42 protein-coding genes (1 of these 42 running past the window's edge) are annotated in these 57671 nt (G+C 71.7%); 23 read left to right on the top strand and 19 right to left on the bottom strand.

Annotated elements, in window-relative coordinates; all coding sequences use genetic code 11:
* Positions 1-878 carry the 3' portion of a cytochrome d ubiquinol oxidase subunit II gene (gene cydB, locus TsocGM_RS18970; RefSeq protein ID WP_126727036.1) on the top strand. Its footprint begins 142 nt before the window's first position, so only the last 878 of its 1020 coding nucleotides appear in the window; its start codon lies beyond the left edge, outside the window; it ends in the stop codon at positions 876-878.
* On the opposite strand, the gene TsocGM_RS18965 is transcribed toward cydB, so the two are convergent.
* Complete coding sequence (locus tag TsocGM_RS18965) at positions 872-2272, bottom strand: Na+/H+ antiporter NhaA (protein WP_199756835.1); 1401 nt, start codon at positions 2270-2272, stop codon at positions 872-874. The two genes, cydB and TsocGM_RS18965, sit on opposite strands and share 7 nt — an antisense overlap.
* A 230-nt stretch (positions 2273-2502) precedes the next feature.
* On the opposite strand from TsocGM_RS18965, the gene TsocGM_RS18960 reads away from it, so the two are divergent.
* The gene (locus tag TsocGM_RS18960) at positions 2503-4062 is read left to right on the top strand and encodes a gamma-glutamyltransferase (protein ID WP_126727035.1); all 1560 of its coding nucleotides are present in this window, start codon (positions 2503-2505) and stop codon (positions 4060-4062) included.
* Between the two features lie 105 nt (positions 4063-4167).
* Here TsocGM_RS18960 and TsocGM_RS18955 read toward each other — a convergent pair whose 3' ends face one another.
* Entirely contained in the window at positions 4168-5244 is a 1077-nt protein-coding gene (locus TsocGM_RS18955) for an outer-membrane lipoprotein carrier protein LolA (protein ID WP_126727034.1), read from the bottom strand.
* Positions 5245-5575: 331 nt separating this feature from the next.
* On the opposite strand from TsocGM_RS18955, the gene corA reads away from it, so the two are divergent.
* Together corA and TsocGM_RS18945 are read left to right on the top strand one after the other, a co-directional pair.
* Positions 5576-6631, top strand: a complete 1056-nt coding sequence (gene corA / locus TsocGM_RS18950; protein ID WP_126727033.1) for a magnesium/cobalt transporter CorA — start codon at positions 5576-5578, stop codon at positions 6629-6631.
* A gap of 228 nt (positions 6632-6859) precedes the next feature.
* Positions 6860-7729 carry a DUF1559 domain-containing protein gene (locus tag TsocGM_RS18945; RefSeq protein ID WP_126727032.1) on the top strand — a complete coding sequence of 290 codons (870 nt, stop codon included), beginning with the start codon at positions 6860-6862 and terminating at the stop codon, positions 7727-7729.
* Here the strand turns inward: TsocGM_RS18945 and TsocGM_RS18940 are convergent.
* Positions 7672-9144 (bottom strand): sulfatase-like hydrolase/transferase, encoded by a 1473-nt coding sequence (locus TsocGM_RS18940; protein WP_126727031.1) that lies wholly within the window; start codon positions 9142-9144, stop codon positions 7672-7674. The two genes, TsocGM_RS18945 and TsocGM_RS18940, sit on opposite strands and share 58 nt — an antisense overlap.
* Before the next feature lie 31 nt (positions 9145-9175).
* Entirely contained in the window at positions 9176-9382 is a 207-nt protein-coding gene (locus tag TsocGM_RS18935) for a hypothetical protein (protein ID WP_126727030.1), read from the bottom strand.
* 258 nt (positions 9383-9640) lie between these two features.
* Between TsocGM_RS18935 and TsocGM_RS18930 the strand changes: the two genes are divergently transcribed.
* Positions 9641-10759 carry a hypothetical protein gene (locus TsocGM_RS18930; RefSeq protein WP_126727029.1) on the top strand — a complete coding sequence of 373 codons (1119 nt, stop codon included), beginning with the start codon at positions 9641-9643 and terminating at the stop codon, positions 10757-10759.
* Positions 10760-11376: 617 nt separating this feature from the next.
* On the top strand, positions 11377-12699 hold the full coding sequence (locus tag TsocGM_RS18925) for a Gfo/Idh/MocA family protein (protein ID WP_199756834.1): 1323 nt from the start codon (positions 11377-11379) through the stop codon (positions 12697-12699).
* 86 nt (positions 12700-12785) lie between these two features.
* Here the strand turns inward: TsocGM_RS18925 and TsocGM_RS18920 are convergent, their stop codons facing one another.
* The 3 genes from TsocGM_RS18920 to TsocGM_RS26155 form a co-directional block, all read right to left on the bottom strand.
* Positions 12786-13535 (bottom strand): hypothetical protein, encoded by a 750-nt coding sequence (locus tag TsocGM_RS18920; protein WP_126727028.1) that lies wholly within the window; start codon positions 13533-13535, stop codon positions 12786-12788.
* A gap of 403 nt (positions 13536-13938) precedes the next feature.
* On the bottom strand, positions 13939-15021 hold the full coding sequence (locus tag TsocGM_RS18915; RefSeq protein WP_126727027.1) for a DUF1559 domain-containing protein: 1083 nt from the start codon (positions 15019-15021) through the stop codon (positions 13939-13941).
* A gap of 139 nt (positions 15022-15160) precedes the next feature.
* Positions 15161-15322, bottom strand: coding sequence for a hypothetical protein (locus TsocGM_RS26155; protein WP_233579024.1), 162 nt, complete (start codon positions 15320-15322; stop codon positions 15161-15163).
* A gap of 579 nt (positions 15323-15901) precedes the next feature.
* On the opposite strand from TsocGM_RS26155, the gene TsocGM_RS18910 reads away from it, so the two are divergent.
* A complete protein-coding gene (locus tag TsocGM_RS18910) occupies positions 15902-17041 on the top strand; it encodes a redoxin family protein (protein WP_126727026.1) in 1140 nt (379 codons plus the stop codon).
* Between the two features lie 96 nt (positions 17042-17137).
* Here the strand turns inward: TsocGM_RS18910 and TsocGM_RS18905 are convergent, their stop codons facing one another.
* Positions 17138-18328 (bottom strand): HAF repeat-containing PEP-CTERM protein, encoded by a 1191-nt coding sequence (locus TsocGM_RS18905; RefSeq protein WP_126727025.1) that lies wholly within the window; start codon positions 18326-18328, stop codon positions 17138-17140.
* Positions 18329-18858: 530 nt separating this feature from the next.
* Here TsocGM_RS18905 and dnaN point away from each other — a divergent pair.
* From dnaN to arsM, 7 genes are all read left to right on the top strand, one after another.
* Positions 18859-19980, top strand: coding sequence for a DNA polymerase III subunit beta (gene dnaN / locus TsocGM_RS18900; RefSeq protein ID WP_126727024.1), 1122 nt, complete (start codon positions 18859-18861; stop codon positions 19978-19980).
* Positions 19981-20121: 141 nt separating this feature from the next.
* Entirely contained in the window at positions 20122-20463 is a 342-nt protein-coding gene (locus TsocGM_RS18895) for a DUF721 domain-containing protein (RefSeq protein ID WP_126727023.1), read from the top strand.
* Positions 20464-20572: 109 nt separating this feature from the next.
* Positions 20573-23146 (top strand): DNA topoisomerase (ATP-hydrolyzing) subunit B, encoded by a 2574-nt coding sequence (gene gyrB, locus TsocGM_RS18890; RefSeq protein ID WP_126727022.1) that lies wholly within the window; start codon positions 20573-20575, stop codon positions 23144-23146.
* 1220 nt (positions 23147-24366) lie between these two features.
* Complete coding sequence (locus TsocGM_RS18880; RefSeq protein ID WP_126727021.1) at positions 24367-25995, top strand: ArnT family glycosyltransferase; 1629 nt, start codon at positions 24367-24369, stop codon at positions 25993-25995.
* A gap of 101 nt (positions 25996-26096) precedes the next feature.
* Positions 26097-26492 (top strand): ArsR/SmtB family transcription factor, encoded by a 396-nt coding sequence (locus TsocGM_RS18875; RefSeq protein ID WP_126727020.1) that lies wholly within the window; start codon positions 26097-26099, stop codon positions 26490-26492.
* Between the two features lie 95 nt (positions 26493-26587).
* On the top strand, positions 26588-27589 hold the full coding sequence (locus TsocGM_RS18870) for a low molecular weight phosphatase family protein (RefSeq protein ID WP_126727019.1): 1002 nt from the start codon (positions 26588-26590) through the stop codon (positions 27587-27589).
* 22 nt (positions 27590-27611) lie between these two features.
* Positions 27612-28574, top strand: a complete 963-nt coding sequence (gene arsM, locus TsocGM_RS18865) for an arsenite methyltransferase (RefSeq protein ID WP_126727018.1) — start codon at positions 27612-27614, stop codon at positions 28572-28574.
* 154 nt (positions 28575-28728) lie between these two features.
* Here the strand turns inward: arsM and TsocGM_RS18860 are convergent, their stop codons facing one another.
* Together TsocGM_RS18860 and TsocGM_RS18855 are read right to left on the bottom strand one after the other, a co-directional pair.
* A complete protein-coding gene (locus TsocGM_RS18860) occupies positions 28729-29301 on the bottom strand; it encodes a carboxymuconolactone decarboxylase family protein (RefSeq protein WP_199756833.1) in 573 nt (190 codons plus the stop codon).
* Between the two features lie 133 nt (positions 29302-29434).
* A complete protein-coding gene (locus TsocGM_RS18855) occupies positions 29435-29962 on the bottom strand; it encodes a peroxiredoxin (RefSeq protein ID WP_126727017.1) in 528 nt (175 codons plus the stop codon).
* A gap of 130 nt (positions 29963-30092) precedes the next feature.
* On the opposite strand from TsocGM_RS18855, the gene TsocGM_RS18850 reads away from it, so the two are divergent.
* Complete coding sequence (locus tag TsocGM_RS18850; RefSeq protein WP_126727016.1) at positions 30093-30983, top strand: LysR family transcriptional regulator; 891 nt, start codon at positions 30093-30095, stop codon at positions 30981-30983.
* 43 nt (positions 30984-31026) lie between these two features.
* On the opposite strand, the gene TsocGM_RS18845 is transcribed toward TsocGM_RS18850, so the two are convergent.
* Positions 31027-33174 (bottom strand): FG-GAP repeat protein, encoded by a 2148-nt coding sequence (locus TsocGM_RS18845; protein ID WP_126727015.1) that lies wholly within the window; start codon positions 33172-33174, stop codon positions 31027-31029.
* A gap of 292 nt (positions 33175-33466) precedes the next feature.
* Complete coding sequence (locus TsocGM_RS18840) at positions 33467-34189, bottom strand: Uma2 family endonuclease (RefSeq protein ID WP_126727014.1); 723 nt, start codon at positions 34187-34189, stop codon at positions 33467-33469.
* A gap of 244 nt (positions 34190-34433) precedes the next feature.
* Between TsocGM_RS18840 and TsocGM_RS18835 the strand changes: the two genes are divergently transcribed.
* The 3 genes from TsocGM_RS18835 to TsocGM_RS18825 all read left to right on the top strand — a co-directional run bounded on the left by TsocGM_RS18835 (position 34434) and on the right by TsocGM_RS18825 (position 38578).
* Positions 34434-36662 carry a BatA domain-containing protein gene (locus TsocGM_RS18835; RefSeq protein ID WP_158633629.1) on the top strand — a complete coding sequence of 743 codons (2229 nt, stop codon included), beginning with the start codon at positions 34434-34436 and terminating at the stop codon, positions 36660-36662.
* 141 nt (positions 36663-36803) lie between these two features.
* On the top strand, positions 36804-37643 hold the full coding sequence (locus TsocGM_RS18830; protein WP_126727012.1) for a ThuA domain-containing protein: 840 nt from the start codon (positions 36804-36806) through the stop codon (positions 37641-37643).
* A gap of 212 nt (positions 37644-37855) precedes the next feature.
* Positions 37856-38578, top strand: coding sequence for a class I SAM-dependent methyltransferase (locus TsocGM_RS18825; RefSeq protein ID WP_126727011.1), 723 nt, complete (start codon positions 37856-37858; stop codon positions 38576-38578).
* Between the two features lie 89 nt (positions 38579-38667).
* On the opposite strand, the gene TsocGM_RS18820 is transcribed toward TsocGM_RS18825, so the two are convergent.
* The gene (locus TsocGM_RS18820) at positions 38668-41370 is read right to left on the bottom strand and encodes a hypothetical protein (protein WP_126727010.1); all 2703 of its coding nucleotides are present in this window, start codon (positions 41368-41370) and stop codon (positions 38668-38670) included.
* 499 nt (positions 41371-41869) lie between these two features.
* Here TsocGM_RS18820 and TsocGM_RS18815 point away from each other — a divergent pair, with 499 nt between their 5' ends.
* Positions 41870-44275: a DUF1592 domain-containing protein gene (locus TsocGM_RS18815; RefSeq protein ID WP_126727009.1), complete on the top strand. Its 2406-nt coding sequence runs from the start codon at positions 41870-41872 to the stop codon at positions 44273-44275.
* A 350-nt stretch (positions 44276-44625) separates the two neighbouring features.
* Positions 44626-45948, top strand: coding sequence for a DUF1552 domain-containing protein (locus tag TsocGM_RS18810; RefSeq protein ID WP_126727008.1), 1323 nt, complete (start codon positions 44626-44628; stop codon positions 45946-45948).
* 318 nt (positions 45949-46266) lie between these two features.
* Here the strand turns inward: TsocGM_RS18810 and TsocGM_RS18805 are convergent, their stop codons facing one another.
* The 6 genes from TsocGM_RS18805 to TsocGM_RS18780 form a co-directional block, all read right to left on the bottom strand.
* Positions 46267-46800 carry a di-heme oxidoredictase family protein gene (locus TsocGM_RS18805; RefSeq protein WP_126727007.1) on the bottom strand — a complete coding sequence of 178 codons (534 nt, stop codon included), beginning with the start codon at positions 46798-46800 and terminating at the stop codon, positions 46267-46269.
* A gap of 65 nt (positions 46801-46865) precedes the next feature.
* Entirely contained in the window at positions 46866-47798 is a 933-nt protein-coding gene (locus TsocGM_RS18800) for a sulfotransferase domain-containing protein (RefSeq protein ID WP_126727006.1), read from the bottom strand.
* A gap of 535 nt (positions 47799-48333) precedes the next feature.
* The gene (locus tag TsocGM_RS18795) at positions 48334-50295 is read right to left on the bottom strand and encodes a heavy metal translocating P-type ATPase (RefSeq protein ID WP_126727040.1); all 1962 of its coding nucleotides are present in this window, start codon (positions 50293-50295) and stop codon (positions 48334-48336) included.
* A gap of 272 nt (positions 50296-50567) precedes the next feature.
* A complete protein-coding gene (locus tag TsocGM_RS18790; protein ID WP_126727005.1) occupies positions 50568-51869 on the bottom strand; it encodes a HEAT repeat domain-containing protein in 1302 nt (433 codons plus the stop codon).
* 348 nt (positions 51870-52217) lie between these two features.
* Positions 52218-53102 (bottom strand): tetratricopeptide repeat protein, encoded by an 885-nt coding sequence (locus tag TsocGM_RS18785; RefSeq protein ID WP_126727004.1) that lies wholly within the window; start codon positions 53100-53102, stop codon positions 52218-52220.
* Positions 53103-53255: 153 nt separating this feature from the next.
* Entirely contained in the window at positions 53256-54116 is an 861-nt protein-coding gene (locus TsocGM_RS18780) for an ATP-binding protein (protein WP_126727003.1), read from the bottom strand.
* A gap of 227 nt (positions 54117-54343) precedes the next feature.
* Between TsocGM_RS18780 and TsocGM_RS18775 the strand changes: the two genes are divergently transcribed.
* The 3 genes from TsocGM_RS18775 to TsocGM_RS18765 all read left to right on the top strand — a co-directional run bounded on the left by TsocGM_RS18775 (position 54344) and on the right by TsocGM_RS18765 (position 57123).
* Positions 54344-55060 carry a MotA/TolQ/ExbB proton channel family protein gene (locus TsocGM_RS18775; protein ID WP_126727002.1) on the top strand — a complete coding sequence of 239 codons (717 nt, stop codon included), beginning with the start codon at positions 54344-54346 and terminating at the stop codon, positions 55058-55060.
* Positions 55061-55354: 294 nt separating this feature from the next.
* Positions 55355-55792 carry an ExbD/TolR family protein gene (locus TsocGM_RS18770; protein WP_126727001.1) on the top strand — a complete coding sequence of 146 codons (438 nt, stop codon included), beginning with the start codon at positions 55355-55357 and terminating at the stop codon, positions 55790-55792.
* Between the two features lie 143 nt (positions 55793-55935).
* Positions 55936-57123 (top strand): biopolymer transporter ExbD, encoded by a 1188-nt coding sequence (locus TsocGM_RS18765; RefSeq protein ID WP_126727000.1) that lies wholly within the window; start codon positions 55936-55938, stop codon positions 57121-57123.
* The last annotated feature ends 548 nt before the right edge of the window (positions 57124-57671 follow it).

The following is a 57671-nucleotide window of genomic DNA, read 5'->3' as shown; positions in this document are numbered from 1 at the left end:
TCGGGCCGATCTGGGACGGCAACGAGGTGTGGCTGGTCACCTTCGGCGGGGCGATGTTCGCGGCGTTCCCGGAGGCGTATGCGACGGTCTTCTCGGGCTTTTACGCCGCGTTCATGCTCGTGCTCTTCGCGCTGATCTTCCGGGCGGTGTCGATCGAGTTCCGCAGCAAACGGCAAGGCCGGCGGTGGCGGCAGGCGTTCGACCTGGGATTCTTCGCCTCGAGCCTGCTGGCGACGGCACTCTTCGGCGTGGCCGTGGGGGCGGCGATGGCGGGGGTGCCGCTGGACGATCGGGGGCTGTACGCGGGGGACTTCCTCGATCTGATCTCCCCCTACTCGGTCCTCGTCGGGGTGCTGGCCGTGGCGCTGTTCGCCATGCACGGGGCGATCTACCTGCTGCTGAAGACGGAGGGGGACCTGCGCGATCGGCTCTATGCGAGGGCGTGGACCGGGTTCGGGTTTTTTCTCGTGGCCTATCTGACGGTGACGATCGTCACGCTGGTGGAGATCCCCAGGGCGACGGCGAATTTCGAGAGGTTCCCCTGGGTGTGGCTGGTGGTCTTCGCCAACATCCTGGCGATCGCCAACATCCCGCGCAACCTCTACCGGCACCGTCCGGCTCGGGCGTTCGCCTCGAGCTGCTCGGCGATCGCGGGGTTCGTCGTCCTGTTCGGGATCGCGCTGTTCCCGAACCTGGTGACCAGCTCGATCGCCCCCGAGCAGCGCAGCCTGACGGTGTACAACGCGGCCAGCTCGGAGCGGACGCTCGGGAACATGGCGATCGTGGCCGCCATTGGGGCGCCGCTGGTGCTGACCTACACGGGGATCGTCTACTGGACCTTCCGGGGAGCCGTCCGGCTGGACCCGCACAGCTATTGAGCGGTCGTGAACCGATCCGGCCCGATCCAGTCCGATCCGCTGTTTTTCCCTTCGATTCGGTCCCACCCGTTTCGGGGACGGCTCCCCTCGGGTGCCCACTCGGCTTGGGGAGGCGATCCTGGAAGAGGAGGGGGGGGAACCGGGGGGTCGTCGGCCGGGTCGGCCTCGGCGGACGAGGGGTCCCGGACGCGGAGGGCTCGGGCCAGGGGGAAGGCGACGGCGGCCGAGAGGAAGCTGCCAAGGGCTCCCATCTTGGCGGCGTCCTGGATCGGGCCCGGCTCGGGGAAGGCCGCCGAGGAGACGAACAGCGCGACGGTGAACCCGATCCCCGCCACGATCCCCATCACCAGCACGTGGCGATAGCCCATCCTCTCGGGCCGCTTCAGGCCGAAGACGGATTCTCCCAGCGCGGTGAACAGGGTGATTCCCAGCGGCTTGCCCAGCACCAGGCCGCCGAGGACCAGCCAGGTGCCGGTGCCGAGGTGCCCCAGCGAGACGCCGGCGTTGGCCAGGCCGAAGAGGCCGAGGATCAGCTCGGTGGGGCGGCTCCACCAGTGGCCAAAGGCGTCGAGGGTGGAGCGGCGGATCGGGTCGCTGGGGGCGAAGAGGCCGCGGTCGCCGGGAGAGTGGGGCAGGGTGGGGATGATCGGCACCAGGCCCAGCGCCGGGTGGATGCCGGCCTGCTCGAACGACCACCAGCAGAGGATCCCCGGGCCGAGCAGGTACCACCAGAAGCTTCGCACGCCCCGGGCCCTCAGCAGCAGGCCCAGACCGATGGCCGAGGCGGTGAGCAGGAACCAGGCTGGGAGGATGGCCTCCTCGGGGTAAAACACGGCGAGGATCGCCAGGCCGGCGGCGTCGTCGGCGATGGCCAGCAGCAGCAGGAAGGCGATGGCCGGGTGGCCCGGGCCGAAGATCATCCGGGCGACGAGGTAGCTGAAGGCGATGTCGGTGGCGCACGGCACCGCCCAGCCCCGGCCGAGGTCGTCCATCCGGCCGGCCAACCCCGCGCCGACGAGGTAGACCAGCGCCGGCATCGCCACCCCCCCCAGGGTCGCCAGCAACGGGGTGGCCGCCCGCTTCGGATCCGACAGCGGTCCGCCGGGGAGCAGGGCCTCCCAGACCTCCTTGGCGGCGATGCCGAAGAAGATGGCCATGAGCACGTCGTTGACGAGGAACTGGAGCGTGAGCACCTCGCCGCCCCGGCCGGAGAGCGGAGAACCGTGGACCAGCTCCCCATAGCCCGTCGCGTCGACGTTCGCCCAGAGCAGCGCGACGGCCGCCCCGGCGATCAGGAACATCGAGTTCTCGAACAGGAAGTCGACCGCCGCCTTGCCGTTGGCGACCATCGCGTCAATCGGAGCGGGGCGCCGGCCGTCTCGGGACTGGCTCATCAGGATCGGCTCCGGGCCCGAGGGCCCGCGCGGGGGGAGCAGGGGTCGGGCAGAGAAGAGAACAGGGCCAGGAGGCCGGGAAGAGGCGGCTGGGCTGGGCTCGGGGGCGGCCTCATCTTATCAGAGTCTCCTTGACGTTTGAAGGGAGCAATCTCCGGGAGGGCGGGGCCTGGCTGACGATCGGGAGGACGGCCTCGGTAGAATGGGGCAAACCGTCGAGGCCCGCCCGCATGCCCACCCCCACCCGAGCCGTCATCGCCGCCGATTCCCCCGCCACCGCCGACGCCGGGGCGAGGGTCGCCGAGCTGGGGGGCAACGCCGCGGACATCGCCGTGGCGGCGGGCTTCGTGGCCACGATGGCCGAGTCGTTGCTCTGCTCGCTCAGCGGCTCGGGCTTCGCGATGATCTCCCCAGGCGGGGGGGAGCCGGAGCTGATCGACGGCTCCCACACGGTGCCGGGGCGGGATTCGGAGGACCGGAGGCCCCCCGGGGAGCTGGACGTGGTCGAGTACGCGCTGCCCTACGGCGGCGGCATCTCGATCCGGATCGGCCGAGGGACGGTCGCCGTGCCGGGGGCGCCGGCGATGCTGGAGGAAACCTGGAGGCGGCACGGCCGCCTGCCCTGGGCCGAGGTGCTGGCGCCGAGCGTCGAGCTGGCGAGGTCGGGATGGCCGGCGAGCAAGACGATGGTCAACTACCTGGCCCAGGTCGGCCCGGGGCCGTATGCGAGGCAGGAGGAGTGCCTGCGCACCTTCTTCCCCGACCGGGAGCATCCCCCCCCGGCCGGAGCGCCGTTCCGGATCGCCGGGCTGGAGGGGACGATGGAGCAGATCGCCCGGGAAGGGACCCGGGCGCTGTACGAGGGGGACCTCGCCTCGGCGATCGTCCGGGAGATGGCCTCCGGCGGCGGGCTGATCTCCCGACGGGACCTGGCGTCGTACCGGGCGGAGGTCCGCCGGCCGCTGGCGATCCGGTCCCGAGAGTGGACCCTGTCCCTGAACCCTCCTCCGGCGGTGGGGGGGGCGGCCCTGGGAGTGATGGTGGGGTGGCTCGATCGCTGCTGGCCGCTCGGCTCGGCGCCGGGGGAGCGGGCCGTGCTGCTGGCCCGGGCGCAGCGGGCGCTGCTGGAGCTGCGGTCGGGAGTGCTTGATTGCCCGGACTTCGACGACGCGATGGCCCGGGCCCTGCTGGAAGACTCGGGGCTGCTGCCGTGGCTCCCCAGGCTTTCGGCGCCGGGAACGACGCAGATCAGCGTGGCCACGGCCGACGGCGGTCTGGCGTCGATGGCCATGAGCAACGGCTACGACGCCGGCATCGTCATCCCCGGCACGGGGATCGTTTGCAACAACGCGCTGGGGGAGCCGGAGCTGAACCCGAGGGGGTTCCTGGCGCAGCGGCCGGGGGCTCGGATCGTCTCGAACATGACGCCGACGGTCGCGATCGCCGACGATGGCCGGCGCTTGGCGATCGGCTCGCCGGGGGCCTCCCGGATCACGACGGCGCTGGCGCAGACCTGGGCCTGGATGGTCTTCGAGGGGCTCGACCCGGGCGAGGCGGTGATCGCCCCCCGCCTGCACGTGAGCCCTCCGGAGTCGGCCGGGGGTCGGCCGGTCGCCCGGGTGGAGCCGGGGTTCGACACCTCCCGGCTGGCCCGGGAGTTCGACATCGTAACGTACTCGCACCCGGATATGTACTTTGGCGGGGTCAAGCTCGCGATGGTCGGGCCGGGAGGGGGCCTCTCCGGCAGGGCGGACCCGAGGCGGGAGGGGGCGGTGCGATCGGTCGGCTGACCGCCGGCGGGGGATTCCGGCGGGGTTGCTGGGGTCGTGTCGACCCCAGCGTCGCGGGCCTCCTCAACTGGGGTCGACTCGACCCTCGCCACCCGTCCGGTTGGTTTAGCGGCGGGGAATGGGGGTGAGCTCCTGGGGCTGGGCCCCGGGGGGGGGGGGGTGGGGGGGGGAGGCGGGCTCGGCCTGGGGCTCGGGATTGCGGATGATCCGCCAGCCGTCCTGCTGGGCCTTGCGGGCCTGGTCGGCTCCCCAGGCGAAGAGCTCGGGCTTCAGCTCGACGTTGGCCCGGAGTTCCTTGATGTAGTAGTTCTGCTTGTCCTTGCCGTTGGGCGCCAGCGTGTGGATGCTCCGGGGCTGAAGCGTGCGGGCGTCGAGGATCAGGACGGCGACGGAGAAGGCATCGCGGTCGACCGGGTGCAGCGGGTAGATGGCGATGCGGTGGGTGCCCTCCTGGGTGCTGGGCATCAGCGAGGCGCGGTAGCGATTCTTGAAGTCTCGCACGTTCATACGGAAGAGGAAGGGCAGGGGACCTTCCTCCAGGGCGCGCTGCTGGGCGTCCTTGGGCAAAGGATAGATGTTGATCTGGCGGAGCGGGCCGTCGAACTCGATGACCTCGTCGCCGTTGGCGAGGATGCGGCGGTCGAAGACGAACTTCGAGTCCTGGCCCTCGGACTCGACCTGCTTCTCCAGTTGAAGGACGACGAGGTTGGGTCGGCGCAGATAGGCCTTGCCCTGGTACGTCTTCTTCTCGCCGACGACGGCGAGCTCGTCGACCTGCTCGAAGGCGGCATAGAGAGTCTCGATCCTGCCGCTGGTCTGCTCCCACTGGGCGAGGATGGTGTCGAGTTCCGCATTGTGAGTGTTGCCGCCGGCATCTGCCGCCGGGGCCTGCTGTCCGGCGAGCGGCGCGGGGGCCTGGCCGGGAGCGGGGGCGGGGCGAGACGGGATGGGGGCGGCTGGCGAACCCTGGGCCGGGGCCGAGGCCGGGTGGGGAGCGGCGGCCCGCTGCACGGCGGGGTCGTCGGTGGCGGACCTTGAGGGCGCCGGACCCGAGGCGGCCGTCCGGGCGGGAGCGGGAGCGGGAGCCGGGATCCGGTTCGGGGCCTGCGCCTGGCCGCTCGCCCCGGCGATCGGGCCGAAGACGGCAAGGGCGCCGAGGATGAGGGGAGCGATCCGTCGCATTCCGAGTCCCTCCGGAACGGGGTCGATCGAGGGCCGGGCCGGTCGATCGGGCGGCCCGGCCGTCGGGCGTGGCCCGAGGTTGGGTCGGGATCGTAGCCGATCGGCCGGATCTTGAACAGGGGAGGCGGCTCGGCGGGCGATCGGGTCCGGGGACGACCTCGCCGGGGCCGCCGAGGACGGCGGAGTGAGGGATCGATGGGCTCCTGCAAGGGCGACGGCCGTCGAGCATCGGGGCCGCCTCCCGAGGTCGATGTCGAGTAGAATGGCGGCCCGAGCCGGGAAGGGGCGGGTTCCCGACGGCGATCGACTCGGAGGGGGAAGGGGAGGCGTCATGGCCGAGGCGGTCGAGGTCGAGCGGGCCGATGCGGAGGCCGCCGGGATGCCCCGGCTGCGGGCGGTCTACCGGGAGTCGGGCGGGGGGATCCACGCGGACTGGCCGGTCGATCGCATCGGCGAGGCGCTGGCCGACGAGCGGGGGACGCTCTGGCTCGACGTGGAGAACCCCGGCGGCCGGCCCTCGGCGGAGGTCGAGACCCTGCTCCGAGACGTGTTCAACTTTCACCCCCTGGCCGTCGAGGACGCGCTGGGGGAGGCCAACGCGCCGAAGGTGGACGACTGGGGGCGGTATCTCACGATCGTCTTCCACGCCATCGACTTCGACCCGGACCGCGACGAGGTCCGCCTGCACGAGCTGGACCTGTTCCTGGGGGCGAACTTCCTGGTGACCTACCACATCGAGCCGCTCTCGTCGCTCGACCGCCTCCGCCGGCTGGTCGACCGGGACGCCAGCGACCGGCTGGCGCACGGGGCCGACCACCTGGCGTACCTGCTGCTCGACGCGGCGGTCGACGAGCACATGGCGGCCATCGAGCACCTGGACGATGCGATCGACGACCTGCAAGACCGCGTCTTCCACCGCGTCCACCCCCGGATGCTCCACGAGATCTTCCGGGTGAAGCGCTCGGTGCTGCGGGTGCACCGCATCCTCACCCCCCAGCGCGAGGTGGCCAACCGCCTGGCCCGAGACCCGTACCCGATGATCGACGACCGCGACCGCGTCTACTTCCGGGACGTCTACGACCACCTCGTCCGCCTGCATGACATCACCGACGGCATCCGGGACCTCGTCACCAGCACGCTGGAGACGTACCTCTCCGTCTCGGCCAACCGCACCAACGAGGTGATGAAGGCGCTGACGCTGATCACCTACCTGTTCCTGCCGCTGAACTTCCTTGTCGGCTTCTTCGGGATGAACTTCTTCGGCGACAACATCCAGCTCGCCGGGCTGAGGCTGCCGCACGTGACCATCTTCGTCTCGGCGCTGGTCGTCATGGTCACCTCGCCGCTGATGCTCTACCTCTGGGCCAGGCGGAAGCGCTGGTTCTGAGGCCGGATCGGGGCGTCTTGGTCGCCGCCGACACGTCTCCTGGAGCTCTCGCCGAACCCCACGACACCCATCCAGGCGGAACGACCGACAGGGCAAGACACCCGCAAGGGCCGAGGCCGTCCGTTCGCCGACGGCCCGTTGCATCGCCGTCGCGGTGGTGGTATTACGTTCGCATCGTTTTTCCTACACGCCCCTCTCTCTCCCCCGGCGCGGCATCGAGGGCCCGACATGACGGCGAGACGCGGATTCACGCTGATTGAACTGCTCGTGGTGATCGCGATTCTCGGGGTGCTGGTCGCCCTGCTGCTGCCCGCGGTGCAGAAGGCGCGCGAGGCGGCCCGCCGGATCAGCTGCACCAACAATCTGAAGCAAGTGGCCCTCGCCCTGCATTCGTACCACGACGCCTCTGGAGCGCTGCCGATGGGCTATTCCCACGTGCCGGGCTATCGGACGGGGGGCTTCGGCTGGGCGGCGGCGATCCTGCCCCAGATGGAGCAGGGGCCGCTCTTCGACGCGATCAACTTCGACCTGGCGGCCTGGACGGTGGAGAACGCGACGGCCTGCGTCACGCCGATCTCGTCGTACCTGTGCCCCTCGGACGAGACTTCGCAGCAGGGGCAGCTCGATCGCGAGGGCCTGCGCTTCGCCATGGCCAGCTACGTCGCCAGCTTCGGCCCCGGCGACATGGACTTCGGCGACCCGGAGGACCGCCGAGGCCTGTTCAGCCGGAACAGCCGCATCCGGTTCGCCGACATCACCGACGGCCTCTCGCAGACCCTCGCCGTGGGAGAGCGGCACAACGGCCGGTTCGCCGTGCTCTCCAGCGGCGGCCATCTCTACGCCGAGACCGTCTGGCCGGGCGCGATCCGGGAGGACCCTGACGACGACCACGGCCACACCACGCTGTTCCAGACGGGCCACACCCCCACCAGCCCCGAGATGGACGACCGAGACGCCGCCAGCCGGCACGACGGCGTCACCGGCTTCGCCTTCGCCGACGGCTCCGTCCAGTTCTTGAAGCACACGATCGCCCTGGCCGTCTACCGGGCGCTCGGGACCCGGGCCGGCCGCGAGGTGCTCGACGCCGGTTCGTTCTGAGGAGGGCTCCCCCCGTCGAGGACCGGCCGGATCGGGAGCGACCCGCCCCCAGGCTCTCGCTCGCCGTCGACCTCGCGCTGCCAGGCGTCGTACAGGGCCGAGAGCTGAGCGACGCGGTCGGGCTCTCGGGGGGCGAGGTCGAGGGACTCGCCGGGGTCATCGTCGAGGTGGAAGAGCATCGGCCGGCTGCCGTCGATCACCAGCTTCCAGGGGCCGAGCCGGGCGGCGCCCTGGTTTCCCATCCTCCAGAACAGGGGGCGATCCGGGAGGGGATCGCCCTGGAGGAGCAGGGGGGAGAGGCTGATGCCGTCCGAAGGCGGGGAGCCGGGGCCGTCGGGGGCGATCCCGGCGAGGTCGAGGAGGGTGGGCATGAGGTCCATCGTCATCGCCGTCTCGCCGGTGACGCCGGGAGCGACCCGGCCCGGCCACCGGACGATCGCGGGGACGCGGTGGCCGCCCTCGAACAGCTCCCCTTTCTGGCCTCGGAAGGGGCCGTTGTCGGAGATCTCCCCCTCGAACCGGCCGCCGTAGTGGCGGTAGCCGCCGTTGTCGGAGGTGAAGATCACCAGCGTCGATTGGTCCAGGTCCAGCCGTCGGAGCGTCTCCATGATCGCGCCGACGCTCGCGTCGACCGCCTCGATCATCGATCGGACCACCGGCGAGACCTCCCCCGGAGGGTGCGGGCCGAGCTTGCTCAGGCCGCTGTAGTCGACCCCCGGGCGCCGGTGCGGGCCCTCGTCGGGCCCCTGCCAGGGGAAGTGGATCGCCAGGTGGGAGACGTCGAGGAAGAACGGCCGGTCTCGGTGCCGCTCGATGAACTCGCAGGCGAGGCGGGCGATCAGGTCGACGCTGTAGCCCTCCTCCATCGCGATCGCCTCGCCGCGGTACCAGTCCTCGTGGCCGGATCGGCTGATGTGGGAATGATGGTCGCCGTCGCCGGTGAGCAGGCCGACGAACTCGTCGAACCCCTGGCGGGTGGGCAAAAATGGCGCCCGGTAGCCGAGGTGCCACTTGCCGAAGATCGCGGAGACGTAGCCGGCCGGCTCGAGGGCCTCGGCGATCGTCACCGCCTCCAGAGGAAGGCCGGTGTCGGCGTCTCGATGCTCGTCGAGCGCCGCCTCGAAGGCGCGGCCGAAGCGGTTCTGGTAGCGTCCGGTGAGCAGGGCGGCCCGGGTGGCCGAGCACATCGGGCCGTTGGCGTGGAAGTCGGTGAAGCGCAGGCCCTCGGCGGCGAGGCGGTCGATGTTCGGCGTGAGCACCGAGGCGTTGCCAGAGCACCCGAGGTCGGCGTAGCCGAGGTCGTCGACCAGGATCAGGACGACGTTCGGAGGCCGGTCCTCCCCGATCGCCCGCCCTCCCCCCAACGCCGCCAGGAGAGCCGCCGCCGCCGCGATCGTCACCACATCGCTCCCCATCAGTCGTCCCTCCCCAGATCGTCGCCTCGCCTCAGCCTGCTCCCCGATCCCTCCGGTCCCGGTCCTGCTGGTGGAGGAGATCCCGGCACGTCCGGCAGGTCACCTCGGCGCGATTCTCCGTGGCGATCCCCTCCATCTCGGCCCGGTGGGCGGCCTCCCTGTCCCGGGGATTGCAGAGGACCATGCCGTCGTCGTTCAGCGCGTGCCGGTCGCGCTTCGGCCGGGTGTCCCGGGACATCGCTCGCCCTCGATGGGTCGGGTCCGCCGTGGTCGGGGTCCGGGTCATCCTATCCCGACCGAGGAGCGAAGGGCAGGGGAGTGTCGGGGAGAGGCCGCCGGGGACACTCGGGAGATCGATCCGATCGAGCCCGGCTCTCCCCTCGGATGACTTGCGGAGGTGCGGGACGCGCGTCATGATCGGTCGGCCGGCGAGGAACCTGGCGAGGGGACGTCGCCGGGAGGCAGGAGCATCCGGCCGGCCGCTGGGGCATGCATCATGACCGACTTCGAGACCGTCTCCCGGGAGATCCACGGGATCATCGACCGGCGGCGGGAGCTGTACACATTTCTCGGATCGGTGTACGCGGCGATGGGGATTTTCCTGCAGAACGCGCTGCAAGGCGGCCTGCCGCCGAGCCTGGGACGGGTGCAAGACCACCTGTTCGCCTTCTATGCGGTGATGGTGCTGGTGCCTTCGCTGCTGCTGGCGTTGCGGATGGGGAGGCTGCACGGGGGCCTGACGCTCAACGGGATGCTCTTCGCCCGACTGATTCAAGGGAAGCCGTTCGCGGGGGCGGGGGATCCGGAGCGGGCGGGGAGGAGGAACTACCTGGGGGTTTCGTACCTGAACTTCCTGCTGGCCAGCGTGATCGCCGGGTTCTCGGCCACGGTGCTGGCGCTGGCCCTGCACGCGACGCCGGCGGTGGCGGCGGCGATCGGGCTGGGGATCGTGATCGTCTGGATGCTCATCGACGCCCGGTTCCACCGGCACGTGCTGGCTTATGCCCGCACTCGGATCGCGGAGGACCAATTCGAGGAGGTCGGCCGGGAGCAGTGGGAGCAGCACGTCCACGAGACGCTCAAGGGGTGCAACCAGGACCTGATCGGCACGCTCTCGTTCGTCGGGTTGATGACCTTCTCCACGTTCGAGGCCCTCTCGTCGTTCGGGCAGATCGCCGACGACGCGAGGGTGGATATCCCGCCGGAGCTGGCCGAGACCTACGGGCCGATCCTGTTCACGACGCTGTTGCTCGTGACCTGCGGCATCGGCCTGCTCGTCTCCGTGCGCGTCCGGATCGCCATCGGCCACAACTCGATGCGGCTCTACCCGCACGACAACCCGTTCCGGCCGCTCCGGCTGACCGACTCGCTGCTGGGATACCTGCTGCTGGCCTTCCTGTTCGCCGTGTCCCTGCACCTGTTCCTGACCGTCTCCTGGGACGGCCAGGAGATGGGAGCGGGGCCGATCCTGGCGGCCGACGCCGCCGCGTTTCTCGTCGCGATCGTCGCCGGCCAGTCGGCCCTCTTCCTCGCCGGCCTCCGCGCCCGTCGCGGCGGGCCCACCGCCGTCGTGGCGGACGCTTCGCCCCCCAGCGACGGCGGCGAGACGGCCTGACCCCGGCCAGGACCGGGCCGGGCCGAGACGAGCCGAACCGAACCGAGCCGAGCCGAGCCGAACGGACCCGACCGTCCGGAGGTCACACTCCCAAGGGAACGCCTCGCCCCCAACGATCTGCGCCGCCGCCTGCTCGCCCTCGAGGCCGACCGCGTCGGCCGCCAGATCACCCTGCCACGGGGGACCGCCGCGCGGATGGTTCCCATCAGCCAGGCAGGCCCGTGGCCCCGCGGCGTCACGACGTCGAGCCGTTCGTCGCGCCTCGACTCTCGCGGCGAAGGAACTGCTCCGATATTCACTTGTCAAGCGTGCACACAGGTTCCCGATCGCTTCCAGGATCAACTCCATCGCGTTGACGTTGGACCCGATGCCAAGAATCTCCTGGCCGGGCCGTTGCCGCGGAGCCCGGGACCGGGTGAGATAGGGGCTGGAGCCGGTCGGCGAGGGTGCGCAGGCTCGGCACACCGGCCCCTCCCGGAATCCGGTCTCGACGGGCCGGATCGGGTCCGGGCGGACCAGGGGGCCGGGGCGAGCCGGACCCGAGGCATCGGCGGCCGGGAGGAGGGGCTCCCCGGACTCTTCCCCGCTTCCTCTTTGAGTCAGGAGCATATGTCATCATGGGTATGACACCGATCAAGCCGACGCGACGCGACTGGCTCAGGGGCTCGATGGCCGCCGCCGGCGGGGCGATGGCGATGCCCTGGATCGTGCCCGCCTCGGCCCTGGGCCGGCAGCCGGGGAGGAAGGCGGCGTCGGAGCGGATCACGATGGGCGTCATCGGGTTCGGCCCGAGATGCACCTACGTGATGAAGGCCATGCTGCCCCTCGACGACATGCAGTGCGTCACCGTCTGCGACGTGCAGCGGTCGCGGCGGGAGAACGGCAAGAAGCTCGTGGATGAGCACTACGGCAACGCCGATTGCACCGTCACCCGAGACTTCCACGAATTGCTCGACCGCCCCGACCTCGACGCCCTGCTCATCGCCACCGGCGACCGCTGGCACGGCCCCGCCTCCATCATGGCCGCGAAGGCGGGCAAAGACGTCTACAGCGAGAAACCGTGCGGCCTGACCATCGAGATCTGCCAGAAGCTCGACGACACCTTTCGCCAGACCGGCCGCGTCTTCCAGGCCGGCACCCAGCGCCGGAGCGTGGCCAACTTCCAGAAGGCGGTCGAGCTGGCCACCAGCGGCAAGCTCGGGACGCTCAAAACGCTGTACGCCTCCGTCTACCGGCCGACGCTCGACAATTCCTGGCTCCCCGGTGAGCCGACCCCGCCGGTTGACGTCTGCGACTGGGACCGCTGGCTCGGCCCGGCGCCGTGGCGCCCCTACAACGAGGCCTACGTCCAGGGACGCTGGCGAGGCTACTGGGACTTCGACTCCGGCGCCCGGCTGCTCGACTGGGCCGCCCACACCCTGGACCTCTGCCAGCAGGCCAAGGGAGCCGACGACACGATGCCCGTCGAGTACGAGCCGGCCGAACACCGCATCACCTGCCGCTACGAGGACGGCGTCGAGATCATCCTCGACTTCCTCGACGACCCCTTCGGCGACCGCAAGGGCTGGATCAACGAGCTGGGCACCTGCCCGGTGCGGTTCGTGGGCGAGGAGGGCTGGGTGGAGACGGGAGACAACGGCGGCATCGTCGTCGAGCCCTCCTCGCTCCGCGCCGAGGTGGCCGACTTCTCGGCCAACCCCCAGGTCGGCCTCGACGTGGGCGCCCACGCCAAGGACTGGTTCGCGGCGATCCGATCCCGCGGCACCACCGCGGCGAACTCCTCGATCATGAGGCACTCGCACATCGCCTGCCACGCGGCGGCGCTGTCCTGGGTGCTCGGCCGGACCCTGCGGATCGACCCCGACCGCGAGGAGTTCATCAACGACGACGAGGCCAACGGCCTCCGCTCCCGGCCCGAGCGGGAGCCGTATACCGTCTGACCCGGCGGCAAGCGCCGCGATCGGACGGCCGGCCGGGGCGCCCTCGGCCCCGGCCGCCCTCCGTCACCGCGATCGGACCGGCCCGATCAGGTCGGTCGGCGACCCCGCTCGGCGTCGACGGCCGAGAACGCGGCCAGCGCCGAGGCGAAGGTGCAGGTGAGCAGCATCGCCAGCGCCCGGGGGACCAGCTGCTCGGCGAACGGCTGGGGAGTCTTGGCCATCGGGAAGGCGATGCCGCCGATCAGCTCATAGGCGACGGCGCCGACCGCCGCGCCGGTCAGGCCCCCGATCGCCGTCCGGGCCCCCAACCCCCGGGCCGTCCCGCCCAGGCCGACCCCGAAGGCCAGGCCCCCCGCCGCGCCGGCCGCCGCCCAGGAGCCAACGTGGACGAGCAGGGGGATGATCAGGTTTTCTCCCTGGTTGGCCTGCACCTGCGTGTCATATTCAAAATAGGCGGGGATGACCAGGAAGGAGGCCAGGGCCGTCGCCGCCAGGCCGACAACCAGGCCCAGCAGCGCCGCCCTCGCCGTCGGCCCCCGGCCCGACCGGCCCGCGAGCCCGCCGGCCCAGCCCATCGCCAGGCCGAGCAAGCCACCCATCAGGCCGAAGCTCAGGGAGGCATTCTGCCGGGTCGCCCTGGCGATCTCGTGAGGGGGGGCGACCATGTTGGTCTCCCCATTGATGACCTCGGGCACCAGCCCGGGCCGGAAGGTCTGATACGTCCCCTCGACGGCCGCCGCGGCCAGCCCTCCGGCGAGCAGGCCGGCCGCCAGGGCGAAGGCCCAGGTGCGGGAGGCTCCGACCGCCGGGATGGCCGGGTCCGGGGTGGAGTTCAAGACAACCGCCTCGGGGGCGTCGGCCGTCGATGTTGGTGTTGGTGTTGATGTCGATGTCGGTGTCGGTGTCGGGGCGTCAGGATCGGGATTCAAGGGCGGCCTCCCTCCTTCGGCCCGCCCCGCCCGGCCCCTGGCCCTCCCGAGCAGCCCGGCGCGATCCGATCCGGACGGGGGCCGATGTGGGGTCTCGGGGGCGGACGTCTTCGCGTCGAGGAAGCGGATCGAATGATCGGGGGAAACAACCGGAGGCGCCGGTGCTCAACCGCGACCGGCCCCCCCGTCGAATCGAATCGAATCGAATCGGATCGGATCCGGTCCGATCGAGCCAATCCGGCCCTGCCTGCCGGACGCCCGGGAGGGGAGCGGCGAGTCGGGCGGATCGGCCGGTCGGACTGGGATCCGGTCAGTACTGGTCGGACGAGATGACCTCGCCGCCGGCCTTGGTGCCCAGGCCCCACCAGACGGCCAGGTTGACCGAGTCCTTGACGAACCGGACGCTGCCATCGCCCATCAGGACGTTGCACCCTCCCGAGTGGTTGCTCATGGCGTTGACGTAGTTCGCGTGCTGGGCCTGGCGGCAGCAGCCGACTCGGCAGGCGCTCCACTTGATCTGGCCGCCCCCGTTGGGTGGCACGATCGTGTTGAAGATGGTGTAGCCCATCGCCCCGGTCGACCAGCGGGACCCGGGGCCGTTGCCTGGCGGTTGGTTCTGGTACTCGGTCGTGCAGATGTTCGTGTCGTTGCGGTAGGCGGTGAGGGGGTCGGCCAGCTCCTGGATGTCGAAGCGATTGTGCGCCGTTGTGCCGCTGACATTCCCGGTCGACCTGCCCCGGCCGCGCGCCTGGGGCGGGTTGACGAGGATCTCCGAGAAGGCGATCGTGTTCGACGAGCCGTCGAGCATCGAGTCCATGCCGTAGGCCCTCGTGTAGTGGGCGAACAGGCCGCTGACCTCGGTGCCCTCCCCGTACCAGTACGGGACCTCGAAGGTCGACGTTCCCTGGCTGGCCACATAGTTGTTCAGCCACGGGCCCGGGCGGGGGGAGTTGGGGTCCGACGGGCAGAGGAACGTGCTGACGATGCTGTTGGAGACCGTCGAGTTGATGAAGTAACAAGGGTTGTTGGCCCACTCCGGCGCCCAGTTGAAGTTGGCGGCCGCGTGCAGCGGGGCCTGCTCCAGGTAGGGCAGCAGCATCGCGTGCACGCTCCAGCTGCTCCAGCCCTCGGTTCGCCAGCCGTTGCCGTCGGGGTGGACCACGTTGCGGGAGCTGCCCATCGGGAAGCTGCCGTTGGCGCTGTGGTAGTTGTGCAGGCCCAGGCCGATCTGCTTCAGATTGTTGGTGCACTGCGAGCGTCGCGCGGCCTCTCGAGCCGCTTGCACGGCCGGCAGCAGGAGGGCGATGAGGACGCCGATGATGGCGATGACCACCAGCAACTCGATCAGGGTGAATCCGAGACGACGGCCGAACACAATCCGTGAACACTGCATGTGATGACCTCCGGGGAATCGCTGGGGAGCCGGCGACCACGGCCGGATCCCGTCCTCGAGGGCGCTTGCGAGCATCCGGGGCGACAGGAGAAGGACCCCAGGCCGCGCCGAGCGGCCAGAACCCCGACGATCACGGCGCCTACGGCGCCTTGCCCTGACTCTTGGCGAACTCCTCCATGGCGTTGTTGGCCTCGGTGATCTCCGGGGCCTGGTCCTCCATGATCGTCCCCTCCTTCGGACTTCCCCCGCAGCCCGAGAGCGGCACGATCGCCAGGGCCAGCGCCGCCGATGTGCGGAGCATCACGCTCCGGGGACCGTTGCTCGATGCCTGTGGCATGGATGATGTCCTCTGGGAAAATCGCCTCGGAATTCCGGGTTGGGATCCGGTGCCCGGTGCGAGGTGACGGCCGATCCCTGCCCGTCGCCCGGCCCATCGGCCGGGCGCATCAACCCCCTCCCCACGACGCACCCGGGGCAAGGGCGAATCGATCGACGACCTGAACGAAATCTGGCGATCCCGACCCGTTGTCCGGCCCAGATGGGCCGGTCGGCTGAACCGATCGCTCGCGGAGAATCGCTGTCAGGAGAAGTTGAGATCGAGTGATCTCAATCTCAGCCAGCGTTGAGGGTTATGCAACCGCGTGACCTTTGATAACCCACGCGCGGGGCCAATATACAAGTCCGGTCGTACCAGATCAAGCACATATAGCGTCGCTTTCCATTTCGGGTCCCGAATCCGGGGAGTCATCCGTCGTACTCGGGACTGGAGGCGGCGCGGCCCTTGGCAGACGGACCCGGCCGTGCCACACTACGGCCGGGCCCATTTCATCCCATCCCGAATTGACCCGACCCGACCCAACCGCCCGGGGAGACACCGACGATGACCCTCCGACCGCCTCCCATCCCTCTCGCCCTCGCCCTCGCCCTCGCCGCCGCGACGGCCCTGGCCGCGACCTCAGCGTCGACCTCCCGGGCCGAGGACGTGACCCCCTTGCCGATCGGGGCCCCTCTGCCCGACTTCCGCCTGCCCGGCGTGGACGGCAAGACCTACACCCCGGGCGACTTCGCCGACGCCGAGGTGCTCGTCGTCGTCTTCACCTGCAACCACTGCCCGACCGCCCAGGCCTACGAGGGCCGGATCGCCCGCCTGCTCGACGATTACGAGGACAAGGGGGTCGCGCTGGTCGCCATCTCGCCGAACGACCCGCTGGCGGTGCGGCTCGATGAGCTCGGCTACACCGACCTCGGCGACTCGTTCGAGGAGATGAAGATCCGTGCCCAGGATCACGGCTTCAACTACCCCTATCTCTACGACGGCGAAACGCAGGAGACGTCCCGGGCCTTCGGCGTGCTGGCGACGCCGCACGTGTTCATCTTCGACCGCGACCGCGCCCTGCGCTATCAGGGCCGCTTCGACGACTCGGAAGTGAAGGAGGTCTCCTCGCACGACGCGATCGACGCCGTCGAGGCCCTGCTCGCCGGCCGGCCGGTCCCGCATCCGACCACTCGCGTCTTCGGCTGCTCAACCAAATGGGCCGATAAGCGAGCCAGCGCCCGGGAATCCCTCGCCCGATGGGACGCCGAGCCCGTCGCGATCGAGCCGATCGGCCTGGAGGCCGTCGCCGAGCTGGCCAGCAACGACACCGACGACCTGCTCCTGGTCAATCTCTGGGCCACCTGGTGCGGCCCCTGCGTGGCCGAGCTTCCCGAGCTGGTCACCATCAACCGGATGTACCGCCAGCGCGACTTCCGGATGATCACCATCAGCCTGGACGATCCGGAGCACCGCGACAAGGCGCTCGACGTCCTGCGCAAGCACCACGTCTCCTCCACCAACTACATCCTCGACGCCGACGACCGCGACGCCTTCGCCGAGGCCCTCGACCCCTCCTGGCCCGGCCCCGTTCCCTACACCCTGCTCATCGCCCCCGGCGGCAAGGTGATCAACCGCCAGGTCGGCGAGCTCGACCCGCTGGAGGTCAAGCGGGCGATCGTCGAGCACCTGGGCCGGACCTACTGAGCTCCGCAGAGCCCACCTCGAGCCGAGGGGAAGGACCGGATCGGGCTCCAGCCCTTCCCCGGCCCTTCCGATCGGCTCGATTCCCCTCCCAACACCTCAAACCGCTCGCGATCGACGACGCCAAGAGGCCGCCCCAAGCATTCCCAGCACGCCGAGGCCCGCCAGCGCCAGGCTCGACGGCTCGGGCACGGCACCGCCGGCGATGCCGAGGCGGGCGATCCAGGCCTCGAGGTATCCGTCAGGGTTGTAGCCGCTCCCCACGATCACCTCCCCGTTGGCGGAGATTCCTGTCGCCGTCACGAGCTGCCAGCCGCTCAACGCCGCCCCTAGGCCAAACTCGTCGATCAGGACCTGGCGGAGGCTGCGCATCCCCAGCACCGGGTCCCAGTAGAACGCCTCTTGTCCCAGGGAGGTGGTGCCATACCCGACCACAATCGAGCCGTCGGCCGACACGGCGTTCGCCCGGCTGGCCACGCTCCCGCCGTCGAGATCCCCCAGGGCGACCATCCCCCCGGACTCGGTCCAGCGGAACGCCTCATCCCCGGAGCCGGACCGGCCGACCCCCACAATCACCCGCCCATCAGACGACACCGCATATGCTCGGCTAATGAAGGAGCCGCCGTCGAGGTCTCCCAGGCCGACCATCCCCCCGGCCTCCGTCCAGCGGAACGCCTGGGCTCCGCTCTGCCCCACGATGGTCGAACCGTCGGCCGAGATGGCGTACGCGTCGCTGCCGAAGCTGCCGTCGAGGGCCCCCAGGCCGACCATCCCGCCGGCCTCCGTCCAGCGGAACGCTTCGTTTCCCCACGATCCATCCGACGCTCGGCTCCACCCGACCACGATCGAACCGTCGGCCGACACACCGCGCGCCATGCTCACCATGGGGCCCTCTCCCCTGCTACCAGGAAGACGCCCCAACCAGATCTTCCGCCCGTCGGCCGACCAGAGCACCGCCTGGTCCGGCGCCCCCTCCTGGTATCCCACGACGACCGAGCCGTCGGCCGACACACCATATGCCTCGCTGTACGACGAGTAGGAACCGCCCACGGCGGTCATCCCCTCAGCGGCCGTCCATCGGAACGGCACTGGCGTGCCATAAACATGGCTGTTGCCCACGACAGTCGAGCCGTCGGCCGACACCGCGTTCGCCCCACTGAGGAAACCGTTTATATTGGGACCAAAGAAGGACCCCAGCCCCGTGAACGAGGCGGCCGGGGCCGGGGAGGCGATGGCGACCGAAACCGCCAGGGCAACGCTCGCCAGGCGCAGGACGTGAATGCTTCGCATGGATGACGACCTCGAGACCGATCTCTATCCCTTACGGCCCGGGGCCGCAGGCCGGAGCCCCGGGCTGGCCTCGCCGGCCGAAGTTCCCGAAGCCCCCCTCCCAGGCCTCGCCCGCCGACCGTCTCCAGGTCGGCCCGAGGGCCCGGCGCCGGCCGGTTCGCGTCACGATCGCCCGATCAGGCGGGCGTCCATGGTCGGCTTCAAGAGATAGCTCCTCCCCGAGACGCTGGCAAGCACCCATCGACGCGATTCTCCACCAAGTTGCCCAAGAGCAACGCCCCCACGGGCATCGGTCCGCTCGGAACCCCCGACAACCTCGCCGCCCGAGGCCCTCGATCCCGGTCGGACGGCGCTCCCATCGCGAGAAACCGATCCGCTCCGGGGCGGATCGAGGCCCGAGGCCGACCTTGAGGCCGATTAACGTGTTTGGTATCATCGCCTTGTTGCGGATCGCCCGACGATCCGGAGGCGGCGTCGCGGGGCCGCTCGGAGGCGGCCCGGGATCCATCAGGTCCAAGGCGGGGCATTCCATGAAACTGCTATGCGACCGCGAGCAACTGCTCGCCGCGTTCGGGGCGGTCGGCGGGGTGGTGCCGGCGAGGAGCCCGAAGCCGATCCTGCAGCACCTGAAGCTGGTGGCGGCGCCAGGGCAGGGGTCGACCCTGATGGCGACCGACCTGGAGGTTGGCATCCGCTTCCGGGTGCTCGGCGTGAAGGTGGACCAGCCGGGCTCGGTGATCCTGCCGTTGCAGCGGATGGGGCAGATCCTCCGCACCAGCACCGGAGACGACGAGCTGGCGCTGGAGGTCGACGGCGAGACGCTGGTCGTCCGGGGCCACCGCTCGGAGTTCAAGCTGCCGGCCGAGGATCCGGAGCTGTTCCCCGATCCCCCCGACTTCAACGCCGAGACCGGCTACCGCGTCGCTGCCGAGGAGTTGCGGAGAGCCATCCGCCGGACCAGCTTCGCCACCGACCCGGACAGCACCCGGTACGCCCTGGCCGGCGTCCTGATGGAGCCGGGGCCCGAGTCGATCACGCTGGTCGGCACCGACGGCCGCCGGATGGCCCGGCAGATCATCGGCTGCGAGCCCGAGGGGGCGGTCGAGCCGCCGAGCCAGGCGCCGGTGGTGCCGGTCAAGGCGCTTCGGCTCATCGAGCGGAACCTGGACGACGAGGAGCCGGCCCGGGTGGCCGTGCAGGACGGCACCGCGGTGCTGGTCAAGACCGGCCGGGCGGTGATCTACAGCCGGCTCGTCGAGGGCCGGTTCCCGAACTACAAGGCGGTCATGCCCAGCAGCTTCGAGGCGAGGATCCCCTTCGCCGAGGTCGAGCCGCTGCTGCAAGCCGTCGAGCAGGCGGCGATCGTCACCAGCAAGGACAGCCGGGGCGTCGACTTCCAGTTCGGCGAGGGCCTGCTCCGGCTGGCCAGCCAGACGGCCGACGTGGGGGAGTCGCACATCGAGCTGCCGATCTCCTACGACGGCAAGGACGTGGCCATCACCTTCGACGCCTCCTACCTGCTCGAGGCCCTCAAGGCGCTCGACCCCTCGCAGCCGATCGCCGCCGAGCTGATCGACCACAAAAGCGCCGCCGTGTTCAAGACCGAGGATCAGTACACCTACGTCGTCATGCCGCTGAACCGGGACCGCTGAGGCCCCTGCTCCTCTCGGGCCCCGCGCCGCCGGAGTCGGCCAGGGGGAAAACGGGCCGCGAGGAGGACGGTCCCTGACGGCGAGGCCGAGGCCGCGGATCCCGCCCGATCCGCTTGCCAAACCGTGGGTTGGATCGCTATAATGAAGAAGCGTTCACATCGAGGCGACCCTGATCGAGGCGGCGGGCCGGTGCCGCTGTCCGAGGCGCTCGGCGCGCTCTTCGCGAGCCGGGGGTACGCCCGGACGCGGGCCCAGGGGGAGCTGGAGGCGGCCTGGGAAGCGGCCGTCGGGCCGGAGGTCGCCGAGAGGACGAGGCTGGGGGGAGTCCGCCACGGCGTCCTGAGCGTCACGGTGGCCCACCCGACGCTGCTGGAGGAACTGGCCGCGTTCCGCAAGCCGACCATCCTGGCCGCCCTGCGCCGGGGGGCCCCCGGCTCCCCGGTGCGGGATATCCGCTTCCGGGTCGGACCGATCGAGGCGTGACGGATCGATCGATCGATCGATCGGACCCGGCCCGGCCCCCGGCCCGGCCGGGAACGGCTGGCCCCCCCCGCCCGCCCCTGCCTGGCATTCCGCTCTTCGAGGATTGGCGATGGCCCTCAACCCCGACGGTTCGATCGAGACGACCGAGGCCCCGACCGCCGGCGGCGATGGCGCCGCGGCGCTGGACTACACCGAGAGCAATATCCGGGTGCTGGAGGGCATCGAGGCCATCCGCAAGCGTCCCGGCATGTACATCGGCGACACCACGGCGAGGGGCTTGCACCACCTGATCTACGAGGTCGTGGACAACTCGATCGACGAGGCGATGGCCGGCTTCTGCCGCGTCATCGACGTGACGATCCTCGCCGACGGCTCGGTCGCCATCGCCGACGACGGCCGGGGCATCCCGGTGAAGGAGCACCCGAACTTCCCGGGCGTCTCCACCCTGCAAATCGTGTTGACCAAGCCCCACGCCGGCGGCAAGTTCGACCATCAGACCTACAAGGTCTCCGGCGGGTTGCACGGCGTGGGCGTCACCGTGGTCAACGCGCTGAGCGAGCGCCTGGAGGCCGAGGTCCATCGCGACGGCAAGGTCTGGCGCCAGGAATACTCCCGGGGAGAGCCCGAGGGGCCGATTCGCCCCACCGGCGCCACCAAGCGCACCGGCACCCGCATCCAGTTCCTGCCCGATAACGACATCTTCCCCGACATCACCTTCGACTACGGCACCCTGGAGAAGCGCTTCCGCGAGCTGGCCTTCCTCAACCCCGGCGTCCGCATCCGCCTGACCGACCAGCGCGGCGACGAGCCCAAGCACGACGAGTTCCACAGCGAGGGCGGCCTGGCCGAGTTCGTCGCCCACCTCAACCGCGCCCAGAACCCCCTGCACGAACCGGCCGTGCTCAAGGGCAAGGACGAGGAGCGCAACGTCGAGGTCGAGGTCGCCCTCCAGTACAACGACGGCTTCTCCGAGACGGTCGTCACCTACTGCAACAACATCCACACGATCGAGGGCGGCACCCACCTGACCGGCTTCCGCGCGGCGCTGACCCGCACGATGAACGCCTACGTCAAGGCCAACGCCCCGGCGAGCCAGAAGAACAAGAAGGACCTGGCCATCTCCGGCGAGGACTTCCGTGAAGGGCTCACCGCGGTGGTCAGCGTCCGCGTGCCCGACCCGCAGTTCGAGGGACAGACCAAAACCAAGCTCGGCAACGGAGAGGTCGAGGGCATCGTCGCCAAGGTCGTCAACGACACCCTCGCCGAGTTCCTCGAGCAGAACCCCGGCGCCGCCAAGAAGCTCGTCGCCAAGGCCGTGCTCGCCGCCGAGGCCCGAGAGGCCACCCGCAAGGCCCGAGAACTCGTCCGCAACCGCAAGGGAGTGCTCACCGGCGGCGGCCTGCCCGGCAAGCTGATGGACTGCACCAGCCACGACCGGGACCACTCCGAGCTGTTCCTCGTCGAGGGCGACAGCGCCGGCGGCACCGCCGAGGGGGGCCGCGACCGCCAGTTCCAGGCCATCCTCCCCCTTCGGGGCAAGATCCTCAACGTCGAGCGCGCCCGGCTGGACAAGGTGCTCGGCAACGAGGAGGTGCGCAACATCATCACCGCCGTCGGCGGCGGCATCGGCGAGGAAGAGTCGACCGAGAAGCGCCGCTACGGCAAGATCGTCATGATGAGCGACGCCGACGTCGACGGCTCGCACATCCGCACCCTGCTGATGACCTTCTTCTACCGCCAGATGCCCCGCCTGGTGGCCGAGGGACACCTGTACGTCGCGCAGCCGCCCTTGTACCTGATCGCCCACCGCAACGAGCGGCGCTACGTGCAGACCGAGGCCGAGATGCACGCCATCCTCATGGGCAACGGCCTGAAAGACGCGACGCTCCGCCAGGCCGCCGTCGCCTCCTCTTCCGAGCCGCCGATGGATCCGATCGACGGGGACAGGCTCCGCACCCTGGTCGAGATCGCCGCCGGCCTGGACAACGCCCTCCGCGCCTTCGGCCGCCGCAACCTGCCGGTCGGCGAGTTCCTCCGAAGGGCGCACCCCGAGACGGGGCTGATGCCCCTGTTCCTCGTCCGCCAGGTGGAGGCCGACGACGTCTACCTCTACTCGGCCGAGGAGCTGGAGCGGTTCACCCGAGAGCACGCCCCCGAATCGGGCGACGCCGCCCCGGTGGACGACAGCGACGTGCCCGTGGCCGACGCCCCCCCCGAGCCCGCCGAGGGCCCCTCGGCCGAGGCGCTCGCCTTCCGGGTCGTCGAGCTGACCGAGGTCCGCACCCTGAACAAGTGGCTCGGCCGGCTCAAGGCGGAGTTCAACCTGGGGGCCGACGTCCTGCTGCCGGTCGAGGTCACCGGCGACGAACCCCCCCCCCGCTTCCTCTTCGACCGCGACGGCGACGAGCACCCGCTGCTCGACCTCCGGGAGCTGGTCCCCACCGTCCGCAAGCTGGGCGAGCGCGGCCTGAAGATCACCCGCTTCAAGGGCCTCGGCGAGATGGACGCCGAGCAGCTCTGGGAAACCACCATGGACCCCTCCCGGCGCACCCTGCTCCAGGTCCGCCTGGACGACGCCGCCGCCGCCAACGACCTGTTCACCACCCTGATGGGGGACGACGTCGAGCCCCGCCGCGAGTTCATCGAGAAACACGCGCTGGAGGTCAAGAACCTCGACGTCTGACCCGGCCCCCCCCAGACGGCCCCCCTCCCGGCCCCGGCCCCGCCGTCGGCCTCCTCCTCAAGGATCGGCTCGAGCCTCCCGGCAACCGTTCCTCCGCCGGGAGGCCGACCGTCCCCCTGCCGCGCCCTTCCGCACGACCCTCGCCGGCGCCCTCGACGGGACGAGGTCCCACGCTCCCCGACCCGGCCGAGAACCGCCAGACACGCCGCCCGCGGCGGATCCCTTCCCCGGACGCCTCTCGTCGTCTCGTGCCTGGGGAGGGCTCCCACCGTGCCTCCAGGCTATTCGCGATCCATTCGCGATTCCTGCGAAAGCTCACACTCTTTACGCTCATCGCGGTTCCGCCGCTGTTCGTCTCATTGAGCGTAGAGAACCTGGATGATCGTAACCGTCTGAGAACACCGCCCTTGGATCCGTTCATCGTCCTGATCTCCTGGATGGAAGACAAGAAACCGCATGAGGTTCGGCGCACCGCCGAGCGGCGGGCGCCGGGGGAAAACCGGTGGAAGAACCTGTCGCGCCCGCCGGCACGAGCCGGGATGGCGGCGTTGGTGCTCGGGAGGAGGGGGAGGGAGGCGTTGATGGGGAGGGCGCCGTCGGCGCGGGCGCGACGCGCCGTCGACGGGTTTTCCCCCGCCCGGTGGTGACGAACGGCGCGCAGGGACGGGCCCTTGGGAACGAAGGGGGCCGGGACGGCGGCGCCGGAGCCGGGGGGAGGGAGAAGAGGCCCGGTCTCGGAGTTGTGATCCTGGCTGGCCGATTCCGGGCCTTCCCTTCCGACGGTCGGGCCGGCCCGATCGGGGGATCGGGGAGGAGCCCCGGGTCCGGGGGTGGTCGGGGACTCGAACCGATCGGATCTCCGGACTTCAACCGCGAAGGAAGACGAGCCTGGATCCGTTGTGCTGGATCCGCATCGCGGCCGTCGCGGCGATCGGGGCCGTCGGGCTCGGCGTCACGGGAGCGGCCTCGGGCGCCGAGCCCGTCTCCCGGGTGCGGTTCGGCATCGTCCCGGTGCTGGCCCTGATCCCGATGGTCCTGGCCCGGCGCGCCGGGTCGGCCGGGGATTCTCGTTTTACGCTTCGCTCGGTACGCGGTTGCCATCGCGTAACGGGCGTAGCTCGCGAGCGAGGCTCGCCTTCCCGATCGGGGAGCGATCCCCTATCCTCCGGGCCGGAGGCCCTCGGGGGCCGCTCCGGGTCGAGGGGAGGGGAGGAGGGGGGATGGCGAGGTCGTCGGCGGTCGGTCCGGGACGATCGGGCGGGTGGCTGCTCGCGGGGCTGGCCGTGCTGGTGCTGGGGGCCGGCCTGGGAGGGGCTCGACGGCTGAGCTACCACGAGGCGATCGTCGCCCAGGGAGCCCGGGAGCTGCTCGCTCCGGGGGGGGACTGGCTGGAGCCGACGATCGGAGGGCGGCCCTGGCTGGAGAAGCCGCCGCTGTCGCACTGGATGGCGGCCCTGGCCGGATGGGCGCTCGGCGGGGTCGACGAGGCGGCGGCGAGGCTCCCCTCGGCGCTGGCGGCGGGGATGCTGGCGATGGTCGTGGCCGGGCTGGCGGGCCGGCACTTCGGTCCGTCGGCCGGGCTGCTCGCGGGGGCCTGCCAGGTGACGGCGTCGTGGTCGATCCTCCGCGGCCGGCTGGCCGATGCCGACATGGTGCTCGCGCTGCTCGTCGCCGCTTCGATCGCGGCCTTCGACCGCCTGCGAGGCCCCGACGGCCCTGCGATCTCCCGGTGGCGGTGGGCCTTCTTCCTGCTGCTGGGAGGCACGTCGCTGGCCAAGGGGGTTGGCTTCGGCGCGGCGCTGGCGACGGCGGCGATCCTCGCCGTGCTGCTCTGGGACCGAGACGCGAAGGCGATCCGACGCCTGGCCTGGCCGACGGGGTGGGCGGCGGCGGCGCTGGTCGCCCTGGCCTGGCCGCTGGCGATCGCCGGCCGGCACCCGGAGGCGGTCGGCCTCTGGCTCGGGCACGTCTCCGACCGGCTCGCCGCCGAGCCGACCACCTTCGCCGGCGAGCCGCTGGGGACGTTCCTGCTCTCCCCGATGCTCCAGGCGCTTCCCTGGACGCCCTTGGCCCTCGTCGGCTCCTGGCAGTCCTTCGGCCGAGCCCGCCGAGCGCCGGGAGGGCTCGACCGACTGCTCTGGGCCTGGGCGGTCGTGCCCACGGCGATGCTCTGCCTCGCCTCGGTGCGGAACGACCACTACCTGATCCACGCGATGCCGCCGTGGTCGATCTGGGCGGGGCTCGGGCTGGCCCGCCTGGGGGACCGGCTGCGGAGCCGTCGGGGGTGGTCGGCGGGGCTGCTGCGTCGGGGGGCGATCGGCCTCTTCGGCGCGATCGGAGCGGGGGTGGCGATCGTGCACGTCGCCGTGGTCCCCCGGTTCGAGGACCGGGGGCGCGAGTGGTCGTGGTACGCCGAGGCGTCCCTGCTCGTCCCGCCGGAGGAGCCGCTGGTGCTGCTCTACGACTGGGACGGCCCCGACCCCTGGGACCGCCTGCCGTACCCCACCCCCTTCGGCCCGGTGCCTCACGACCTGGCGGTCCGGCTGTTCTACCTCGACCGGCCCGCCTCCTGGCGCAACGGCCCCGGCCTCCTCGCCGAGGACCCGCCCTCCTCCCGGCCGTTCGCCGTGATCGGCCGGGAGCGCGACCTCCCCGCCCTGCGACTCCTCGGCACGGTGGAGGAGCGCTCCCGAGGGCCGGACCACCGCTGGGACCGCTCCTTCGCCCTGTTCCGGGTGATCCCGGAGGCCGACCAGGACGCCCGCCAACCGAAGCACCCTCGAACCGGCCGCCAGGCAGACCCCGGACATCGAACCGATCGGCCCGAGGGAACCCGGCGGCCCGCTTGACCGCTCCGGTCCCGTCTCCCTAGCATTCGACGGGGCGAATCCGTTGGGCCGGGGGGCCGGCCCCCGGCCGCTCCCCGCCTTCCGACCGAGCAAGGGCCCCGATGGACGCAACGGCCCCCCCGACCTCCCTGGCCGAGTCGACCGCCCTGATCCGGGCGTTCGCCGACCCGGTGCGCCTTCGACTTTTGAACCTGCTGGCCGGCGGCCGGGAGGTCTGCGTCTGCCACCTGCACGAGGCGCTTGCCCTGCCGCAGCCCACCGTTTCCCGGCACCTGGCCTCGCTCCGGAAGCTCGGCCTGGTCGTCGCCCGCAAGGACGGCCTCTGGGTCCACTACCGCCTGGCTCCTCCCCGATCGGACCTGCACCGGACGCTGATCGAGGGAGTCGGCGGCTGCCTGGCGGCCGTCGAGCTCCTCCGGGAAGACCGCCGACGGCTCGACCGCCTGGTCTCCTCCTGCGACCCCCGGCCGGGCGCCCCGCCCTCGGCCGGGGCTTGAAAATTCGATCGTCCGAATGTATGGTGCCTCTGGATTCGCCCGCCCGAATGTATCGGGCGTCAGGCACCATCTCCCGAGGCGGGAGCCCGCCGAAGATGCCCCGGATCGCCCCCGTCCGGACCTCCTGGCGGCTCGTTCCGATCCGGATCCCGATCGCTCCGGCGGCCTCCGGCGGCCCGGGGGACGGCCCCCTGGCCCGGGCCCTCGGGCTCGTCCGCCGGAACGGGACGGCCGAGGCGGTCCTCCCGGAGAACGTCGCCTCCGCCAAGGGCCGCCTGGCGAAGGCCCTCGGCCCCGATGGTGTTCCGACCGCCGCCGAGCCGCTCCCCCTGATCGACCGCCCGGCCTTCGACCGGCTGGCCGGGGCCGACGGCCGGATCGACGCCGGAGAGCTGGAGGCCATCGTGACCGCCGACGTTCCCGAGTCCCGAGCGCTGCTGATTCCCGCCGTCCGCGCCCACGCGGACCTGCTGACCACCTCCTTCGACCGGATCGACCCGCCCCACCGCCGCGCCGGCGGCTGGCTGGCCGACTGGATCGCCGGGCATTACGCTCCCGGCGAGCCGCTCCACGTGATCGTCATCTGCACCGGCAACAGCCGACGCAGCATGATGGGGGCGGCGATGGGCAACGTTGCCGCCTCGTATTACGGCCTGCCCGAGGTCCGGTTCCACAGCGGGGGAACCGAACCGTCGGCCTTCAATGATCGGACGGTCGCCGCGCTGCGGGAGATTGGCCTGGAGGTCGAGCCCACCGGCGTCGAGGCTCCTCGGGGAGGCTCGGGGATCCCCAATCCGATGTACTCGATCCGATGGGGCGACGCGCCGGCGATGCGGGCCCTGGAGTTCTCCAAGACCTACAACGACGCGAGCAACCCGCGGGAGGGCTTCGCCGCGGTTCTCGTCTGCGGCGAGGCCGATGAGGCCTGCCCGGTCGTGCCCGGGGCGGCCGTCCGGATCCCGATGCCCTACCTCGACCCGAAGGTCTTCGACGACACCCCGTTCGAGGCCGCCAAGTACGCCGAGCGACGCGATGACCTCGGCCGCCTCCTGCTCAGCGTGATGATGCACGTACGCAACCGGATCGACGCCCGATAACTCCATCCACCGGAGGCTGATCATGTCTCAGGACATCACCCGGGCCGTGCGGGACAAGTACGGCTCGGTGGCCGGCAGCGGCCTGTCGAGCGCCCACGAGGGGGTCCGCGCCGTGGCCGAGGCGTTCGGGTACTCGCCCGAGGAGCTGGCCTCGATCCCCGCCGAGGCCAACATGGGCCTCTCCTGCGGCAACCCGACCGCCACGGCCAACCTCCGCCCCGGCGAGGTGGTCGTCGACCTCGGCTCCGGCGGCGGGCTCGACGTGCTGCTGTCGGCGCGGAAGGTCGGGCCGACGGGCAAGGCCATCGGCATCGACATGACCCCCGAGATGATCGCGCTGGCCCGCAAGAACGCCGAGGCGGCCGGCCTGAGCAATGTCGAGTTCCACCTGGCGACCATCGACGAGCTGCCCCTGCCCGACGCCTCGGTGGATTGCGTCATCAGCAACTGCGTGATCAACCTCGCCCCGGACAAGCCGGCCGTCCTCCGCGAGATCGCCCGAGTCCTGAAGCCCGGCGGCCGGCTGGCCGTCAGCGACATCGCCTTGAAGAAGGAGTTGCCCGAGGAACTCGGCTCCGACCTGATGGCCTACGTCGGCTGCATCGCCGGCGCCGTGCTCATCGACGACTACCGCCGGATGCTGCTCGATGCCGGCTTCTCGTCCGTCGAGGTGGTCGACTCCGGCAAGGACCTGAACGCCTACGCCAAGGTCGAGAACCAGGCCGCCTGCTGCCCGCCGCCGTCCCCCTCGGCCGCGTCCCTGCCGATCGCCGGGGACGCCGGCTCCTGCTGCTCCCCCGATCCTGCCCCCGCTCCTTCCCCCGAGCCGGGCGGCCTGGCGGTGGTCGACTCGGGCTGCTGCTCCCCGACGCCGGCCGACGACGAGGACGCCGCCCTTCACGACCGCCTGGCCGACCTGCTCCGCCGCTACGACGTGAACGACTACGCGGCCAGCGTCCGCGTTTTCGCCCTCAAGCCCCGCTGATGATACCGGGGTTCACCGGCCGCCGATCCTTCGAGCCCCGGGGCGGCCGAGGGATCGGTCGTCCGGGTCGGAGTCAAGAATCAAATGGGAGGGCTCCCTCTCGGCTGCGCGTCCCGGCGAGCGGTTCGACCCCCGATCTCCGATCTCCGATCCCTCAGCCCTCGAGCTTGCTGGCCACCAGGGCCGTCTGGAAGCCTCGGACGACGGCGGCGATGCGGACGGCGTCGTGGACCTGCTCCTCGGACACGCCTTCCTTGATGAGCCCGGCCTCGTGGGCCTTGAGGCACATCTCGCAGCCGGCCAGGGCGGCGCAGGCGATCGAGGCCAGCTCAAAGGTCGCCTTGTCGGTCGCCGGCCGGGCCATGCGCCCCATGCGGAGGCCGGCCTGGCGCTGCGCGTACGACTCCTTGCCGATCATGTGGCGGAACCGGTAGTACACCGTGTTCATCGCCATGATCGCCGCCGCGGCCTTCGCGTCGGCCACCGCCGAGTCGTCCAGGTGCTCCTTGCCGTCCTCTCGGATCGCCCCGGCCAGCTCCTCGTCGTTCAGGAACAGGGCCGAGGTCAACGCCACCGAGTACCGCTGCCTTGCGTCCAGGCTCCCGCTGCTCAGCACGTTGCCGAGGTTCAGGCGCAGGTCCTTCGTGTCGTCGACCAGCGACTCTTTCAGCGTATCCAGCGCAGACATGTTCGATTCCCTGGCGATGATCGGTGGAGGGGTGGACATCCGGCCGGTTCCGGCCGTGGTCGCCGGGTGGGGCGGGGCGGTGCGGGGCAGGGCGGGAGCGGGGGAGCGCAGTCGGCCTCCCGTCGCCCGCCCTCGGCCGTCCGACGCCCCGCCCGGGGATCGGGGAGGCCGGTCAGACCTTGATCGTCTCCTCGCCCTTGTGCCAGTTGCACGGGCAGAGCTCTCCCGACTGCAAGGCGTCGAGGACCCGGATGACCTCGTCGACGTTGCGGCCGACGGACAGGCCGTTGGCGGTGGCGAACTGGATCGTGCCCTGGGGATCCACGATGAAGGTGGCCCGCAGGCAGACTCCCTCCTCGGGATGGAGGATGCCCAGGTCCGAGGCCAGCTTCTGAGCGGCGATCAGCGGGTACTTCAGCCCCTTCAGGTCCTCGTGCGACTGGCACCAGGCCAGGTGGCTGAACTCGTTGTCCGTGCTGCCGCCGACGACCATCGCGTCGCGGTCCTTGAAGTCGCCGAGCCGCTTGTTGAACTCGGCGATTTCCGTCGGGCAGACGAACGTGAAGTCCTTCGGGTAGAAGAAGTAGACGACCCACTGCCCCTGGTAGGTGTCATTGTCGATCGTCGTCAGGCTGTCCTTCGAAGCACCCACGCAGGCGTTCGAGCGGAACTTCGGGAACGAATCGCCGACGGTCAGCACGGCAAGCTCCTGGACTTCTCGGATCGAAACACCGGCCCGCGGCGCTCGACGGGCCGCCACCCCCCATTTGTAGAAGAACGGCCGTGATAAGTCGAATGAATTTCGACGATCGATCGAATAAGCTATTGGAATGGACCTCACGCAACTCCGCTCGTTCCTGAAGATCGCCGAGCTGGGCAGCTTCACGAAGGCGGCCGAGGAGATTGGCGTCTCGCAGCCGGCCCTGAGCCAGCAGGTGGCCCGCCTGGAGGCGGAGCTGGGCCGCCCGGTGTTCGACCGCTCGGGCCGGGCGGTTCGGCTGACCGAGGCCGGCCGGCTGCTGCGGGAGCGGGCCTCCCGGATCGTGGCGCTGGCCGACGACGCCCGCCGAGAGCTGCTCGACGACGGCCGGGCCGGCCTGGTGGTGGTGGCGGCCATCCCGACGATCGCTCCGTTTCTGCTCCCTCCGGTCCTGCGGGCGTACCGAGGGGAATACCCCGGGGCCTCGGTGCGGGTGGACGAGGAGGTGACCGGGTCGCTGCTCCGACGCTGCCGCCGCGGCGAGCTGGACGTCGGCGTGCTTGCCCTGCCGGCCGACGCGCCGCCGGGCCTGGCCGTCGAGCCGCTCTTTGACGAGGAGCTGGTGCTCGCCCTGCCCGTCGGGCACCCGCTGGCGGAGCGGGACGCCGTGCCGCTGGAGGCGGTCCGGGGAGAGCCGTTCGTCCTGCTCGGCGAGGGGCACTGCCTCTCCGACCAGATCCGCAGCTTCTGCCAGCAGCGCGCCGTGCCGCCCGTCGCCACCGGCCGGGCGGGCCAGCTGGCGACGGTGCAGGAGCTTGTCGCCCTGGGCCACGGCATCTCGTTCGTCCCCGAGATGGCCCGGCGGGTCGACGCCAGCCCGCACCGGGTCTACCGGCCCCTGCTCGGCGACCGCCCCCGCCGGACCATCGCCGCCTGCTGGAACCCGGATCGCTACCAGACCCGCCTGGCGAGGGCCTTCCTGGAGGTCCTCCGCTCCTACCGGCCCGACGTCCCGTCCTGATCGCCGCCGTCTCCTGTCCGGCGGCCCCCCGAGGGCTCCGGGATCACGCGAGGATCGGCAGCACGGCGTCGCCGCCGGGCAGGCCGTCGCGGTCGCCGTCGAGGGGGTTGCCGGCGGGGTCGGTCAGGGCGGTCGAGCCTTCTCCAGGGAGGACCACCCGCCAGTTGGGGCCGGGCTGGAGGCCGGACCGGAGCCGAAGGGTGAGCCGGAGCGTCGCGACGTCGAACGAGGCCGAGACGAACGGCGAGGGGACCGCCTCGAAGGAATCTCCCCGAGGGCGGAGCAGGGTGTACCGGGAGGGGTCGTTGGCGCCGACCAGATCGATCCCCTCGTTGAAGTCGACCACCACGGCCAGGCTGCCCGAGAACCCCTGAAGGGACGCGGAGCGGGCCTCGGGGGGGCTCGAGTCGGCCGGGGTGGGAGGCAGGGAGACGCGGTAGCCGTACACGTCGGCCAGCAGTTGCAGGTCCAGGGGGCTGGGCAGGGCCCGGGTGCCGATCAGCCCCTCGGGGGAGAGCAGGTCGTAGGCGTGGACGGTCGGGTCGAGGTGGTCCAGGCCCGGCGAGAGCACGGCCTGGACGCCGCTCGGCCCGGTGTAGACGTACCCGCCGCCGCCGGGCAGGGGGGAGAGCCGGTCGGAAGCGTTCTCGGCGAACCCGATGCCCAAGCCCAGCGCGTGTCCCAGCTCGTGGGAGACGGTCGAGAGAAAGTCGTACCGGCCCTCCGGCCCTCCGACGAGGAAGGTGGAGGCGGCCGCGATCGGGAACTCCGCGTGGTCGGCCGGAGTGGGGTCGATGTACCAGCCCTGGCCGCCGCCGTCGGCGTCGAGCCGGATGGTCGCCTCGATGGTCCCCTCGGCGTCGAACCGGACGGTCGACAGGCCGAGCGTGTCTCCCATGTCCAGGCCCGAGAAGGAGCCCCCCTCGAAGGTGACGCGCAGGGTGTTGTCCGGCCGGTTGTTGTCCAGGATCAACCCCTCCCAGAGGTCGATCGCCTGGTCGATCACCGCCCGCTCGGCCGCCGAGAAGTGGTCGGTGGCCGTCCCCCGGTTCACCCACTCGATCCGGAACGGAGGCCGGCCGGGGTCGGGATCCGGGTTCGGATCCGGGTCGGGCTCGGGGTTCGGGTCGGGCTCGGCAGCCGCCGGGACCGCCGCCCGGGGCAACCCGACCGCGTCCGGCCCCCCTCGGGGCAACGCGATCGCCCCCTGGGTCGAGGAGAGGACCACGGCGAACCGGCTGTGCCCCTCGACCGGGCTATAGCCGAAGACGGCCAGGTCGGTGATGCGGTCGCCGTCCAAATCCAGCGGCACCGGCCGGTCGTCGAAGCCGCCGAAGGGGATCGACTGGCCCGGCCCTCCCCCCGAGGGGAGGATGGCGAAGCGGCGGAACTGCTCCTGGGTGCTGAAGCCGGCCACGGCGATGTCATCCCGGCCGTCGCCGTCGAAGTCTCCCACCGCGGGCACGTCCCCCAGGCCGCCGAAGGGGACGACGATCGTGCCGGTCGGGAACTCGGCGCTCGGGCCGGCGGAGAGCCGGATCAAAAACCGGCTGAACGGGTCGCCGCCGCTGGGGCCGTAGACGCCGAAGTCGGTGCGGCCGTCGCCGTCGAAGTCCCCCACGATCGGCCCGTCGTCCGGCCCGCCGAAGGGGAGCGTCACCACGCCGGCGGGGAACTCGGCGTTCGGGCCCCCGGAGAGGATCGCCGCGAACCGAGAGACGCCGTTGTCCGGGCTGTAGCCGAAGACGGCCAGGTCGGTCGTGCCGTCGCCGTCGAAGTCGGCCGCCACCGGCAGGTCGTCCACGCCGCCGAAGCCCCGGAGGTAGGCCGATCCCCCCCCCGAGGGCAAGATGCCGAACCGGCTGAAGCCGTCCAGCGGGCTGAAGCCGTAGACGGCGATGTCGTCGCGGCCGTCGCCGTCGAAGTCCCCCACGATCGGCCCGTCGTCCGGCCCGCCGAAGCTCGCCTCCAGCCGGCCGAGGCGCGACCGGTCGACCGAGAACACCCCCGCCCCCGTCGCCGGATCCGTCTCGAAGATCGCGAAGTCCGACTTGCCGTCGCCGTCGTAGTCCGCCGGGGCGATCGTCGCCCGCAGCGCCTTGGCCTCCAGCGGCTCCGCCCCGGGCGGAGACGACCGCCGGGACCGCCTCCGGGGGGCCGATCGCGGGCGTCTCCAGGGGTCGGGCGTCATCGGCTCGCGGCTCCAGAGGGGCAGACGGGATCGATTGATTTCACCCAATTGTGCATGTCCAGTCAACCCGTCGACCGCCGGTGCCCCCGGGAATCATCGGCCGCATCCCCCGGCCCGGGAGAGCGATTTGCGGGGGGCGATCGCGGTCCCTCGATCGGGAGAGGCTACTCGGAGGAGGGCGAGGGCGGCGATCGGGGGGAGAGCGGGACGGGAGCCGGTCGTCGCGGGCCGACCTTGACCGAAGGCGACGACCGAAGGCGACGGGCTCGATCGCCCCCTGGGCCCGTTCCGATCAGGCTCCGCCCCGGCCCAGCGTCCGTCTCAGTTCCTCCAGTTCCCGGCGAAGCCGATCGTTCTCCGCCTCGGCCTCGGCGGCCCTCGCCTCCGCCTCGGCTCGCTTGCGATCGGCCTCGAGCCGGTGCCGGTGCTCCTCCTCGGCCCGCTCTCGGGGGGTCAGCAGTCGGAGGCCGGTGGCGGGGTCGATCAGGTGGAGGTGGGCGCCGTCGCGTTCCAGCAGCAGCCCGAGCGCGGCGCTGGGCAGGCGGCCGTTGACGGGATCGATCGGGACATAGGCCCCGTCGACGAGCCGATGGCCCTGGAAGGGGGGCTTCAGGTCGTCCTCGGTCGGGTCGATCTGGAAGTACTCGGGGACGCGGAGCACGTCCTGGTAGAGGGTCCGTTTCTTTGTCTGGTCCTCGCGTCGGGTGGTCTTGGAGGTGACCTCGATGACCACGTCGGGCCCCTTCCCCTCCAGCCAGAGCAGGTCGTGGTCCCGGGCTCGCTTCGGGATGCCGAAGGTGACGAAGACGTCCGGCGCGACGTGCCGGCGTTTGTTCCCCTCCTCGTAGAACAGGAGCAGGTCTCCCGAGACATAGACCCCCGGGTCGTCGGCGTACCGTTCCTCCAGCGTCTCGATGAGATCCATCATGAGCCGGCGGTGCCGGTCGGTCTCGGCCATCGGCTTGCCGTCGGAGGTCGGGTAGTCGATCGGCCGGAGTCGGGGGGAGGTGGCCATGCTCGGGGCTCCTCGGGCCGAGATCGGGAGAGCGGGGCGGTCGCGATGATCGCTTGCTTGCGGCCCGTCGGAGGAGGGCCGTAGGATGGTGGACCGGACGGGATTGATCGTCAATCGTAGCAGATCCCCCGGATCCGGACAGCCGAGCCGAATCGAGCCGAGCCCTCCCGCCCCCGATGCCCCCCGCTCCCGCCCCCCTCAGCCCGAACCGGCCCCGCGGCGCCCTCCCGACGGGGGCCCTCGCGTGAGCTTCGCCAACGCCGCGATGCTGCTGGGCCTGCTCGGGGTGGCCTTGCCGGTGCTGATCCACCTGCTGAGCCGGCGTCGGGTTCCCACCGTCCCCTGGGGGGCGATGCAGTTCCTCGAGCTGGGCAGGAGGGCTCGGACCCGGATCCGGCTGGCCGAGTGGCTGCTGCTGGCGGCCCGGATGCTGCTGCTGGCGGTGGTCGCCCTGGCGGCGGCTCGGCCGATCTGGTCGGCTGGCCCGTCCCCGGGCGCCGACGGGGAGGGCAGGGGGGCGAGGGATGTGGTGCTCGTCGTCGACGGCTCCGCCGGCATGGCGAGGAGAGGAGGAGGCACCTCCCCGGCGGAGCAGGCGGGACGGTGGGCCTCGGCCTTCCTCGACGCCCTCGGCCCCGGCGACCGCGTCGCCCTGGTCCGAGCCGGCGAGCGCCCCCGCCCCGTGCTCGACCCGCCGAGCGTCGACCCCGACCGCCTCCGAGCGGCCCTCGACGCCCTGCCGCCCCCTGCCGGCTCGGGGGACCTGCCGGCGGCCCTGGCGGAGGCGTTCCGCATCCTGGAGCAGGGGGGCCGGAACCCGACCGCCGAGGTCGTCGTGCTGACCGACGGCTCCCGAGGCCCCTGGACGCCCGACGACCTCGGCCGCTGGCGGCTGCTCCGGGAGCTGTTCGACCGCCTCCCCAGGCCGACCCGGATCGCCGTCGAAGCGTTCCCGGTCGCTCCCGACGCCGGGGCGAGCGACGGCATGGTGCTCGACGTCCGGGCGTCTCGCCCCCTGGTGGCGCCGGGGGGGACGATCGTCGTCTCGGCCTCGATCCGGAACCTCGGCCCGGCTCCGCTGGATCGGCCCGTGGAGCTGCTGATCGACGGGGTCCCCGCTCCCGGCTCGACCCGGGCCGTCGGCCCGCTGCCCCCGGGAGGGACGGCGGCGGTCGAGTTCCGGGCGACCCTGAGGGATCGGGGATCGCACGCGGTCGCCGTCCGGCTCGTTCCCGGATCCGCCCCGGATCCGCTCTCCTCGAACGACGAGGCGGCCGCCGTCGTCGCGGTGGCCGAGGCGCTGCCCGTGCTGCTGGTCGACGGCGAGCCGGGGCTGGAGCCGATGACCGGAGAGGTCGACTTTCTCCGGGCCGCCCTGGCCCCCCGAGGCGAGGAGAGCCCCCAGGTCCGCGCCGAGGTCGTCCCGGCCGAGGGGCTTGACGCCAAAGCGCTCTCGGGCTGCCGGGTGCTTGTGCTCGCGAACGTCGATCGGTTGGCTCCCGCCCAGCTCGATGCCGTCTCCGCGTTCCTCGACCGAGGAGGCGGGGTGCTCGTCCTGCCGGGCGACCGGACCCGGGCCGACTCCTGGAACGCCGATGCCTACCGGGGAGGCCTCGGCTGGCTCCCCGCCCGACTCGGGCCGACCCGGGGCCGGTTCCTCGGGCGGGAGGCGGTCGCCCGACCCTCTCCGGCCAGCTTCTCCGGCGCGGTGCTCGGGCCGCTTGGCCGGGGAGAGTCGCCCCCCCTCGGCTCGGCCTCGCTGTTCTCCTACGTCACGCTGGAGCCCGCCGAGGCCGACGGCCGCCCTCCCGCCTCGGTCGCCGGCCGGCTCGACACCGGGGATCCCTGGCTCGTCGAGCGTCCCGCCGGCGCCGGCCGGGTCGCCGTGCTCGCCGGCCCGCTCGACGCCGAGGGGGGCACGCTGCCGGCCAATCCGGACTTCGTCCCGTTCGTCCACCGGCTCGTCTCCCGGCTGGCCGACCCCGATCCCGGCGCTCGGGCCTCCCGAGCCGGCGAGCCGATCCTCGTGCCGATCGACCCCGCCCCCCCGGCCGACCTCGCCTCGGTCCCCGTGCGCACCCCCTCCGGCCGGGTCGCCGCCGCCCCGATCGACCGAGCGGTCGATCCGGGAGCCCCCCCCGCCTTCGCCCGGCTCGACGACCCCGACGAGCCCGGCCTCTACCGCTTCGACCTGCCCGGCGGCCCCTCCTACCGCCTTGTCTCCGGCGCCGACGCCCAGGCTCGGGACGACGCCCCGCTCTCCCCCTCCGACCGCCAGGCCCTGGCCGACGGCTGGCCCCTGGCCTTCTCCGGCGAGCTCGCCGGGGACGCCCCCGTCCCCTCGGCCCGCCCCCTCTGGCGGGCGCTGCTCCTGGCCGCCCTGGCCGGGCTCTGCCTGGAGGTCTGGCTCACGAACCGCCTTGCCCTCCGCCGCGGCTCGCCGGTTTCCTCGATGGAACCGGCCGGCGGCTGACGCTCGGCCCCCGTCTCGGGATCGATCTGCCCGGGTACCCGGCCGTTGCGGGGTGGGGAGCGTCGGGGCAGAATCCGGGAGCGGGGGGCGCCCGAGGGGCGCTCCCGATCGACCGAGCGGCGACCCTCCCGGGAGACGACCATGACCCGACACCCCGCGATCGCTCCGGCCCTCGTTTTCACCCTGGCCCTGGCCCTGGCCTCGGGGGAGGCCTCCCCGGCCCTCGCCCGGCAGGATCCGGGGGCGACGAAGATCCTGCTCATCGGCAAGGACCGCGACCACCCGCCCGCGACCCACGAATACATGGCCGAGTGCGCCCTGTTGAAGACCTGCCTGGAGCAGACCCCCGGCGTCGAGGCGGTCGTCTCGAACGGCTGGCCGACCGCCCCCGAGGCCGTCGAGGGGGTCGACGCGATCGTCCTTTACACCGCCAATGGCGGCGACGTGCTGCTCGACCCCTCCCACCGAGAGCAGGCCGAGCGGCTGGCGGCCGACGGCGTCGGCCTCGTCGCGCTGCACTGGGGCACCGGGGCGAGTGCCGGGAACGGCCCGAGGTACCTGGAGCTCATGGGGGGCTGGTTCAGCCGGGAGATCGGCTCCGAGATCCCCGTGGTCGACTCGGCCATCCGCCCGGCCGACCCCTCCCACCCGATCGCCCGGGGCTGGGAGGCCACTCCCATGAGGGATGAATATTACATCAAGCTCAAGCATCTGGACGAGGCCCGGCCCGTCATCCTCGCCGAGGTCCAGGGGACCGACGCCCCCGTCGGCTGGATCTACGAGCGCCCCGGCGGCGGCCGGTCGTTCGGCTACGTCTGCGGCCACTTCCACCACTGCTTCGCGATCCCCGCCTTCCGCCGATCGGTCGTCAACGGCATCCTCTGGGCCGCTGGCCTCGAGGTCCCCGAGGGGGGAGCCCCCGTCGAGGCCAGCGAGGCCGACCTCACCCTTCCCCCCGACCCCCGAGTCCCCGGCCGCTGACCGCCCCCTCTCCCAGACCGGCCGAGCGGCCCCGGGGCCGCTCGGCGATCGCCTTGACCGCCGTCCGGCGCCGGGTTAGCATCCGCCCGCGTCTCGTTCCGAGAAGCAACGAATTTCGTCGTTCTTGTCGGCCATCCCTCCCCGAGACTCCCCTCCCCGAGCCGAGGCCGATCCCGGATCGCGTCCGTCCCCGAATCGGAGGGAGCCCGCCGATGGAATCGACCGCCGCCCTGCCCGAGCAGATCCGACGGATCCACTGGTGGTACGCCATGGACCTGGGCGACGGCATCCGCACGCCCGGCGTGGTCGACGCCGAGCGCCGGGCCGAGGAGGTGGGCCTGCCGGCCGACCTGACGGGCAAGCGGGTGCTGGACATCGGCACCTGGGACGGCTTCATGGCCTTCGAGGCCGAGCGCCGAGGGGCTTCCCGGGTCGTGGCGATGGACCACGTTGTCTGGAACGACCCGGTCGTCGGCAAGGCCGGCTTCGAGCTGGCCCGCGCCGCGTTCGGCTCGACGCTCGTCGAGGACGTCGACTGCGACGTCTACGACCTGACCCCCGAGGCCGTGGGCGGCACCTTCGACCTGGTCCTCTTCCTCGGCGTGCTCTACCACGTCCAGGATCCGGTCTACGTCCTGAAGCGCGTGGCCGCGGTGGCTGAGAATCACCTGATCCTGGAGACGCACGTCGACCTGGTCGAGTGCGACCGGCCCGCCATCGCCTACTATCCCGGCACCGAGTGCGCCAACGACCTCTCCAACTGGGTCGGCCCGAACCCCCCGGCCGTTGAGGCGATGCTCCGCACGGTCGGCTTCTCCCGGGTCGAGCGCGGCTGGTCCGACATCCGCTCCTCCCCCCGCCGGCCCTGGAGCTACGACGTCGTCGGCTCCGGCCGCAGCCGGTACGGCCGCATGGTCTTCCACGCCTGGAAGTGAGGCCGGCGTTCTTCACCGATCGCCTCGCCGCCGGCCCGGGTCTCCCCCGCCCCAGAACGAGGGGCACGCCGGGCTTCTGGTCGGCGGGGTCAGGGGGCCTCGGAGAGGGAGACGAGCAGGTCGTCGGCCGAGGCGTCGATGACGGCGCCGGCTCGGAGGTCGAAGGCGAGCTCGAAGACGAGGGCCCGGGTGCCGGCCGGGACGGGGCCGGCCCCGGAGACGGGGGCCATCAGCGGGAGGTCGGGGGGGCCGGACTGGAGCATCCCGTCGTCAATCGGGCCCAGGGTCATCGCGGTACCGGGCCGCTCGTCGCCGTTGGCGTCGAGGAAGCGGACGGTGAAGGTCGAGCGGTCGTTGGGGGAGAACGACCGGGTCTGGTCCCGGCCGCCGAGCCAGGCCGACGCCTCGACCCGGATCCGGCCGGCGTCGATGCGATCGGCCAGGACGGAGACGTCGACGGCCTGCCGGAGCAGCGTCCGGACGCCGTCCCGGTCTTCCGGCAGGCCGCCGAGGAAGGAGAAGGCGCCCAGGTCGGGGGGCGCTCCCACGGCGATCGGCTGGATCGGGTCCTCCGCCAGCGACCTGGCGGCGACGAATCCGAGCCGCTCCCAGCCCTCGAAGTCGACCGAGCCGCTCGGGGAGGTCGCGTCGTCGAGGGGGGTGAACCGCTCGGCGCCGGGGTTGAGCACCAGGTTCGGGCCGAGCAGCTCGGCGACGGTCGCCGGCCTCGGCTCCGGAGGGGCCTCGAACCGGGCCGGCTCGGGGCCGGCCGGCCGGCCCGTCACGATCGGCTCCGGCAGCGAGCCGACCCGGGAGGAACCCGAGGCCGACACCGACGCCGGCCCCCCCGCGCCCTTCCCTCCGGGACGGGAGGTCTTCCCGACGGCCTCCTCCGGGCCGGTCGAGCCGGTCGCATTCCCCCGGATCAGGCCGAAGACGGCCGAGGAGCCCGCCAGCAGCGCCCCCAGGGCGAGGACCGTCCAGCCGGCCGCCCGGCGACGGCGGCGGGAGGCCCTCGCCTCGGCCCGGCGCTGGAGCCCCGGCCGTCTCGGCAGGGGGGCCTTCTCCGAAGCCGTCGGGGCTGGCCGGCCTCCCTCGGGCGGGGCCGGGCTCGGCCTCGGCCTTGGCCTCGGGACGGTGACGACCAGCTCCTCTCGGAACGGGGAGGGGAACTCCACCGTCTCGTCCTGGCCCTCGGGGAGAACGGCCCCCGGCCCCGGCCTGCCCGGAACCCCGGGGATCGCTCCGGGGGAGATCGCCGGGCCGACAGCCGCCGGCTCGTCCCCGAGTTCCGTGGGAGGAGCCTCGACCTCCCACTCCGACGCTCCCATCGGCGACCACCCGGAGTCGAATTCCGGTCCCGGGGCCGAGTCGGGCGCCGCCTCGGGAGTCCGCCGGTCGGCCTCGTTCTCCCCCGTCGGGGAGTCGGCCGGTTCGAACTCGACCGGAAGCGACTCCCACGCGGCCGAAACCCCGGCCATTCCCATCGTGGGAGGGTCCTCCCGGTGTCCGGGATCGGGCTCGGGATCGGGATCGGGATCGGGGGAGGGATCGGGCTCGGGGGGAACGGGGGGCGGTTGGACGAAGGTTTCGTCGGTTTCCAGGGGGTCGGCCGTCGGGCCCTCGGCGGTCGGCTCGAAGGCCGTCGGGCCCTCGGGGTCGGGACCGGGGCTGGCGACGAGGGTTGGGCCGGTCGGCTGGGACTCCTCCGCAGGGGGACGCTCGGCGGCTGGGGACGGCTCGACGCCGGGGGAGCGGTCCTCGATCCCCTCCGGCTCGGCCGGGGAGAGCGTCGGGTCGTACTGCGTCGGCCCTTCGGGGTCGGAGAAGAAGCCCTCGGGAGTCCTCGACCCGGGGTCGGGCCGGGGTTCCTCCTCGGCCTCCGGGACCCAGGGAGGATGAGGAAAGGGCGCCGGGCCGATGATGGTCGCCCCGGCCTCCTCGGCGTCGGCGTTGGCGTTGGCGTTAGCGTTAGCGTCGGCGACGTTCCCGGGGGGAGGAGGTTCGATTCCGAGGGCCTCGCCCCGATCCGGCTCGACGGCGGGCAAGAGGGTATCCCGATCGTCCGTCCCGGTGCCCGGGTCCGGTCCCGGCGGGGGCCCGAGCGGCTCCGGGGCGATCGGCGTCGAAGGGGGCCAGGGGGCCTCCCGGTCCTCGGCCGGGGAGGCCGGCTCGGCCGGGGAGGCTCCGGGGCCGGGCAGGGGCTCCCAGGGGTCTCCCAGGTCGGCGGGGGGGGGCATCTCCGGCCAGGCTCGGGAAGGCGACCCGGCCGGGCCCGGCTCGGGCCAGGGGGGAGGCTCCGAAGCGGGGGCGATCGGGGGGAGGGGAGCCTCGTCGGGCAGGGGGGCGAACCCGGTCCCGAAGACCTCGTCCCCCAGGCGTCGAAGCTCCTCGGGGATCGGCCAGCCCTGGGTGGTTGGGTCCCCGGTCGACTCCCTGGGCCTCCACTCCGACTCGCCCTCCCCCTCGGCCGGGCTCGGGACCGAGGCCGGGGCCGTCGGGAACTCCTCGGCCTCCTCCGGGGGAGGGGCCGCCCATCCTTCCTCGTCCGGGGGAGCGGCCGGCTCTCCCGGGAATGCCCCCGACTCGACCGCCGACGGCCCCGGATCGCTCGTCGGCTCGTCCGAGAACGGGCTCGGGATCGGGATCGGAGCGGGCGGAAGTCCCTCGGGATCGTCGGGAATCGGGATGCGCACCTTGGTCTTGCAGATCGGGCATCGGACGCGCTGTCCCGCGAAGTGGTCCGGCGCCTTCAACTTCTGGCCGCACTGGCAACGGACCCTGATGGGCATCTCCGCCTCCCCTCGCCCGACGGGGCTTCGACCTCGCTGAGCCCGCTTCGACCGGCCGCTCCCGCATCATACCCCGACTCGGGGCGCCGCTCCACGCCCTGCGGGGGACCGCCCCGCCATCCTCCCGATCCGTCCCGGACCTCCCGTCGGGCCGATCCCCGGCCCACCGTCCCCCTTGCCCGCATCCTCGAAAACCGAGGATCGAAAACGACTTCCGGGCCCCGGCCGGGCGATCCGATGCGGGGAGCCGCCCGGCACCTGGCCCCGAAGTGATGCGGCCCGGGTGATTGAACCCTTGATCGGTGCCGATCGTATGGTGTAGAACAAGTGATAATCGAGATGCCAGGCCCGGAGGCCAGGACCGCCCGGCCCCGATCCTCCCTCCTGACGCTCCTTCCCTCCGCTGAAGGGCTCCCATGCCCGAGGCGATCCCCCGCTCCGAGATTGCCCTGCCCTCCCGGTCGGAACCGCTCGCCCCTCCTCCCCGGAGGTCCGCCCGATGACGATGCTCCCACCCCCCGCATCCCCCCGAAGGCCATTCGCCCCCCGGTCGGCGGCCTCGGCTTCCGCCTCCGCCTTGGCCGCCGTGGTGATGCTGCTCTGCGTCTCCCCGGCGCCGGCCCAGGAGGCCTCCCCCGAGGATCTGATCGCCCGAGGGGCCGAGATCTACCGGAACCAGTGCGCCGAGTGCCACGGCGACCACGGCGAGGGGACCGAGCTGGACTACCCCTACCCGCTCCAGGGAGACAAGACCATCGAGGGCCTCTCCCGGTACGTCGACGAGGAGATGCCCCCCGGCTTCGAGGAGGAGGTGGTCGGCGAGGACGCCGAGGCGGTCGCCCGGTACGTTTACGACGCCTTCTACTCCGAGATCGCCCGGGCCCGGAACGCCCCGGCCCGGATCGAGCTGTCCCGGCTGACCGTCGGCCAGTACCGCAACGCCGTGGCCGACCTGATCGGCGCCTTCCGGCCCGACCCCCAGCCCTGGGGAGACGAGCGCGGCCTGCACGCCGAGTACTACAACGGCCGCCGCGCCCGCCGAGACAGCCGGGTCATCGACCGCGTCGACCCCCAGATCGACTTCGACTTCGGCGTCGGCACCCCCGAGCCCGACAACGAGGCGTTCGACGAGCCCAACCGGTTCACAATCCGGTGGGAGGGGTCGCTGGTGCCCCCCGAGTCGGGCACCTACGACATCATCGTCCAGACCGAGCATTCGATCCGGGTCTGGGTCAACACCGACGACCAACCGCTGATCGACGGCTACGTCCAGTCCGGCGACATGACCGAGCACCGCGGCACGCTCCCCCTGCTGGCCGGCCGGCCGTACCGGCTCCGCGTCGAGTTCTCCAAGGCGATCCAGGGGGTGAACAAGGAGGACGAGGAGCAGCCCGAGATCCCGGCCTCGATCCGGCTGCTCTGGGTCCGCCCCCGAGGGGTGCCCGAGGTGATCCCGAGCCGGCACCTCTCGCCCGGCTGGGCCCCCGAGGTGTTCGTCTCCACCGCCCCCTTCCCGCCCGACGACCGCAGCGTCGGCTACGAGCGCGGCACCCGAATCTCCGCCGCCTGGGAGGAAGCCACGACCGAGGGGGCGATCGAGGCCGCCTCTTACGTGATGGAGCACCTCGACGAACTGGCCGGCGTCAAGCAGGACGACCCCGACCGCCCGGCCAAGCTCCGGGACTTCGCCTCCCGGTTCGTCGAACGCGCCTTCCGCCGCCCGCTGGACGACGAGCAGCGGGCCCTCTACCTCGACCGCCAGTTCGACGCCTCAGCCGACCCCGAGGAGGCCCTCAAGCGCGTCCTGCTGCTGACGCTCAAGTCTCCCCGGTTCCTCTACCTGGAGCCGGACAGCACGTTCGACGACTACGACGTCGCCTCCCGCATCTCCTTCGCCCTCTGGGACTCCCCCCCCGACGACCCGCTCCTGCAAGCCGCCGCCGAGGGCCGGCTCCGGACCCGGGAGCAGGTCGTCGAGCAGGCCCGCCGGATGGTCGGCGACCTGAAGACACGGGCCAAGCTGCTGGAGTTCTTCCACCTCTGGCTGAAGGTCGAGGACGCCCCAGACCTGGCCAAGGACCCCGAACGCTTCGCCGAGTTCTCCGACGCGGTGATCGCCGACCTGAGGACCTCCCTCGATCTGTTCCTCGATGAGGTCGCCTGGGGCTCCGACCACGCCGACTTCCGCCGCCTGCTGCTGGACGAGGAGCTGTTCCTCAACGGCCGTCTGGCCGCCTTCTACGGCGCCGACCTGCCGCCCGACTCCCCGTTCGCCAAAGTCGCCGACGAAGACCTGGGCCAGCGCGCCGGCGTCCTCTCGCACCCCTACCTGCTGGCCAACTTCGCGTACACCAGCACCAGCTCTCCGATCCACCGCGGCGTCTTCCTCGCCCGCAACGTGCTCGGCCAGCGGCTCCGGCCGCCGCCGGTGGCCGTGGCGCCGCTGGCTCCCGACCTGCACGCCGACCTGACGACTCGAGAACGCGTCACGCTCCAGACCAGCCCCACCGAGTGCATGTCCTGCCACGGCCTGATCAACCACCTCGGCTTCGCCCTGGAGCAGTACGACGCCGTCGGCCGGTACCGCTCCGAGGAGAACGGCAAGCCGATCGACGCCACCGGCCAGTACCGAACCCGAGCCGGCAACGACGTCTCCTTCGACGGCGCCCGCCAACTGGCCGAGTTTCTCGCCGCCAGCGAGGAGGTGCACGACGCCTTCGTCGAACAGCTCTTCCAGCACCTGGTCAAGCAGCCCGTCCGCGCCTTCGGCGCCGACACCCTCGCCTCCCTCCGCGACGACTTCGCCGGCCTCGACTACGACATCCGCGACCTGCTCGTCGCGATCGTCGCCCGCACCGCCCTGGTCCCTCGCCCAGACGAGGTGCTGGCGTCAGCTTCGCCATGAGCTGATCCGACACGGCGAATGACAATCGATCGCGAACCGACCAATGGCTTCTGAGAGATCACAAAGGTCAATGTCAATACCAGTGCCAAAGCCAAAGCCAAACCCAAAGCCCGTGCCAGAACGAACCGGCTGATGATTGATTGATGACGGATCGCCCCGGACCTGGAGGATGATCCGACCGGCGGGCAGCGGCGGTCGTCCTGAAAACGGCGGCCGTTGCCTCCCGGTAGCCATCGGCCCGCATCGGCCCCCCCCGACGCCGTCCCGAACCGATCCCCAGCCCGGCGGCCGGCCCCTGAGCGCAGCGGCCCCGTCCGGCGAGATTCCGAGACCCGGAGAGGACGACCCCCATGGCCCGGACCACCACCCGCCGAGACTTCGTCCGCCGCCTCGGCATCGGCAGCGCCGCGTTGCCGTTCATCCTGAACCTGCCGAGCCTGGGCTTCGCGAACCAGTCGGCGCGCAAGCAGCGGCTGATCATCATGTTCAGCCCCAACGGCGTCTTCCCCGACACCTTCTGGCCGGATGAGGAAGGATCGGACTTCACGCTTAAGCCGATCCTCAAGCCGCTGGAGCCGTTCAAGGACCGGATGCTCACCCTGCACGGCGTCTGCGACAAGGTCCGGGGAGACGGCGACAACCACATGCGGGGCATCGGCTGCCTGCTGACCGGCGTCGAGCTGTTCCCGGGCAACATCCAGGGCGGCTCGCACACCCCGGCCGGCTGGGCCAGCGGGCTGTCGATCGATCAGGAGATCAAGAACTTCCTCCAGGCCAACGAGGCGACCCGCACCCGGTTCGGCTCGCTGGAATTCGGCGTCATGGTCCCCGACCGGGCCGACACCTGGACGCGCATGTCCTACGCCGGCCCGAACCAGCCGCTGGCACCGATCGACGACCCGTACCAGATGTTCAACAAGCTCTACGGCCGCCTGAAGGACCGAGAGAGCCTCAAGAGCATCCTGGACGACCTGCGGGACGACCTCGCCAAGGTCCGCTCCGCCGTCGGTGCCGAGGACCGCCGCCTGCTCGACGAGCACACGACCTTCGTCCGCGAGATGGAGCAGCAGCTCTCCTCCGCCAGCCTCGCCGACGTCGGCCACGCCGTGCCCGAGCTGGAGCCGGGCCTCGACGACGCCGAGAACGACGACATGCCCCGCGTCACCAAGGCTCAGATCGACCTGCTGGTCAACAGCTTCGCCGCCGACTTCGCTCGCGTGGCCACCTTCCAGATCACCAACTCCGTCGGCCAGCCGAAGATGCGCTGGATCGGCATCGAGGAGGGGCACCACGAGCTCTCCCACGAGCCGGACAGCAACGAGGAGGCCGTCGACAAGCTCACTCGAATCAACACCTGGTACTGCGAGCAGCTCGCCTACCTCGCCAAGCGGCTCGACGAAACCCCCGAGCCGGGCGGCGAGGGCTCCCTGCTGGACAACACGACGATCGTCTGGACCAACGAGCTGGGCAAGGGGAACTCCCACACGATGGACAACATCCCCTTCGTCCTCGTCGGCGGCGGGCTCGGCTTCAAGATGGGCCGATCGCTCAAGTACAAGGATGTCTATCACAACCGCCTGCTGATGGCCCTCGCCCACGGCTTCGGCCACCACATCGAAACCTTCGGCAACCCTGACTTCTGCGGCGACGGCCCGCTGCACGATCTGATCTGATTTCCGATCTTCCGATCAGATCAGAGATCAGATTCAATTTGATCTCTGATCTGATCTGATCTGATTACCGATCTTCCGATCAGATCAGAGATCAGATTCAATTTGATCTCTGATATGATCCGATCTGATCTGATCCGATCTGATCTGATCTTTCAATCCGATCAGGGATCAGATCTTCCGATCCGATTGAATCCGAACCCCGCCCGATCGGTCCAAAGCCTCGCCGCGCGATCGGCGCGGCCAACCGGCCGCCTCGCCTCTCCCCCCGGGGGGGCCCGGCGGCCGGTTCGCCTTGATCCCGGGAGACACCTTCCGGGATCAGTCGGCGCCGATTCCCTCGGGCCCGGCGATCTCCTCGGGAGGGGCGGCCAGGGAGAGCAGGAGCGCCGCGAGCTGCTCCTTGCGGCGGTCGTGGAGCTGGGCGAAGCGTCGGGAGGCGGGGGACCCCTGGCCGTCGTGCAGGAGGATGGCCTCGGAGATCGTCGCGGCCCGGCCGTCGTGCAGGTAGGGAGCGGAGTCGCGCAGGACCCAGAGCGGCGGCGTGCGCCACTCGGTCTCGTCGGCCGGGGCCGGGGCCGGGGCCGGCGGGGCGGGGCGGGCGCTGAAGGCGATGGAGGTGCCGGTGTCGACCAGCCGGGGGCCCATGTCGTGCAGCAGCGGGTCGCTGGAGAACCCCTCCACCCCGCCGAGGTCGGGGACGTGGCACGAGCAGCGGCCGATCGACCGGAAGGCGGCGGCACCGGCGTCCACCCGGGCGTGGTCCTCGTCGTCGGCCGAGGCGATCCGGGCCGACTCCCGAGGCGCCCGGCCGATCCCTCCGATCAAGACGCACCGAGTCGGGAGACGATCCACACCATCCTCCGATTCGGACCCGCCCCGGCCCGACCCGCCGGGCCCTCCGGGCTCGGGGAGCGCGCTCACCGGTACTTGGCGAGCCAGGGGGAGAGGTCGTTGCCGGTGAGCTCGGCCAGCTCGGGGAAGGTGGCGGAGAAGCGCTCGATCAGCCGGGCTCTCGTCTCGGGGGCCATCGGGCGGGGCTGGTGGGAGGCCTCGAGCCGCTTGCCGATCGGAGAGCGTTTCATCAGCCCGTAGAACGCCTCCCGAGCGGCGATGCGCACCGGGTCGGGCAGACTCTTAACCAGGGCCCGGATCGCCCGGGGGCGGGTCACCGGCCCGATCAGGCGGGTGCGGAGGAAGCCGTCAACGCGACGGTCCCTCGAGTTGGCCCGCAGCGTCGGGTCGAGCGTCATTCCGGGGGTCGGCTCGAGCCCGAGGAAGCGCAGGACCCGGCCGACGACCGCCTCGGGGTCATTGTTCAGGTCCTCGGTCAGGAGGGCGAGGATCTGCTCTCGGGGGAAGTGCTTCAGGTACGCCTTGAGGACCGCCAGGTAGTCGCTCGAATCGACGATGAACGGCAGGAGCTCGACGGCCTGCTCAAAGGTCAGGCCCTCCAGCGAGACCGGCTCGTCGGCCACGTCCTGGAGCTGCAGGTAGTTGCTGTAGGCCCGGGAGACCGGCTCTCGCATCAGGTAGATGATCCTGGTGTCGGGCCTGACCTCGGCGATCTGGCGGGCGGTGGGCTCGGCCCAGTGCAGGCGGGAGTAATGCGTCGAGATGTCGCCGACGAGCTGGTCGTCCGCCGCCCCGGCGTGGATCGAGCGGTACCAGTCCAGCCCTCGGGCGCGGTGGTAGGTGTAAAACGACGGCTCGTCGTCGCGCACAAACACCTTTGGATGCGCCGAGAGGTGCCGGCGCAGGGTGTTGGTGGCCGCCTTGGCCGACCCGATGACGACAAAATCCGGCAGGCGGCCCGGCCGGGCCGGCGTACACTCGAGGCCTTGGGTCTCCATGCTCGGATCCGGGCTCCGCGGGGGCTTCGGTGAGGATGCTCCCGATCGCTCGACGTCACGCCAGGGAGCGGGTCGGACCGCCTCGGGGGGGAGCCGACGGACGAGGCCGGAGGGGCCAGGCCCGATCGCAACCCGCCGGGGGAACCGCCCCGGGTCAATTATGGCGTCCGGGCCCGAGACGATGCAACGCCGGCCGCGGCCGCGTGTTGCCGCGACGCCATGCCGGCTCCCGGTGATCCCCCCTTGGCTCCCGCTGGGAGCCGCTCGAGGCCGTCCCCTCGACTCGGCCGGGGTCCCTGCCGCGGCCGGCGGCGTCCGGGCGGGGCGATCGCGTTTCGGGCGGCCCCGGCATCGTCGCCCGGGGAACAGTGCGGCCTGAATCGGTACCGGGCCGGGCCGGGCCTGGGCGCGCCGCCCCACCAGCGATGGGCGACCGCCGCCCAGGCCGAGGGGACCGGGCGGACAGAATCGTCAGGTTCGGATCTGATTCGAAGATCACTCCCGATTGCCGGTCGGCGGTCCCCGCGATCCGGCCTCAGGGAGAGCCGGCGGCGGCGGCGGGATCGGGATCCGCCTCGGTTTCGGCCTCGGCCTCGTCGCCGGGCTCGAAGTCGGTCAGCGACCGGGGCGGGAAGGTGACGCGCAGCGCGTTGACCACGGCGAGGACGTCGATCACCTCCTGCGTGATCGCCCCCGCCACGGGGGGGAGGTAGCCGATCGCGGCGACGAGCATCCCCACCAGGCTCATCGCCATGCCGCCGAGGGCGCTCTGGAGGATGATCGTGCGCAGGCGTCGGCTGATGTGGAGGAATTCGTCGACCTTCGAGAGCGAGGTGTCCAGGATGACCGCTCCGGCGGCCTCGGCGGTGATGTCGCTGTTCTGGCCGAAGGCGATGCCCACGGTGGCGGCCGTCAGGGCGGGGGCGTCGTTGATCCCGTCGCCGAGGAAGACGGTCGGCGCCCGGCTCGTCTCCTGGCGGACGATCGCCACCTTCTGCTCGGGGGACTGCGCGGCGAAGACCTCGCCGATGCCGACGCGGTCGGCCAGGTAGCGGACCTCGGACTCTCGGTCGCCGGAGACGATCAGCACGCGGTCGAACCGGTGCTTCGGCCCGAGGTGGCCGACGAACGAGGCCCCCTCGGTTCTCGGCTCGTCCCGGAACCGGAAGGTGGCGGCGTACCGGCCATCGATGGCGGCGACGCACTCCATCCCCTCGGCCACCGGCGGCAGGTCCTTCGCGGCCTCGGGGTACTGGGCGAGCAGTTGCTTGCGGCTGGAAACCTCGATCGATCGGCCGTCGACCGTGCCGCGCAGCCCCTGTCCCGGGCGCTCCTCGACCTGAGCGGCGTCGACCAGCCCTCCCCGCCGGCGGGCCTCGGCCAGGATCGCGCCGGAGAGCGGGTGCTTGGAGTAGCGCTCCAGGCTGCCCACCAGGCGGAGGACCTCCTCCTCGTCGTACCCGGGGGCGGGGAGGATCTCGGTCAGCCGGGGGGCGCCGTAGGTCAGAGTGCCGGTCTTGTCGAAGATGGCGGTCCGGCAGGTATCGATCGCCTCCAGCACGGCCGGGTCCTTGATGATGATCCCGCGGCGGGCCGCCAGCGAGATCGCCCCGATGATCCCCACCGGAATGGCGATCAGGAGCGGGCAGGGGGTGGCCACCACCAGCACCGCCAGGAACCGCACCGCGTCTCCGCTGGCCAGCCAGGCGAGCAGGGCGATCGCCACGGCCAGCGGCGTGTACAGGGCGCCAAGCGTGTCCCCCAGGCGACGGATGCGGGGGCGGCGCTGCTCGGAGGCGCGCATCACCTCCATGACCTTGGCGTATCTCGAATCGACGGCGCGTTTCTCCGCCCGGATGGTCAGGGCCGACCGGCCGTTGATCGCCCCCGAGATGACCGGGGAGCCGGGAGCCTTGGACATCCGGTACGGCTCTCCGGTCAGGAACGCCTCGTCCATCGAGCCGTGCCCCTCGACCACCATGCCGTCGACCGGGCAGATCTCGTGCGGGAAGACGACCAGCTCGTCCCCGACGGCCACGTCGTCCAGCGGCACGTCGACCACCTCCCCGCCGGCCTCCTTGCGGTGGGCGACCGAGGGCATGCGCCTGGCCAACGCCTCCAGCACCGACGAGGCGCTGCGGACGGCATACGCCTCGATCGCCTCTCCCCCCGAGAGCATCAGCACGACGAAGGCGCCGGCCAGGTACTCGCCGAGGATCACCGAGGTGACGATCGAGAGCCCCGCCAGCAGGTCCGAGCCGAACTCGCGCCGAAGCGCCTTCCCCAGCAGGTTCAGCACCAGCGGACCCCCGCCGAACACCAACGCCGCCAGCAGCGGAAGCCGATCGACCGGCACCCCCCCGATCTCTCCCGCCCCCCCCACCCCGAACCGGAGAACCAGGTGCAGCGCGATCATCGCCGCCGACACCCCCGCGATGATCGCCGACGACCGGCTCACCCCCTCCGGCTTCGGCTCGTCGCGATCGGGCGTCTTCATGGTGGCGTGCTCCGGGTCGATCGGGTTGAGGGGAGGGGGGGATCGTGACGGATGATTGATGATAGATGGCAAAACAAAAATTATAATAAAAAACAAATAGAAAAAATAAAAAAGCAAATAACAGAAACGAGGTCGGCGCGGCGGGGGCGGGCGGAGGGCGGTCAACCGGGGAGGGAGGCATGGGTCCGGAGGGAGGCGGCTGAGGCGTTCCGATCGGGTCCCGATCCGCGGTCGGCTGCCGGCCGCTTCGGGCTGGCAGGGGCCTTCGGGCCTCAGGCATCCGAGATCGCCGCGTCCCCGTCCTCGCCGAACCCCAGCAGCCGGCGCCCCTCGGCCACCGAGCGCGAGGCGGGGGCGCGGGGGTCGTCCTCGACCTGCAATTCCCAGCAGCAGTGGAGGGCGTAGATGTCCTCGGGGGGCATCTCGGGGGAGGTCTCGCCGAAGAGGGCGAAGGTGATCGAGCCGACGACGCCGACCCCCTTCCCCTCGACCTGCCCCGGCTCGGCGGGGGCGTAGCGGTAGCGGAAGATCCAGAGGCGGCGGAGGTCGCTCGTCGGGGGCCAGAGCAGCTCCCGGGTGTCGACCAGGGCGATCTCGTCCGGGGGGCGGCCGAACTCCATCGGGTGGCTGAGCCAGTCGACCATCTTGGCCATGGCCTCGAAGTTCGGTTCGGTGCAGCGCTCGGGCACGGCGTCGTGTCGGTCGAGCTCTTGCAGATACAGGCGAGCCTGGAGGCTGTGGTTGAGGTCCAGGCACATCCTCGAGAGGAACCGGACCCCCGCCTCGCTGCCCAGCCGGGCCGAGGCCCAGGCCCCTTCCATCTGCACCCGGGCAGACGGGTGGTCCATCGCCAGGGCCAGCAACGGCTCTCGGTCCGAGGCGCCCAGCGACGGCAGGGCGGCCGCGGCGCGATGGGCGCGGTCGAAGCGGTCGGGGTCGGAGTCCCGGAGGAAGTCCAGCAGCCGGGCGCGCCCCTCGGGGGTGTCGAACGGGTGGTCGTCGATGAACCCCGCTCGGGCCAGGGTGTTGGCGAAGTCGAGGTAGGCGATGCCGGCGAAGCCGCCGGGGAGCGGGTCGCGCAGGCGGTCGCAGAGGGTCAGTCGCAGCGGGTGCTGCTGGTCGAAGGTGCGGAAGATGACCTCCCAGAGGTAGGCGTCGTCCAGCCCCGGCGTGCGCGCCGCCCGGCCAATCAGCTCGACCGCCTCCGGCACCCGGTACAGCCCCAGCACCTTCAGCGCGAAGGCGATCAGCCCCCGGCGGGCCTCGGTCCCGGCGTCGGGAGCCTCCAGCAGCCGGCCGACCAGCGCCGAGAGCCTCGGCACGCCGCGCTCGACGACCACCTCGTAGGCCTGCCTCGTCTCGATCCCCTGCAACAGGCCGAGCACCGCGTGCAGGGGGGATCGGGTGGCCGAGTCGTCGGGGGGCTCGGGGGGGAGGCGGTCGATCGCCTCGCAGACGGCCAGGGCGTCGGCCGGGTCGGCCAGCGAGACGTCTCCCAGGGCGTGGATCTCGGCGGCCAGGTCGGCCCCGGGGGAGAGACCTCGGGCGATGGCGTCGCGCAGGGGAGAAGGCATGGCGGGGCGTTCCGTCGGGCAGGAAGGCAGAGCAAGCGGGCACCGCCTCGCATTATAGGGGCAATCCCCCCCGTCGTCCGGTCGTCGGACTCAGGACGCCGCGACGACCCCGAACCCGACCCCTGCTCCTCCCGGCCGGCCGCCCATCACGCTCGCGACCGCCAACGCCCCGAAGGCCTCCTGGACAGCGGCCGGGTCCCGCCTTCGCTCCGCAGAACGACCGGGCAAGGGCAGAACCAGGAAGCCCGATCCGACGCGGTCGGGACGACGGTCGGGGAGGCGGCCCGCCGATGGCGATGACGCCAGCGCCGGATCGTCGTCGGGTCGTCCTTCGCCCGGCGAGCCTCGTCAGAGGACGAACGACAGCTTCCGCCGGTAGTCGACGGCGACGGGGTCGTCCGGCGGCAGCAGGTTGAAGATCGCCAGCATCGTCTGCCGGGCCTGCTCGCCGACGCCCTGGCGGTCGCGCTCGACCAGGTCGAGACAGATGGCCAGGGCCTCCTCGTGCTGGCCGGCGGCGGCGAGGGCCTCGGCCAGCTTGAAGCGGGCGAGCAGGTCGTCGGGCTTCGCCTCGGCCTCGGCGCGGGCGGCGGCGAGGTCCCCAGCGTCGGCCGCGGCGGCGTCGAGGGCCAGGCGGGCCTTGACGGCCTCGGCCTCCGGCTCCAGAAAGCCCCGGCGTTCCAGCTCGGCGATCTGCTGGCGGGCCTCTTCCTGCTGGCCCTGGGCCTCCAGCACGCGAGCCAGGCCAATGCGGGCCTTCGCCTCGCGGGGGTCCCGCTCGATGGCCTCTCGGTAGCGGGCCTCGGCGGCGGCGGGATCGGAGGCCTCCAGGGCGGCGGCCTCGGCGGCCAGCCGCTGGGCGGGGGAGGGCAGCAGGCGGTCGAGCCACTGGCGGATCATCGCCTCGGACTGGACGCCGACGAAGGCGTCGACGATCTGGCCGTCTCGGAGGCCGAACACGGCCGGGATGCCCTGCACGCCGAACGCGGCGGCAATGTCGCCGAGCTGTTCGGTGTCGGCCTTCACCAGCACGAACGCGCCGTGATATTCACGCGCCAGCTTCTCCAGCACCGGGCCGAGCATCCGGCAGGGGCCGCACCACTCGGCCCAGAAGTCGACCACGACGGGGACCGACTTCGACCGCTCGATGACCTGGCGCTCGAACCCCTCCCGGGTGGCCTCGACGATCACGTCGATCTCGGGGGTGTCTCCAACGTTCTCGGGACTGCTCATGACAACTCGGGGGGCTGGGCGTGCAGTGCGAATCGAATCGAATTCCCTGGCGCTTGGAGATGCCCGACGGCGAAACCGACACCACCTCCGCCGACCGCCAGCCGGGTCGGCCGCCCCTTCTGCCCTCCGGCATCCCCCCCATCGGCGATCCGATCAGTCCCCCTCGGGCAGCCCGACGGCGCCGGTGGACTCGAACCGCTTGACCAGGGTGACTTCGTTCCCCTTGTCATTGTAGCGGAATTCGTCGACGAGGCCCCGGGCGAGCATGATGCCGAAGCCGCCCTCTCGGATCCCCAGCTCGTTGCGGACGTCCAGGTGGGCGATGGGGTCGTCGGGCTGGGCGGCGTGGGGGACGTGCTGGGGGTCGAAGCCGGGCCCCTGGTCCTGGATGATCAGGGTGACGTTGTCGGGCTCGATCCGGTAGATGATCCGGAGCGTCAGGTCCGCGTTCTTGCGGTGGCCCCACTCGATGGCGTTGGAGCCCATCTCCATCACGGCCTGCTTCAGATCCTTGACCTGGCGCTCGGTCAGCGGGGTGCGGGCGTAGAGATCCGTGAGCATGTCGTTCAACTCGGCGAGGTAGTCCGTCTCGCTGCGGATATCGAACTGAATCTCGCCGGCGGTGCCACGGTTCATATGTTCGCCCCTCCAGGCCAGCGCGCGATCCATCACCTCGTACAGCTGCGCCGGGGTGAACGGCTTGGTCAGGTAGGCGTTGGCTCCCACTCGGACGCCGCGCACGCGGTTGTCCTGGGCGTGCAGGGCGGTGACCATCACGATGGGGATGAGGTTGGTGGCGCGGCGGCGCTTCAGCCGGGCGCACACCTCGTAGCCGTCGACGTCGGGCAACATCACGTCGAGCAGGATCAACTCCGGCTCGTGCCGCTGGACGGCCTCGAGGACCGATCCCCCGTCGAAGACCTGGACCGGCCGGTCGTTGCGGGCCTGGACGAGCCCGGCCATCAGGTCGTTGGCGTCGCGCTCGTCGTCGACGATCAGCACGGTGCGCGGCATGGGCACGCGGTCCCCGACTTCGGGTCGTTTCCGGACGGGCGGTCATTGTCGCGCGCCGCCTCCCCCGAAGCAAGGCGCAGTCCGTCGGGGTCTTGCGGCGCCAGGGCCCCGATCCAAGAATAAGACGCCGGGCCGCCCGCGGTCGAACCCGTCTCCGACGGCCGGCCCGCGCCTCCGATCCGACCCGCACCACTCGCACCGTCCCGATCGTCGACCCGAGGCCGTGCATGGACATCTCGCTGCTGCTGAAGCTCCTCGGCTACGGCATCTACGTGGCCCAGGCCCTGCTTGCCATCTGGGGCACCTACAACGCGGTGATGGTCTACCGGGGGATCGGCAAGCGCACCCTCGACGACGCCCACGCCGCCCAGCTCCTCGAACAGGTCGCCGCGCTCGTCGGCAAGACCGGCCAGGTTCGGGAGGCCGTCGACCTCTGCAACCGGCCCCCCTACTGGCATACCACCCTGGCGCAGCTGGTCGGCGTCGGCCTGGAGAACCTGCACAAGGGCCTGGCCAAGATCAAGCAACTGTTGGTCATGGAGTTCCACACCCAGGTGATCTCCGCGATGGAGAACCGCCTGGCCTCGGTGGTCACCGCCGCCAAGCTCGCCCCCTTGCTGGGGCTGCTGGGCACGGTCATCGGCATGATCGGCGCCTTCGGCAACGTCGGCGCCGGCCAGCGCGCCACCGACCCCGGCAGCCAGCTGGCCGCCTCGATCGCCCTGGGCCTGTGGACCACCGCCGTCGGCCTGATCATCGCCTCGCCGCTGATGCTCCTGGCCAACGACCTCCAGGGACGCCTCCGCAAGCTCCGGGACACCACCGAACGCCAGCTCCAGGGCTTCCTCGACTTCCTCGAGGCCGAGGAGACCCGCCGCACCAGCGGCCGGGCCTCCTCCCCCCGCCCCGGCTCCGGCACCGTCCGCGCCGTGCTGCCGAGGTGACGGCGACGGGACGGCCGGGGCCAGCGGAGGGCAGGGCGAGGGATCTCGGCTCCCGGGCCGGGAGGCCGATGCCTTCGGCCCGGCCAGGGCCGACCTCCCCTCGACGCCCCCCCCTGTCCAGAGGAGCCGATGCCCGCTCCCGATCGTCCCCTCGGAGGCCCGAGGCCATCCCCCTCCCGAGCCCCGGTCTTCCGGCATCGGCCCACACCCATCAGCGATCGGTCATCCGATCATCGGTCATCGGTCATCGGTTCTGGGTCATCCGCCCTCCCCCCGTCCGAGGCTCCCGTCGCCATGCTGCTGCAACGCCAGGTCCGCTCGCCGCTCGACGCCGCCATCGACCTGACGCCGATGGTTGACGTGGTCTTCCAGCTCCTGATCTTCCTGATGCTCACCTACCGGGCCTCGGCCCAGGCCGAGGTCGAGCTGCCGCCGGCGGTCTACGGCACCGGGGTGGAGGAGACCCTGGCGACCAACCTGACGCTCGTCCCCCGGCCCGGCGGGGGGGTGGCCGTCTTCTCGGGCATGAGTACCGACCCGGCCGACGCGCTTGACTCTCCCGAGGCCATCCGGGAGGCGGTCGCCGAGGGGGTCCGCCGCGGCCGTCGCCACGTCGTTCTCCAGGCCGACGGCGCCGTCTCCCACGGCGAGGTCCTCCGCGTCGGCTCGATCGTCGCCGAGGTCGAGGGGATCATCCTCCACCTGGGCGTCGAGGACGCCAACCAGTCGTAGCCTCCTCCCCGTCTCGACCCGGCCTCGATCCCCTTCGCCTCCCTCCCTCGGGCGGGGGCGATCCCCCAACCGGGCCTCCTCCCCCGGGAGCCGGCTCCCTCGGACCGCCCGGCCGACCCCAAACCCTCGCTCCCCCGACGCTCATGGCCACCTGGGACATCTTCCACTCCGACCGCCTGGAAGTCGAACGCGACCTGAGCACCGAGGCCGTCCGGGCCGGGGTGGCCTCGGGGGCGATCCGGGCGGACGACCTGGCCCGGCCCGCCGGATCGGGCGCGCCCTGGGTCCGGGTCGCCGACGCGCCAGGGCTGTTCCCCGCTCCCCCGGCCGGCCCGGATCTCCCCGGCGAGGGCCCTCCGCCGACGGCCTCCGGCGACTCCTCCCGGTCGTTCCCCTCGGCCTCCTTCGAGACGGAGGAGTCCGTGCCCGTCCCCGACTGGGCCCGGGCCATCGATCCGGATGCCTGGCCTTCCCCCGCACCGGCCGACCTCCGCCCCCCGGCCCCGGGGTCCGTCCCCGACCCGACCTCGGATCTCGGTCCCGTCCCCCCCCCTCCGACCGCCCCCGGCCTCTCCGAGGGCCTCGACGATGACGACGAGCTCGACCTCGACGCCGACGCCCTCGGGCCGGTCTTCGACGCCCAGTTCGCCGACGAGGACGCGGAGGACGAGGACGAGGGCCACGAGCCCGAGCCGATCGCCGGGGCCGACCTGGCCGCCGAGGCCGGCTTCCGCTTCGATCGCCAGGAGCCGCCGACCGTCGAACTCCGCCGCTCCTCCCCCGTTGCCGACGCCGACGCCGACGAGCCTGGCGTCGAGGAGCCCGCCCCCCTCGGCCCCGAGCCCGAGCCCTTCGACCCGCTCGACGAGGACGAGGAGGCCGCCGCCTTCACCCTCGCCGCCGACCCCCCCGACCAGCCCGACGAGATCGACCTGACGGCCATGGTCGACGTCGCCTTCCAGCTCGTCCTCTTCTTCCTCGTCACCGCCACCACACTCTACTTCAAGACCCTGGAGATCCCCTCCCCCGAGCCCGACGACCCCGACGCCGTCGCCCAGCAAATGCGCACGCTCGACGAGCTGCTCGACCAGTACATCCTGGTCGAGATCGACCCCGCCGGCCGAGTCTCCGTCGATCGGGAGCCCATCGACCCCGCCCAGTTGGCCGACCGCCTCCGCCAGGTCCGCGCCGACACCCTCCGCTCCGGCATGCTCCTGATGGCCGATTTCACCACCCCTCACCGCAACGCCGTGCTCGCCGTCGACGCGGCCAACGCCGTCGGCCTCCAGATCGCCATCGCCAAGCCCTCCGCCCCGGCCGAGATCGAGTGACCGGAACCCCTCCCGACGGCGATCATCTGGGAGAGGACACCGGCCCTCCGGCGGCGTCCGTCGTCCGTCCCGATCCTTGGCAACCTGGCAGGAGCAATCCCCTCGCTCGACCCCCAGGCGCGACCCTCCCGGCGCCGATCGAGGGCGTCGGCCGCTCGGCTCGAGTCGATCGGCCGACCGGCGCGGTCGTCAGCGACGGAGCGAACCCATTTCGTGCCGTGTCGGTCGGGCGGGAAGGCGACGTAACTCACTGATAAAACAATGGTTGCGTCCAATGGCCGCCGAGAGGGCGGTCCACGCGCCGGAGCGCACCGATCGTCTCCCGGGTCGCCGCTCCGCCCCTCCCCGGGACGGGAAGGCGGCGCTCGATCGGAGCGGAGCCAAGCCGGATGGCCGCCGCGCGACGGCCGCCGGAACGAACCCATCTATGAGAGGGGGACTGTCAAGCTGCCGGTGCAGGTTCGGTGGGCTCGGGGCCCCGGCACCTCCCCCTCGCCGTCGGCGTCGGTCGGCCTGCCCGTCCCAGACCACGCCCACCAGCGATGCGG

Source organism: Tautonia sociabilis (assembly GCF_003977685.1).
In the GTDB taxonomy this organism is placed as follows: domain Bacteria; phylum Planctomycetota; class Planctomycetia; order Isosphaerales; family Isosphaeraceae; genus Tautonia; species Tautonia sociabilis.
This window is presented reverse-complemented; position numbering and strand designations above follow the sequence as displayed.

What these genes read in the sequence shown, in the direction of transcription:
- gyrB (WP_126727022.1), top strand. Translation starts at nt 20,573, where the DNA reads ATGGCCCTCAACCCCGACGGTTCGATCGAGACGACCGAGGCCCCGACC.
- TsocGM_RS18940 (WP_126727031.1), bottom strand. Translation starts at nt 9,144, where the DNA reads ATGGGGAGCGATGTGGTGACGATCGCGGCGGCGGCGGCTCTCCTGGCG.
- TsocGM_RS18965 (WP_199756835.1), bottom strand. Translation starts at nt 2,272, where the DNA reads ATGAGCCAGTCCCGAGACGGCCGGCGCCCCGCTCCGATTGACGCGATG.
- TsocGM_RS18775 (WP_126727002.1), top strand. Translation starts at nt 54,344, where the DNA reads ATGGACATCTCGCTGCTGCTGAAGCTCCTCGGCTACGGCATCTACGTG.
- TsocGM_RS18955 (WP_126727034.1), bottom strand. Translation starts at nt 5,244, where the DNA reads ATGCGACGGATCGCTCCCCTCATCCTCGGCGCCCTTGCCGTCTTCGGC.
- TsocGM_RS18785 (WP_126727004.1), bottom strand. Translation starts at nt 53,102, where the DNA reads ATGAGCAGTCCCGAGAACGTTGGAGACACCCCCGAGATCGACGTGATC.
- TsocGM_RS18930 (WP_126727029.1), top strand. Translation starts at nt 9,641, where the DNA reads ATGACCGACTTCGAGACCGTCTCCCGGGAGATCCACGGGATCATCGAC.
- TsocGM_RS18780 (WP_126727003.1), bottom strand. Translation starts at nt 54,116, where the DNA reads ATGCCGCGCACCGTGCTGATCGTCGACGACGAGCGCGACGCCAACGAC.
- TsocGM_RS18905 (WP_126727025.1), bottom strand. Translation starts at nt 18,328, where the DNA reads ATGCGAAGCATTCACGTCCTGCGCCTGGCGAGCGTTGCCCTGGCGGTT.
- dnaN (WP_126727024.1), top strand. Translation starts at nt 18,859, where the DNA reads ATGAAACTGCTATGCGACCGCGAGCAACTGCTCGCCGCGTTCGGGGCG.
- TsocGM_RS18840 (WP_126727014.1), bottom strand. Translation starts at nt 34,189, where the DNA reads ATGGCCACCTCCCCCCGACTCCGGCCGATCGACTACCCGACCTCCGAC.
- TsocGM_RS18820 (WP_126727010.1), bottom strand. Translation starts at nt 41,370, where the DNA reads ATGCCCATCAGGGTCCGTTGCCAGTGCGGCCAGAAGTTGAAGGCGCCG.
- TsocGM_RS18850 (WP_126727016.1), top strand. Translation starts at nt 30,093, where the DNA reads ATGGACCTCACGCAACTCCGCTCGTTCCTGAAGATCGCCGAGCTGGGC.
- TsocGM_RS26155 (WP_233579024.1), bottom strand. Translation starts at nt 15,322, where the DNA reads ATGCTCCGCACATCGGCGGCGCTGGCCCTGGCGATCGTGCCGCTCTCG.
- TsocGM_RS18910 (WP_126727026.1), top strand. Translation starts at nt 15,902, where the DNA reads ATGACCCTCCGACCGCCTCCCATCCCTCTCGCCCTCGCCCTCGCCCTC.
- TsocGM_RS18810 (WP_126727008.1), top strand. Translation starts at nt 44,626, where the DNA reads ATGGCCCGGACCACCACCCGCCGAGACTTCGTCCGCCGCCTCGGCATC.
- TsocGM_RS18770 (WP_126727001.1), top strand. Translation starts at nt 55,355, where the DNA reads ATGCTGCTGCAACGCCAGGTCCGCTCGCCGCTCGACGCCGCCATCGAC.
- TsocGM_RS18790 (WP_126727005.1), bottom strand. Translation starts at nt 51,869, where the DNA reads ATGCCTTCTCCCCTGCGCGACGCCATCGCCCGAGGTCTCTCCCCCGGG.
- TsocGM_RS18860 (WP_199756833.1), bottom strand. Translation starts at nt 29,301, where the DNA reads ATGTCCACCCCTCCACCGATCATCGCCAGGGAATCGAACATGTCTGCG.
- TsocGM_RS18880 (WP_126727021.1), top strand. Translation starts at nt 24,367, where the DNA reads ATGGCGAGGTCGTCGGCGGTCGGTCCGGGACGATCGGGCGGGTGGCTG.
- TsocGM_RS18935 (WP_126727030.1), bottom strand. Translation starts at nt 9,382, where the DNA reads ATGTCCCGGGACACCCGGCCGAAGCGCGACCGGCACGCGCTGAACGAC.
- TsocGM_RS18945 (WP_126727032.1), top strand. Translation starts at nt 6,860, where the DNA reads ATGACGGCGAGACGCGGATTCACGCTGATTGAACTGCTCGTGGTGATC.
- TsocGM_RS18765 (WP_126727000.1), top strand. Translation starts at nt 55,936, where the DNA reads ATGGCCACCTGGGACATCTTCCACTCCGACCGCCTGGAAGTCGAACGC.
- TsocGM_RS18960 (WP_126727035.1), top strand. Translation starts at nt 2,503, where the DNA reads ATGCCCACCCCCACCCGAGCCGTCATCGCCGCCGATTCCCCCGCCACC.
- TsocGM_RS18830 (WP_126727012.1), top strand. Translation starts at nt 36,804, where the DNA reads ATGACCCGACACCCCGCGATCGCTCCGGCCCTCGTTTTCACCCTGGCC.
- TsocGM_RS18825 (WP_126727011.1), top strand. Translation starts at nt 37,856, where the DNA reads ATGGAATCGACCGCCGCCCTGCCCGAGCAGATCCGACGGATCCACTGG.
- TsocGM_RS18800 (WP_126727006.1), bottom strand. Translation starts at nt 47,798, where the DNA reads ATGGAGACCCAAGGCCTCGAGTGTACGCCGGCCCGGCCGGGCCGCCTG.
- TsocGM_RS18815 (WP_126727009.1), top strand. Translation starts at nt 41,870, where the DNA reads ATGACGATGCTCCCACCCCCCGCATCCCCCCGAAGGCCATTCGCCCCC.
- TsocGM_RS18915 (WP_126727027.1), bottom strand. Translation starts at nt 15,021, where the DNA reads ATGCAGTGTTCACGGATTGTGTTCGGCCGTCGTCTCGGATTCACCCTG.
- arsM (WP_126727018.1), top strand. Translation starts at nt 27,612, where the DNA reads ATGTCTCAGGACATCACCCGGGCCGTGCGGGACAAGTACGGCTCGGTG.
- TsocGM_RS18795 (WP_126727040.1), bottom strand. Translation starts at nt 50,295, where the DNA reads ATGAAGACGCCCGATCGCGACGAGCCGAAGCCGGAGGGGGTGAGCCGG.
- corA (WP_126727033.1), top strand. Translation starts at nt 5,576, where the DNA reads ATGGCCGAGGCGGTCGAGGTCGAGCGGGCCGATGCGGAGGCCGCCGGG.
- TsocGM_RS18895 (WP_126727023.1), top strand. Translation starts at nt 20,122, where the DNA reads ATGAAGAAGCGTTCACATCGAGGCGACCCTGATCGAGGCGGCGGGCCG.
- TsocGM_RS18845 (WP_126727015.1), bottom strand. Translation starts at nt 33,174, where the DNA reads ATGACGCCCGACCCCTGGAGACGCCCGCGATCGGCCCCCCGGAGGCGG.
- TsocGM_RS18875 (WP_126727020.1), top strand. Translation starts at nt 26,097, where the DNA reads ATGGACGCAACGGCCCCCCCGACCTCCCTGGCCGAGTCGACCGCCCTG.
- TsocGM_RS18870 (WP_126727019.1), top strand. Translation starts at nt 26,588, where the DNA reads ATGCCCCGGATCGCCCCCGTCCGGACCTCCTGGCGGCTCGTTCCGATC.
- TsocGM_RS18925 (WP_199756834.1), top strand. Translation starts at nt 11,377, where the DNA reads ATGGGTATGACACCGATCAAGCCGACGCGACGCGACTGGCTCAGGGGC.